At 56.4% G+C, this 56,871-nt stretch carries 56 protein-coding genes and 5 tRNA genes (1 of these 61 only partly in view); 31 read left to right on the plus strand and 30 right to left on the minus strand.

Annotation, left to right across the window (positions count from 1 at the left end; all coding sequences use genetic code 11):
- The 4 genes from ABFB09_RS07495 to ABFB09_RS07510 all read right to left on the minus strand — a co-directional run.
- On the minus strand, positions 1-2,592 hold a 2,592-nt coding region (locus ABFB09_RS07495), incomplete at its 3' end, for a hypothetical protein (RefSeq protein WP_347000889.1).
- A 636-nt stretch (positions 2,593-3,228) separates the two neighbouring features.
- On the minus strand, positions 3,229-4,128 hold the full coding sequence (locus ABFB09_RS07500) for a hypothetical protein (protein ID WP_347000890.1): 900 nt from the start codon (positions 4,126-4,128) through the stop codon (positions 3,229-3,231).
- A gap of 133 nt (positions 4,129-4,261) precedes the next feature.
- A complete protein-coding gene (locus ABFB09_RS07505; RefSeq protein WP_347000891.1) occupies positions 4,262-5,176 on the minus strand; it encodes a hypothetical protein in 915 nt (304 codons plus the stop codon).
- A gap of 129 nt (positions 5,177-5,305) precedes the next feature.
- Positions 5,306-6,535, minus strand: a complete 1,230-nt coding sequence (locus tag ABFB09_RS07510) for a hypothetical protein (RefSeq protein ID WP_347000892.1) — start codon at positions 6,533-6,535, stop codon at positions 5,306-5,308.
- A gap of 187 nt (positions 6,536-6,722) precedes the next feature.
- Here ABFB09_RS07510 and ABFB09_RS07515 point away from each other — a divergent pair, with 187 nt between their 5' ends.
- The 3 genes from ABFB09_RS07515 (at position 6,723) to ABFB09_RS07525 (ending at position 9,337) form a co-directional block, all read left to right on the plus strand.
- Positions 6,723-7,784: a hypothetical protein gene (locus ABFB09_RS07515; RefSeq protein WP_347000893.1), complete on the plus strand. Its 1,062-nt coding sequence runs from the start codon at positions 6,723-6,725 to the stop codon at positions 7,782-7,784.
- 135 nt (positions 7,785-7,919) lie between these two features.
- Positions 7,920-8,519, plus strand: coding sequence for a hypothetical protein (locus tag ABFB09_RS07520; protein ID WP_347000894.1), 600 nt, complete (start codon positions 7,920-7,922; stop codon positions 8,517-8,519).
- 218 nt (positions 8,520-8,737) lie between these two features.
- Positions 8,738-9,337: a hypothetical protein gene (locus ABFB09_RS07525; RefSeq protein WP_347000895.1), complete on the plus strand. Its 600-nt coding sequence runs from the start codon at positions 8,738-8,740 to the stop codon at positions 9,335-9,337.
- 47 nt (positions 9,338-9,384) lie between these two features.
- Here the strand turns inward: ABFB09_RS07525 and ABFB09_RS07530 are convergent, their stop codons facing one another.
- Positions 9,385-9,888: a hypothetical protein gene (locus tag ABFB09_RS07530; RefSeq protein WP_347000896.1), complete on the minus strand. Its 504-nt coding sequence runs from the start codon at positions 9,886-9,888 to the stop codon at positions 9,385-9,387.
- Positions 9,889-10,096: 208 nt separating this feature from the next.
- Between ABFB09_RS07530 and ABFB09_RS07535 the strand changes: the two genes are divergently transcribed.
- On the plus strand, positions 10,097-10,609 hold the full coding sequence (locus ABFB09_RS07535; protein ID WP_347000897.1) for a hypothetical protein: 513 nt from the start codon (positions 10,097-10,099) through the stop codon (positions 10,607-10,609).
- Positions 10,610-10,678: 69 nt separating this feature from the next.
- Here ABFB09_RS07535 and rho read toward each other — a convergent pair whose 3' ends face one another.
- The 3 genes from rho to ABFB09_RS07550 all read right to left on the minus strand — a co-directional run bounded on the left by rho (position 10,679) and on the right by ABFB09_RS07550 (position 14,539).
- Positions 10,679-12,070: a transcription termination factor Rho gene (rho, locus tag ABFB09_RS07540; protein WP_347000898.1), complete on the minus strand. Its 1,392-nt coding sequence runs from the start codon at positions 12,068-12,070 to the stop codon at positions 10,679-10,681.
- A 39-nt stretch (positions 12,071-12,109) separates the two neighbouring features.
- Positions 12,110-12,775, minus strand: coding sequence for a fructose-6-phosphate aldolase (gene fsa, locus ABFB09_RS07545; protein WP_347000899.1), 666 nt, complete (start codon positions 12,773-12,775; stop codon positions 12,110-12,112).
- Positions 12,776-12,904: 129 nt separating this feature from the next.
- Complete coding sequence (locus ABFB09_RS07550; protein WP_347000900.1) at positions 12,905-14,539, minus strand: CTP synthase; 1,635 nt, start codon at positions 14,537-14,539, stop codon at positions 12,905-12,907.
- Positions 14,540-14,934: 395 nt separating this feature from the next.
- On the opposite strand from ABFB09_RS07550, the gene ABFB09_RS07555 reads away from it, so the two are divergent.
- Positions 14,935-15,063, plus strand: coding sequence for a hypothetical protein (locus tag ABFB09_RS07555; RefSeq protein WP_347000901.1), 129 nt, complete (start codon positions 14,935-14,937; stop codon positions 15,061-15,063).
- Positions 15,064-15,087: 24 nt separating this feature from the next.
- On the opposite strand, the gene ABFB09_RS07560 is transcribed toward ABFB09_RS07555, so the two are convergent.
- The 3 genes from ABFB09_RS07560 to ABFB09_RS07570 all read right to left on the minus strand — a co-directional run bounded on the left by ABFB09_RS07560 (position 15,088) and on the right by ABFB09_RS07570 (position 19,044).
- Complete coding sequence (locus ABFB09_RS07560; protein WP_347000902.1) at positions 15,088-17,589, minus strand: AAA family ATPase; 2,502 nt, start codon at positions 17,587-17,589, stop codon at positions 15,088-15,090.
- A gap of 48 nt (positions 17,590-17,637) precedes the next feature.
- Positions 17,638-17,958 (minus strand): MerR family transcriptional regulator, encoded by a 321-nt coding sequence (locus ABFB09_RS07565; protein WP_347000903.1) that lies wholly within the window; start codon positions 17,956-17,958, stop codon positions 17,638-17,640.
- A gap of 132 nt (positions 17,959-18,090) precedes the next feature.
- On the minus strand, positions 18,091-19,044 hold the full coding sequence (locus ABFB09_RS07570) for a DnaJ C-terminal domain-containing protein (protein WP_347000904.1): 954 nt from the start codon (positions 19,042-19,044) through the stop codon (positions 18,091-18,093).
- A 369-nt stretch (positions 19,045-19,413) separates the two neighbouring features.
- On the opposite strand from ABFB09_RS07570, the gene purM reads away from it, so the two are divergent.
- Genes purM through ABFB09_RS07585 form a run of 3 tightly spaced genes read left to right on the plus strand, consistent with a single transcriptional unit; the run spans position 19,414 to position 23,155 of the window.
- Positions 19,414-20,502: a phosphoribosylformylglycinamidine cyclo-ligase gene (gene purM / locus ABFB09_RS07575; RefSeq protein WP_347000905.1), complete on the plus strand. Its 1,089-nt coding sequence runs from the start codon at positions 19,414-19,416 to the stop codon at positions 20,500-20,502.
- Positions 20,503-20,550: 48 nt separating this feature from the next.
- Positions 20,551-22,086, plus strand: a complete 1,536-nt coding sequence (purH, locus tag ABFB09_RS07580; protein ID WP_347000906.1) for a bifunctional phosphoribosylaminoimidazolecarboxamide formyltransferase/IMP cyclohydrolase — start codon at positions 20,551-20,553, stop codon at positions 22,084-22,086.
- Between the two features lie 40 nt (positions 22,087-22,126).
- Positions 22,127-23,155: a nicotinate phosphoribosyltransferase gene (locus ABFB09_RS07585; RefSeq protein ID WP_347000907.1), complete on the plus strand. Its 1,029-nt coding sequence runs from the start codon at positions 22,127-22,129 to the stop codon at positions 23,153-23,155.
- A gap of 1 nt (position 23,156) precedes the next feature.
- Here ABFB09_RS07585 and ABFB09_RS07590 read toward each other — a convergent pair whose 3' ends face one another.
- Both ABFB09_RS07590 and ABFB09_RS07595 read right to left on the minus strand, forming a co-directional pair.
- The gene (locus tag ABFB09_RS07590; RefSeq protein WP_347000908.1) at positions 23,157-23,588 is read right to left on the minus strand and encodes a C-GCAxxG-C-C family protein; all 432 of its coding nucleotides are present in this window, start codon (positions 23,586-23,588) and stop codon (positions 23,157-23,159) included.
- Between the two features lie 72 nt (positions 23,589-23,660).
- Positions 23,661-24,278: a YdeI/OmpD-associated family protein gene (locus ABFB09_RS07595; RefSeq protein ID WP_347000909.1), complete on the minus strand. Its 618-nt coding sequence runs from the start codon at positions 24,276-24,278 to the stop codon at positions 23,661-23,663.
- Between the two features lie 805 nt (positions 24,279-25,083).
- On the opposite strand from ABFB09_RS07595, the gene ABFB09_RS07600 reads away from it, so the two are divergent.
- The 4 genes from ABFB09_RS07600 (at position 25,084) to ABFB09_RS07615 (ending at position 27,692) form a co-directional block, all read left to right on the plus strand.
- A complete protein-coding gene (locus tag ABFB09_RS07600; RefSeq protein WP_347000957.1) occupies positions 25,084-25,950 on the plus strand; it encodes a DDE-type integrase/transposase/recombinase in 867 nt (288 codons plus the stop codon).
- A 194-nt stretch (positions 25,951-26,144) separates the two neighbouring features.
- Positions 26,145-26,345 carry a hypothetical protein gene (locus ABFB09_RS07605; protein WP_347000910.1) on the plus strand — a complete coding sequence of 67 codons (201 nt, stop codon included), beginning with the start codon at positions 26,145-26,147 and terminating at the stop codon, positions 26,343-26,345.
- Positions 26,346-26,590: 245 nt separating this feature from the next.
- Positions 26,591-26,857 carry an HgcAB-associated protein gene (locus tag ABFB09_RS07610; RefSeq protein WP_347000911.1) on the plus strand — a complete coding sequence of 89 codons (267 nt, stop codon included), beginning with the start codon at positions 26,591-26,593 and terminating at the stop codon, positions 26,855-26,857.
- Positions 26,858-26,867: 10 nt separating this feature from the next.
- Positions 26,868-27,692 carry an arsenite methyltransferase gene (locus ABFB09_RS07615; RefSeq protein WP_347000912.1) on the plus strand — a complete coding sequence of 275 codons (825 nt, stop codon included), beginning with the start codon at positions 26,868-26,870 and terminating at the stop codon, positions 27,690-27,692.
- Here the strand turns inward: ABFB09_RS07615 and tilS are convergent.
- From tilS to ABFB09_RS07680, 13 genes are all read right to left on the minus strand, one after another.
- On the minus strand, positions 27,689-29,134 hold the full coding sequence (tilS, locus tag ABFB09_RS07620) for a tRNA lysidine(34) synthetase TilS (protein ID WP_347000913.1): 1,446 nt from the start codon (positions 29,132-29,134) through the stop codon (positions 27,689-27,691). The two genes, ABFB09_RS07615 and tilS, sit on opposite strands and share 4 nt — an antisense overlap.
- A 126-nt stretch (positions 29,135-29,260) precedes the next feature.
- Entirely contained in the window at positions 29,261-29,884 is a 624-nt protein-coding gene (locus ABFB09_RS07625) for a histidine phosphatase family protein (RefSeq protein WP_347000914.1), read from the minus strand.
- 12 nt (positions 29,885-29,896) lie between these two features.
- A complete protein-coding gene (locus tag ABFB09_RS07630; protein WP_347000915.1) occupies positions 29,897-31,027 on the minus strand; it encodes a M48 family metallopeptidase in 1,131 nt (376 codons plus the stop codon).
- An 11-nt stretch (positions 31,028-31,038) separates the two neighbouring features.
- A complete protein-coding gene (locus ABFB09_RS07635) occupies positions 31,039-31,680 on the minus strand; it encodes a TIGR03936 family radical SAM-associated protein (protein WP_347000916.1) in 642 nt (213 codons plus the stop codon).
- 84 nt (positions 31,681-31,764) lie between these two features.
- Positions 31,765-33,120 (minus strand): hemolysin family protein, encoded by a 1,356-nt coding sequence (locus tag ABFB09_RS07640; protein WP_347000917.1) that lies wholly within the window; start codon positions 33,118-33,120, stop codon positions 31,765-31,767.
- Positions 33,121-33,259: 139 nt separating this feature from the next.
- Entirely contained in the window at positions 33,260-34,273 is a 1,014-nt protein-coding gene (hypE, locus tag ABFB09_RS07645; protein ID WP_347000918.1) for a hydrogenase expression/formation protein HypE, read from the minus strand.
- Positions 34,274-34,409: 136 nt separating this feature from the next.
- Entirely contained in the window at positions 34,410-35,504 is a 1,095-nt protein-coding gene (gene hypD / locus ABFB09_RS07650) for a hydrogenase formation protein HypD (protein WP_347000919.1), read from the minus strand.
- Entirely contained in the window at positions 35,501-35,728 is a 228-nt protein-coding gene (locus tag ABFB09_RS07655; protein WP_347000920.1) for a HypC/HybG/HupF family hydrogenase formation chaperone, read from the minus strand. Before ABFB09_RS07655 ends, hypD begins: the two co-directional genes overlap by 4 nt.
- A gap of 124 nt (positions 35,729-35,852) precedes the next feature.
- Positions 35,853-38,177, minus strand: a complete 2,325-nt coding sequence (gene hypF / locus ABFB09_RS07660) for a carbamoyltransferase HypF (protein WP_347000921.1) — start codon at positions 38,175-38,177, stop codon at positions 35,853-35,855.
- Between the two features lie 2 nt (positions 38,178-38,179).
- The gene (gene hypB, locus ABFB09_RS07665) at positions 38,180-38,836 is read right to left on the minus strand and encodes a hydrogenase nickel incorporation protein HypB (RefSeq protein WP_347000922.1); all 657 of its coding nucleotides are present in this window, start codon (positions 38,834-38,836) and stop codon (positions 38,180-38,182) included.
- On the minus strand, positions 38,817-39,176 hold the full coding sequence (gene hypA / locus ABFB09_RS07670) for a hydrogenase maturation nickel metallochaperone HypA (RefSeq protein ID WP_347000923.1): 360 nt from the start codon (positions 39,174-39,176) through the stop codon (positions 38,817-38,819). The genes hypB and hypA overlap by 20 nt, the downstream gene beginning before the upstream one ends.
- A 176-nt stretch (positions 39,177-39,352) precedes the next feature.
- Positions 39,353-40,954, minus strand: coding sequence for a chaperonin GroEL (gene groL / locus ABFB09_RS07675; RefSeq protein ID WP_347000924.1), 1,602 nt, complete (start codon positions 40,952-40,954; stop codon positions 39,353-39,355).
- 33 nt (positions 40,955-40,987) lie between these two features.
- Complete coding sequence (locus ABFB09_RS07680) at positions 40,988-41,281, minus strand: co-chaperone GroES (RefSeq protein ID WP_347000925.1); 294 nt, start codon at positions 41,279-41,281, stop codon at positions 40,988-40,990.
- A 280-nt stretch (positions 41,282-41,561) separates the two neighbouring features.
- Between ABFB09_RS07680 and tsaD the strand changes: the two genes are divergently transcribed.
- Both tsaD and ABFB09_RS07690 read left to right on the plus strand, forming a co-directional pair.
- Positions 41,562-42,548: a tRNA (adenosine(37)-N6)-threonylcarbamoyltransferase complex transferase subunit TsaD gene (gene tsaD, locus ABFB09_RS07685; RefSeq protein WP_347000926.1), complete on the plus strand. Its 987-nt coding sequence runs from the start codon at positions 41,562-41,564 to the stop codon at positions 42,546-42,548.
- A 69-nt stretch (positions 42,549-42,617) separates the two neighbouring features.
- Positions 42,618-43,904, plus strand: coding sequence for a pitrilysin family protein (locus tag ABFB09_RS07690; RefSeq protein WP_347000927.1), 1,287 nt, complete (start codon positions 42,618-42,620; stop codon positions 43,902-43,904).
- A 104-nt stretch (positions 43,905-44,008) separates the two neighbouring features.
- On the opposite strand, the gene ABFB09_RS07695 is transcribed toward ABFB09_RS07690, so the two are convergent.
- Positions 44,009-44,413 (minus strand): gamma-glutamylcyclotransferase family protein, encoded by a 405-nt coding sequence (locus tag ABFB09_RS07695; protein ID WP_347000928.1) that lies wholly within the window; start codon positions 44,411-44,413, stop codon positions 44,009-44,011.
- 137 nt (positions 44,414-44,550) lie between these two features.
- On the opposite strand from ABFB09_RS07695, the gene ABFB09_RS07700 reads away from it, so the two are divergent.
- Entirely contained in the window at positions 44,551-45,549 is a 999-nt protein-coding gene (locus tag ABFB09_RS07700) for a hypothetical protein (RefSeq protein ID WP_347000929.1), read from the plus strand.
- Positions 45,550-45,594: 45 nt separating this feature from the next.
- On the opposite strand, the gene ABFB09_RS07705 is transcribed toward ABFB09_RS07700, so the two are convergent.
- Positions 45,595-46,080, minus strand: coding sequence for an SRPBCC family protein (locus tag ABFB09_RS07705; protein ID WP_347000930.1), 486 nt, complete (start codon positions 46,078-46,080; stop codon positions 45,595-45,597).
- Between the two features lie 58 nt (positions 46,081-46,138).
- On the opposite strand from ABFB09_RS07705, the gene ABFB09_RS07710 reads away from it, so the two are divergent.
- The 9 genes from ABFB09_RS07710 to ABFB09_RS07750 all read left to right on the plus strand — a co-directional run bounded on the left by ABFB09_RS07710 (position 46,139) and on the right by ABFB09_RS07750 (position 51,207).
- On the plus strand, positions 46,139-46,744 hold the full coding sequence (locus ABFB09_RS07710; protein ID WP_347000931.1) for a MarC family protein: 606 nt from the start codon (positions 46,139-46,141) through the stop codon (positions 46,742-46,744).
- A gap of 111 nt (positions 46,745-46,855) precedes the next feature.
- Positions 46,856-46,996 carry a DUF5679 domain-containing protein gene (locus tag ABFB09_RS07715; protein WP_347000932.1) on the plus strand — a complete coding sequence of 47 codons (141 nt, stop codon included), beginning with the start codon at positions 46,856-46,858 and terminating at the stop codon, positions 46,994-46,996.
- Positions 46,997-47,125: 129 nt separating this feature from the next.
- The gene (locus ABFB09_RS07720; protein WP_347000933.1) at positions 47,126-47,752 is read left to right on the plus strand and encodes a TetR/AcrR family transcriptional regulator; all 627 of its coding nucleotides are present in this window, start codon (positions 47,126-47,128) and stop codon (positions 47,750-47,752) included.
- Between the two features lie 130 nt (positions 47,753-47,882).
- Positions 47,883-48,551, plus strand: a complete 669-nt coding sequence (locus tag ABFB09_RS07725) for a TetR/AcrR family transcriptional regulator (RefSeq protein ID WP_347000934.1) — start codon at positions 47,883-47,885, stop codon at positions 48,549-48,551.
- Complete coding sequence (locus ABFB09_RS07730; RefSeq protein WP_347000935.1) at positions 48,544-50,739, plus strand: MMPL family transporter; 2,196 nt, start codon at positions 48,544-48,546, stop codon at positions 50,737-50,739. Before ABFB09_RS07725 ends, ABFB09_RS07730 begins: the two co-directional genes overlap by 8 nt.
- A 75-nt stretch (positions 50,740-50,814) precedes the next feature.
- Positions 50,815-50,890: transfer RNA gene (locus ABFB09_RS07735), tRNA-Trp, on the plus strand.
- A gap of 3 nt (positions 50,891-50,893) precedes the next feature.
- Positions 50,894-50,980: transfer RNA gene (locus tag ABFB09_RS07740), tRNA-Leu, on the plus strand.
- A 28-nt stretch (positions 50,981-51,008) separates the two neighbouring features.
- Positions 51,009-51,083, plus strand: a tRNA-Gly gene (locus tag ABFB09_RS07745).
- Positions 51,084-51,132: 49 nt separating this feature from the next.
- A tRNA-Cys gene (locus ABFB09_RS07750) sits at positions 51,133-51,207 on the plus strand.
- Between the two features lie 46 nt (positions 51,208-51,253).
- Here the strand turns inward: ABFB09_RS07750 and ABFB09_RS07755 are convergent.
- Complete coding sequence (locus ABFB09_RS07755; RefSeq protein ID WP_347000936.1) at positions 51,254-51,664, minus strand: hypothetical protein; 411 nt, start codon at positions 51,662-51,664, stop codon at positions 51,254-51,256.
- 62 nt (positions 51,665-51,726) lie between these two features.
- Here ABFB09_RS07755 and ABFB09_RS07760 point away from each other — a divergent pair, with 62 nt between their 5' ends.
- From ABFB09_RS07760 to ABFB09_RS07770, 3 genes are all read left to right on the plus strand, one after another.
- Entirely contained in the window at positions 51,727-51,897 is a 171-nt protein-coding gene (locus tag ABFB09_RS07760) for a hypothetical protein (RefSeq protein ID WP_347000937.1), read from the plus strand.
- Positions 51,898-52,030: 133 nt separating this feature from the next.
- A complete protein-coding gene (locus ABFB09_RS07765) occupies positions 52,031-52,486 on the plus strand; it encodes a helix-turn-helix domain-containing protein (protein WP_347000938.1) in 456 nt (151 codons plus the stop codon).
- 184 nt (positions 52,487-52,670) lie between these two features.
- Positions 52,671-52,755 (plus strand) — tRNA-Leu (locus ABFB09_RS07770).
- A gap of 91 nt (positions 52,756-52,846) precedes the next feature.
- Here ABFB09_RS07770 and ABFB09_RS07775 read toward each other — a convergent pair.
- Positions 52,847-53,563, minus strand: coding sequence for a hemolysin III family protein (locus ABFB09_RS07775; protein ID WP_347000939.1), 717 nt, complete (start codon positions 53,561-53,563; stop codon positions 52,847-52,849).
- A 195-nt stretch (positions 53,564-53,758) separates the two neighbouring features.
- On the opposite strand from ABFB09_RS07775, the gene ABFB09_RS07780 reads away from it, so the two are divergent.
- The 4 genes from ABFB09_RS07780 to ABFB09_RS07795 all read left to right on the plus strand — a co-directional run.
- A complete protein-coding gene (locus tag ABFB09_RS07780) occupies positions 53,759-54,148 on the plus strand; it encodes an FxsA family protein (RefSeq protein ID WP_347000940.1) in 390 nt (129 codons plus the stop codon).
- Between the two features lie 142 nt (positions 54,149-54,290).
- The gene (locus tag ABFB09_RS07785) at positions 54,291-54,917 is read left to right on the plus strand and encodes a 50S ribosomal protein L25 (RefSeq protein WP_347000941.1); all 627 of its coding nucleotides are present in this window, start codon (positions 54,291-54,293) and stop codon (positions 54,915-54,917) included.
- 211 nt (positions 54,918-55,128) lie between these two features.
- Positions 55,129-56,022, plus strand: coding sequence for an ATP-binding cassette domain-containing protein (locus ABFB09_RS07790; RefSeq protein WP_347000942.1), 894 nt, complete (start codon positions 55,129-55,131; stop codon positions 56,020-56,022).
- Positions 56,019-56,871 carry the 5' portion of an ABC transporter permease gene (locus ABFB09_RS07795; RefSeq protein ID WP_347000943.1) on the plus strand. It continues 377 nt past the right edge of the window, so the window shows 853 of its 1,230 coding nt (coding positions 1-853); it begins with the start codon at positions 56,019-56,021; the stop codon falls past the right edge of the window. The genes ABFB09_RS07790 and ABFB09_RS07795 overlap by 4 nt, the downstream gene beginning before the upstream one ends.

The following is a 56,871-nucleotide window of genomic DNA, read 5'->3' on the forward strand; positions in this document are numbered from 1 at the left end:
GGCGTAAGCCGAGATCGGGGTGGTGGCCTTGACGGCGGTGCTGAAGTCAGCCTTGGTGTCAACCCAGACTTCGTAGGAGACGGCACCGGGGACGTCAGCCCAGTCAAACGTCGGTTTGACCGGTACATTGGTGGCGCCAGCAGCCGGGGCCAGATTCATCGCCGGGGTGGGGGTACCCACCACGGTAGTGAAGGAAGAAGTGCCCATGAAGCTACCAACAGTACCAGAGTCAGCAGTAGCCCAGACACTGACGAAGTAGGTGGTGTCGGCGGCCAGACCGGTCAGGTTTGCTGTGGTTGCGGTGGTGGTGGTGCCAAACTTGAAGGCTGCAGCAGCATCGCTCTGCTTAGCTACTTTGGTGGTATCCACTGCCCAAACATAACCAGTAGCATTGGTCATGGCATCCCAGGAGATCGTCGCGGTATTGGTGGTGGTGACGATGCCCAGGAAGACCGAGGTGGTGGACACGATGTTGGAAGTAGCGATACCGGTGACACCCTTGGCCAGGGTATCGGTGTAGTTGTAGATCTTGCCACCATCGGTAGCCCAGATCATGTTGCCATCGGCAACAACAGTTACAAACAGTTGATCAACCTGAGCGGGGGCATTGGTGGTGGACAGGGAGCCAGCATCAGCGGTTCCCAGTTTACCGAGGACACGCTCAACAGTAGCAGAACCACTGTCGCCAGCGTAAACAACACCGTTGCCTTCATCGGCATTGCCGGCGCCGGGAGCGGTGACTACACCGGTAGCGGCGGTGGTCAGAGTTGCGATAGCGGTAGTGCCGCGATACAGGCTGGTGCCGGCGGCAATGAAGAAGTTGCTGGAGGTTGCATAGTCATTAGCCGGGGCGATGAAAGCCGCTGCCGCTGAATTGGTGATACCGGCAGTGCCAGTAACAGCAGTCCAAGTGGCGCCACCGTCAGTAGATTTGGCGGCTTTGACAAGAGTTGCGTTGACAGCAACAGCAAACAGGTCACCATTGGCGGCAGCCTGAATGTCGGTGACGGTATAACCGGCAGCAAAGATAACAGCCTCGGTCCAGAAGAAAGCACTGGTGTTGACCATGATCTTGCCGGCATTATCGCCAACAACTACGGTGGAGTTATTCAACGGCAGGAAGGAGTAAACGGGATTGGCAATTCCATCAAAGCTGCCGGGGGCGGTGGTCATGGCAGCAAATTTGTTGGCACTGTTGGTGGAAACCTGGATAGCCGCGGCAGAGCCAGCGACGGCATAGAAAACCGTTTTGTCGGTGGCATAGTTCGGGGATACTTTAAGAATAGTAGCCGTATCCATACCAGTGGCTACACGTTCCCAAGTAGCACCGAAGTAGCGCCAAAGACTGCCACTGTTGGAGATCATGAACATATCACCATTGGCGGCGATGGCCAATTCGGGAATGTCCGTCAGGGTGTCATTGATAAGGCTCCACTGATTGAATACAGTAGCACCGTCAATGCTGACATTGAAAGCACCAGTGGCACCCACGTTCAGGACATATGCCACACCATTGGTAGCAAAGTCTTTGTCAAACAACACAAAGGCCGTGTTGGCGACAAATGAACGAAGGGTTACGGCAGAGAAAGAGAAGCCAGAGTTGGTGCTCTTGTTGACGGTACCCGCGGAAGTGCCGACCATAATCTTGGCAGTACCGGAGTTGAAAGCGCCGTCAACATCGATATTGTTGGAGGTAACGGTTGCGTCAATGCGCAGAGGAGTGGTACCGATTACGCGGTAAACACCACCATCAGCGGCATCGGCATCAGCAACAGCAACAAAGTAGATGGGGCTGGTGACGACATTAAAGTCAGTGGGGAAGGCGATGTCAGCAGCAGACGGAACGGCCGCTGCAGCACCGAGTGTTACATCAGCAAGAGCCGCGCCCCAGGCGCCGCCATTGACGTTGACACGAACCACAGTGGTTCCGCCAGAGACACCGGCAGCAACCACGGTGCGGTCAGTAGCAAAGGAAGGAGCCATGGAGAGAGTCAAAACCGGCATACCAAAGGTGGTGGTACCGACCGGGTTGAGGTTGTTGAAAACATCGTTGGCATCCCAGAAATAAACGCCAGCGGTCATAACCCCTAAACCATCAGTACCAATTACAGCGATGTAGCGGCCACCAAACATGGCAACATCAAGCGCGGTAATGGCATCACCGACGGGGACACCCACGATAGTGGTAAAGGTAACGCCACCATCCATGGATTTGTAGAGAGTGGAGGCGGTGGCCAGGAAGACTACATTAGCTTCGGTGGCGGAGGGCACGATAGCAACCGCAGCAGCAGTCCAAGCAGCAGTGGTAATAGACTTCCAAGTGCGGCCACCATCGGTGGACTTAAGCAAATTGTAAGTCGGTCCCGCTGTATCGGTGACGGAAGCATAGAGAGCCCCGTCAACCGGTGACTGAGCAAATGCGTTTGCATTGTCAAAAGTCGTTTCCAGTACCATACCGGTACCAGTGGCGGGTACTTTAAAGTTATCCCACGCCTGGGTTTTGGCGCTAACCGGCAGAGCAGTGCTAACCAGCATGCCGCTCAGCAGCGCCGCGGTCAGCAGCACACTAAAGAATTTATTTAACTTTTTCATCGACCTTTAGATTTCCTTTTCAATTTTTTGATATTTCAATTTATTTCTATTGTCTTTTGGTTATCCCTAAAAGACTCCTGGAGATCAACATTTCATTTCTTTTCTGCCGACCTGATTTCCATATAAGCGGTTAACTTATATAAAGGAAGCCGGGTCTCAACGGCTGCTCTCGTATTCCATCACCACCTTTCTTTATGTCTTATGAATTGCGGGCAACGCAAAATATGCGCAGCCTGCTTTTTCTGCGTTATTAATATAATACCACGGGTGTCAATAGGTAAACTTCCTCTATTTTGGAGTACCCCGACCCTGTAAAAACAATCACGCACGCGTCATACGATTGTTATAACGGTACGGAAGGGTGGAATGTTAGGATGTGAGTTTTTTATGTCGAGTTGGTAGTTGGCAGTGGAGCGAGGGGACTGAGCCGAAATCCCTCTTAGTCTCTCCTTCGACTTCGCTCAGGACAGGCTCTTTACAAAAGGGAGAAACGTAAACAAATTGCTACGGCACCTGGGGCTTCGCAATGACGAAGGGAGGAACACGGGTGGCGACGGTGATAAACATCAATATAAAGGGAAGGCGCTCCGGGTGACCCCGGAGCGCCTTTGCCATGTAGGTGGAAAACCCCAGACGCTATCTGGGCCGCTCTTCCCCGGCACCGGCATCGACAACAACGTGGCTGCCGTCAACATCGACAATAGACCAAGCATCGTCGCCGCCGAAGGCGTTGGAGATGGCGAAGGAATAAATGTTGGTAGGATCCTGAATGACCAGCACGGCAAGGCCGAAGCTGGAACCGGAAACACCGTAATCTACGAATACACCGGGGGCCAGCGAGCTTGATTCACTGCCGAGCTGAGTGGGGATAAATGATTCTGTGGACTCTCCTACGGCAATACTGGCCACGGCATGGGCATCACTGCATTTGCCATCAGCGGTGGCCCAGGCCCAGGAGGACAGATTGCCGCTGACACCGGTGAGGATGGCGTTAGCGTCAGCCTCAGCGTAAGCACCGTTGGAAGCGAAAGCCTCGCTCTTGGCCGTGACCGCGCCGGAGGCGCCTTCCCGCAGCTTGGCAAAGGAATCAGCCTCGGCTTCACCGTTATCGGAAGCATCAGCCAGAGCGGTAGCGTCAGCGGTGCCGTTGCTGCCTAAAATGATCCAGGCGAAGGCGGTGGCATCAGCGTAGCCAGTGTCAGCGTTAGCCTCAGCATCCGCGTTGGCAGTGCCGGAAGATTCCCAGCCGATGAAAGAACTTGTGTAGGAATGCGCCGAGCCGCTATTAGAGGTACTGGAGCTGGCAGCGTTGGCAGTACCGGAGCTGGTTTCACCCACCAGCGCGCCGGCACGAGCCCAGGCGCCGTTTTCAGAGTCAGTCTCGGTCACCCAGTCATCACTGGTGCCTGTGGAAGCGTTGGCCGAAGCGCTGCCGGGGCCGCTGGGCGCGCCTGCCAGTACGCCGAGGGTCAGCACGAAAGTTGCCGCCAGGGCAGCCATCAATGAAAGAACCAGAGACAGGCTTTTCCTTTTCATACATTTTTCCTCTCAATTTAAGGTACGTTTAAGCATAAAGCCCGGCCAAACGATTGTCAATAGGTTTCAGGAATAAAAAAGGCCCCCGGTCAAAACCTGGGGGCCTTTTTCAAGATGGGTTTAGGTTAGTATTTTATTTTCGTTCGTCTATATCTACGCCAACAAATACACTCTGGCCGTAAACTTTGGCCAAAACTTCCGTATCCAAGTCAACGGAATTGGACACGGCGATAGCGTAAATATTCGTCGGGTCCAGCACCGCTACGATAGCGATACCGTAATTGCCGCCCTGGACATCATAATCGAAATACACACCGGGAGACAGCGCATAGTTATAAACGATGCCATTGGTCATATCAAGACCGGGGTATTTTATCTCCGCGCGGCCATCCGCCCAGGCGTCCTCACCTGATGAAGTGACCCAGGTCCAGGCGGTAAGGTTACCGCTGAGTTCCGACAGCGTGATCTCAGCATCAGTGTAGGCATAAGCTCCATTGGAAGCAAAGGAGTTGCCGATGGATGTAAGATTGCCGGAGGCCCCGTGTTCAAGATAAGCGGAATTATCTGACTGGGCGTCGGATCCGACGCCGGTGGCAACGGCATTCGATTCTACGAAAGTGGTGCCCGAACTGCCGGAGCGGATCTGAGAATTAGCATTGGCGTATGCGTGAGTGTCATCTCCGATAGCGCTCGCGTCAGCATCGGCTAAGGCGGTACCCGCGCTATTCTCCAAAACGTACGCGGAGGTGCTGGCTTGCGCTGAACCGTCGCCAGTCGTTACGGCATGGGATTTAGCAGTAGCAGTGCCGGAACTACTGTCTGGAAGAACTGTACCGGGCGGAGGATCGGTGGCACCGACTCCAACCCGGGCACCGATCTGAGCTCCCCCATCATTGTCCCAGATGGATTCCGCATCACCGGTAGTAACAGTGGAGTCAGCCGTTATATCACCCGGGACTAAAATAACAGCCAACACACCGGTACTCATAGCTAAAGCCGACAGCAACGCGACAACAACGGCCACGATGGTTATGATCGGTTTCTTCATCAGTAACATTACCTTTCTGTGTAATTCAGTTTCATAGAATAGGCAACAAAGCAATAAAAGTCAATAGGTCAGGATAAAATAAAAGCCGCCGGTGAATCACCGGCGGCTTTGAGATACGACCAGTCAGGTTTAACCGATACCGAAACCAGGAACATCATATTCATCAAGGATACCCTGCCCGACCATGGCATCAACCAGAATCTCATCGCCGTTGATAACGGCGATTGCCGCGGCGTCGCCGCCGAGACCGTAGGTAAAGGTCAGCGTGGTGGCTTTATTCAGGGATTCAACATAGACAATAGCAAAAGCGAATCCTTCGGCGCCGCCAGCTACATCAACAAATACCCCCGGTTGATAGACGGAGACAGCCGGGCTGAAACTGATGTCCCCGTAAAAAAATTCCGCCTCCGAACTGTCGGTTCCGATGCCCGAAAGCCCGAGGGATTCCCCTCCGCCATCAGCCATGGCAAAACCGTGGGTATTGAATTCACCACTCATCCCTTCCGGCAAGATGCCGACGACGGAAATAACCCCAGCCCGGCTGTTATTATCAGCGGTGGACCAGCTGTTGGCCGAGGCGATATTGCCCGGTCCGTAATTTCCGACAAGCGCCTGGGTGATGGAGCCGGCCCAACTTCCATTATTAGCCACAGCGGAGGCTTCCGCGTAAGCGCTGCCTTCTCCTTCCATAATACCCGCCATGACCATGTTGCCGGCGCTGCTGTTATTGGTAGCGGTGGCATCAGCTACAGCGGTGGCCGTTCCGGCGGCGGTAGAATGAAAGCCGTTCACTACCTGGGGCAGCGAGTCAGGTACGAACATATCACCAGCGCCGTTAATTATGGCGGTGGTATAGTTTCCGGCTTGACTGTTACCCGTTGCCGTGGCGGTACTGGTGGCGGTAGCGGTCCCGGTAGCGTAATTGGTGATTATCGCTTCTGTCTCATTACCGGAATAGCTGTTGTCAATGGCCACGGCGCTACTGACGGCGGTGGCTGTCCCGGTGCTGTTATAGTCAATATCAGCGTAAGCCTCGTCATCGGCGCGGCTGTTACCGATGGCCTTCGCAGTGGTGATGGCGAAGGCTTGGCCGCTGGAGGAGTCAGTCTCGCTGGTTGAGAAAGTGAAGGTGGGTGGCGGTGAAGTCTGCCAGGGATTACCGATTTTGGCTTGCGCATAGGCATCGGCACTGCCGGATTCATCATGAATAGCTACTTTAGTGTCGGGAGTGGTGACTTTTGCGGCAGCCTCCGCATACCCGTCGGTATACACGTCGGCCAGTACCGCGGTCCCCACGCTCAGTAAACCAAAAAGGATCACAACGATGGCGGCGGACAAAACTGAATGACGTTTCATCATGAATCTACTCCTAAGCATTGATGGTTCGTTTCATTACCGGACAATATTTTATGCTCATTACTGGAAGAATACAATAGATTAAATGTACCGAACCCGATAACAACCGAAATTGTATTGACATCCCCGCATATAGTCCACTACTATTCAGTTTGAATTCAAAGAAAGTATGACAGAAAGGAGAAAACAGGTGAAAAACAGAGTGTTCTCAGTATGCGCCGTGACAGCGATACTGACTGCCTTGTTCAGCGCCGGAGCCACGGTTCACGCCAATGGGATCGAGGGCGATGTGGCGGGGGCTATAGCCATAGCGAAAGAAGGTCAATCCGTGGCCAGAGCTGACGCGGAGGGCGATGTCTACGCCGAAGCTATAGCTATCATGGGCGGACTTGTGGAGGACTGCGTCAGAGGCGATCAATCTAAGGCTATAGTCAAGGCAAACGCCTACGCCGAAGCCGGCAATGGCGGCTGGGCTGAAGTATATATCGGATACTGGAATTTCGGTTATGACCCCAATAGTTATGCCATCCCGAACGGCACAATTGGAGGTTACTATTTTACCGGTAACGGACCTTATATCGACAGTTCGTCCAGCGGTACCGTGGACATAAATGGCAATGCCTCCGCCTTCGGCGGCGACGCTTTCGCCAGGGTGGAAGTTGAGAACGCGGACATCGTGTCTGAGTCTTCCGGCTCCATTTCCATCAACGCTACCGCCGCGGCGGAAGGCGACCATGCCAAAGCCTACATCGAATTGGAAGACGCCAATATCTCCCGGAATTCGTCCGGCAGCATTGAAATAGACGCCACCTCCACGGCCACCGGCGCTTATTCCTATGCCAATATTACCGAGGTGGAGATCTGGTTGGATGACGGCGCTTCCGGCAATATCTACGCCGATATCAGGGCCACCGCCACCAACGGCGGCCGCTCTTACAACGATATCGACGCCGGCATCTCCGGCGGTAACGGAAACTACTATATTTACTCCATCGCCAACAGCGACGGCGCGGGTAGTTATGCTGACAGCGATATCAATCTCTATTCCTACGAAGTCCCGGTTGGGGTTTATTTCGACGTGGACGCCGACGGTAACGCGATGGCCATCGCGCTGCTGATCTCCGACGGCACTAATGTCTGGGCGATTGCCTATACCGATGCCTGGGGCGGCGGCGGAGCCGCGGCCACGATCAACGGCGGCGACCTGGGCCCGGCGGTCGATGCCGAAGTCGGGGTTGTTCCAGACGTTTAGAGTCCACGGAACGCAAATAATCAGAAGCGCCGGAAGGGAATATCCCTTCCGGCGCTTTTCTATTCATACCTATTGACAATCAGTTCCGCCGGTCTGATAATAATATCTCATCAAACCAAGCATAAGGAGATCAGGATGAAACGAAAAATATTATCAGGACTGGCGATCACAGCCATGTTGACCGCGATGCTGGGCGCCAGCGGCCTGGTGTACGCCGACAGCCACGCCGACGCCACAGCCACAGCCGATTCCCAGGGGGCTGGCACATGGGTCTTCGCCTGCCACGATGCCTACGCTGAAGCTTCCGCGAAAACGGAAACCCAATCATCCGCCAACGTCGATGAAGGTTATACCTACACCGGCACCAACGCTTCCTACGCCTATGCCGAAGCCACTTCCAAGAATGGCGGCAACGCCCACGCAGATGTATCTGTTTACGTAGGCGACATGCCTTATGAGGGTGAGATCTATGGCTATGCTGTTTCCAATGCCGAAGGATCAGGCAGCCATGCAACCAGCAATGTAGATATCCATTATGTTATTCCAGCCGGCGCCTGGGTTGATATCGACGCCAATAGTGACGCCTATGCCATCGCGCTGCTTCTGTCCGATGGTTCCACTGTTTGGGGATTCGCACTCACAGACGCCAGAAACGGCGAGAGTGCCCTGGCAAATGTTCAATCAGGCAAGGGTATGCTTGTTGAGGCTATAATCGGTGCCGATCTGGAGACTTAGTCTGTCAGAACCAAATCAAAAGGGGAGCGATTTTCGCTCCCCTTTTTTCTAATTACGGGGGGCTGCAATCTACGCCGTTACATGGGGAGGCAAGTTGTTTTAGAAGATTAGAGCCGGCATCCTTCAGAATGTCAGCAGCGCTTTGTTTTGACCTATTGACAATCATTCCCGCCGGTCTAATAATATCATTTTATTGAATGTGCATTAAGGAGATCAAAATGAAACGAAAAGTATTATCAGGGCTGGCGATCACAGCCATGTTGACCGCGATGCTAGGCGCCAGCGGCCTGGTGTACGCCGACAGCCACGCCGACGCCACAGCCACCGCGAGTTCCGGGGGGGCTGAGACATCGACCTTCGCCTGTCACGATGCCTACGCTGAAGCTTCCGCGAAAACAGAAACCGAATCATCCGCCAGCGTCGATGATGGTTATTCCGAGACCGGCACCAACGCTTCCTACGCCTACGCCGAGGCCACTTCCAAGAATGGCGGCTACGCCCACGCAGATGTTTCCGTATATGTAGGTAACTCTCCTTATGAGGGCGAGATCTATGGCTACGCCGTAGCCAACTCCTCCGGAAGCGAAAGCCACGCTATCAGCAATATAAATATCCAATTTGTGGTACCAGCCGGCGCCTGGATTGATGTTGACTCCAACGGCAACGCTTATGCTATCGCGCTGCTTTTGTCCGATGGTTCCACCGTTTGGGGATTCGCGATCACAGACGCCAGGAACGGGGACGACGCCCTAGCAAGTATCGATGCGGTTAATGGAATTTCCGTTGACGCCTCGGTCGGTGAGGAATTAGAGGGTTAGTCTATCATAACCAAACTAAAAGGGGAGCGAAAATCGCTCCCCTTTTTTTATTCTATAAAATACGGCGATGTATGCAGCGCCAGGATGGCGCCGTTGGTGGTATCCACAAGGTAGACCGTATCACCGGCAACAACATGCGAACCGACGTAGGTGATGTCAGGCTGAGAAACGTCCACCCAGATTGACCAGATATATCCTTGGGCCAGCGCCAGTTCCTGCAAATCCAGGTGCCGCTGGAGAGAATTTCCTTCAGGGAGTCCGGGAACCGCCACTGCCAGCCACGCCAACAATGCTTCCCGGCTGGCAAAATGCCGCGGCGGGTAGAGATCCTCCAGGTCGCTGAGTTGTGATCGAAGCTCGGTGTTCTCATTTTCCGCAGCGGTAAGGCTGGCGTTCAAAGTTGTCACATCATCCCGCAGCGCATCAATGGTACTGGTATTATTCCGCCAGGCGAAGGCCAACAGGCCGGCGCCGACCAAAGCTAATGCCAACGATACGGCTAAAATAATAGTAATGACGGGTGTTTTTGCCGGGACTGTCGTGTCTGTCATTAAATTCTTCCTTCGCGGTGATTATACCGGCGTGCTCTGACCGGGTATTTTACGGCTTTCAGTATAGAGGATGGGGCGGGGAGGGGTAAAGGTGTTGACAAGCTGCCAGCTTTACCTCAACAGATCATACATACCCCCAGTGAGCATAGGCAGTTTTACGTATTTTGTCCGAACCTGAAATCTGACATATAATCATGATACCTAAATTATGAAAGGCGGGTACATGGAAGAGCGCCGGAACAATCTCCAGACATGGATTGCCATCGCGATTGGAGTCGCGATTATCATTGGCGCAGTCGGAAGTTACGCGAGATGGTGGGATCTGGGATATGGTATCGGGTCCTATTCCCTGGCTCACTGGTCAGGCTGGATCAGCGCCGTTTTGATATCCGTCACGGTGCCGTTATTCGTGATCCTCAAACGACGGTCAGGGATACCCTATCTTGTTCTGCTGACATCGCACGTTTTTATCAATCTGGTGGCTTTCGGCCTGCTGACGCTTCACTGGGCGCACCATCTTGGCCGTGAGTTCAGTCCGGACTGGGGCACTGGTCTGACGATGTTCCTGGTAATTTCAGGGATGGTGCTGACCGGCGTGATTCAGCGTTTCCGGCTGGTACCCAAGTCACAGGGCAATATGAGGTTCATCCACCGGGGATTGAGCCTATCATTGATCATTATTTTGCCGATTCACGTGTTGCAGAATACCGGGATGATTTAATTCCTGAGGAGACTCAAAAACAGAGGGCGGGCCAGTGGCCCGCCCTCTGTTTGCTTGAACAGGTAGGTGTTAAGCCTTCTCCCTGGTCAGGTTGGTCAGGAATTCGGCGTTGTTCTTGCTGCGTTTTAGTTTGTCCAGGACGCGCTCCGTCACTTCCGCGAAATTGTTGGAATCGTCGGCGATTATGCCGACCATGCGGCGCAGGAGCTGGACCTGCTTGAAAGAAGCCTCCGGGATGAGCAGTTCCTCGCGGCGGGTGCCGGAGCGGGGGATATCGATGGCCGGGAAGACGCGGCGTTCGGCCAGGCGGCGGTCCAGGTGCAGCTCCATGTTGCCGGTGCCCTTGAACTCCTCATAGATGAGGTCATCCATGCGGGAGCCGGTCTCCACCAGGCAGGTGGCGATGATGGTCAATGAACCGCCTTCCGCGGTGTTGCGGGCGGCGCCGAAGAACTTCTTGGCCGGATGCAGGGCGACGGGATCCAGGCCGCCCGAAAGGGTGCGGCCGGAGGGCGGCATAGCCAGGTTGTAGGCGCGGGTGAGGCGGGTGATGCCGTCCAATAGGATGAAAACGTCCTTGCCGCTTTCCACCATGCGCTTGGCGCGCTCAAGAGCCAGTTCCGCGACACGGGTCTGGTTCTCCACGGCCTCGTCGAAGGTGGCGGCCATGACCTCTCCCTTGACGGAGCGGCGCATGTCCGTGACCTCTTCCGGGCGCTCGCCGATGAGGACGACCATCAGGTGGATATCGTTGTAATTGACTGTGGTGGCGTTGGCGATGTTCTTGAGGAGCATCGTCTTGCCGGCCTTGGGCGGTGAGACGACCATGCCGCGCTGGCCGCGGCCGATGGGGGAAACCAGGTTTATCAGGCGGGTGGAAAGCATGTTGGTGTCGGTTTCCAGGTTTATCAGGCGGTCGGGGAAGGTGGGCGTCAGCGAGCCGAAGTACGGGCGGCGCTTGGCAGCTTCCGGATTCAGGTCGTTGATGGCTTCTACCCGCAGCAGGCTGTAATATTTCTCACCCGGCTTGGCGTGGCGCGACTGGCCGATGACCATATCGCCGGTGCGCAGGCCGAAGCGGCGGACCTGGGACTGGGAGACATAAATATCTGAAGGCGAGGGCAGCAGCGACGCCTGGCGCAGGAAGCCGTAACCGTCTGGCATGATCTCCAGGATGCCGGAGCAGAAGATGTTACCCTGCTGTTCCGTGGAAGCCTGCAAAAGCCGCAGTACGATCTCCTGCTTCTTGGCGCCGGTGACGCCGGTCAGCTTCATGCGCTTAGCCAGATCCAGAAGATCCTCACGGCTCATGGTTTCAAGCGTCGAAAGGCCGAGCGGAGGTGGGGGGGGTGGGGGCGGAGTTGGCGCCTGGACGAACGCGGGAGCAGGTGCGAACGCCTGGGGTTGGGCTTCGGCGATAGGCTCCGATTCAGTGGTGTTGTTGGGATCAATTTCGGTCATTGTAAACTCCTGGGTAAATCCTGATATTGATATTTGGTGTTAAGTGTTCGTAGCCCCGCTCTTGGCCCAATCCTCCGCGAACTGCTCGATGCCTTTGTCCGTCAGGGGGTGCTTCAGCATCTGTTCCAGTATCTTGAAAGGGATAGTGGCGATGTGGGCGCCGGCTTTGGCGGCGGCGATGCAGTGCAGGGGGTGACGGATGCTGGCGGCGATGACTTCTGTCGCGAAGCCATACATATCATATATCTCGATGATGTCTTTGACAACCTGCATGCCGTCATGGCCGATATCGTCAAGGCGGCCGAGGAAAGGGCTGATGTAGGTCACGCCAGCGTGGGCAGCCAGGAGCGCCTGGTTGGCGGAAAAACACAGTGTCATATTGACCTGGATACCGTCCTTGGCCAGTTCCCGGGTAGCCTGGAGGCCCTCGGCGTTGGTGGGCAGCTTAACGATCACATTATCCGGCGCCCAGGCGTAAAAACGCTTGCCATCAGCGACCATGTCGGCCACTGTCTCGGAGACGACTTCCACCGAGATGGGGGCGGCTTCCGGCAGGATGGCAGCGATCTCCCTGACCACGGCTTTATAATCCTTATGGCCGGCGCGAGCGACGAGGGTTGGGTTGGTGGTCACGCCGTGAACGACGCCCATGGCGGCACCTTTTTTAATCTCTTCTATTACGGCAGTATCTAAGAATATGCGCATCGAGAACTCCTAAAGGTTGAATTTCAAATAGATTTAAATCTAAAAGCTTCAAGATTCAAAACAATTTTTGGTTTTAACATTTTATATTTGATATTGTTTGGAACTTGAAATATCGGCGCTTGGGATTTATTACGTCGCCAACGGTAGCGCGGCTTGTGCGCCTTCCCTGAGCACCCCCATCGCGGCTCCGATAAAATCCCTGAAGAGGGGCTGCGGTTTGCCGGGGCGGGAGGTGAATTCCGGGTGGAACTGGCAGGCCACCATCCACGGGTGATCCTTGAGTTCGCAGATCTCCACCAGCTTGCGATCCGGCGACAGGCCGGAGAAGGTCATGCCCGCCGCTTCGTACTGCTCCCAGTAGTTGTTGTTGAACTCGAAGCGGTGGCGGTGGCGTTCGTAAATCAAGGCCTGCCCGTAGGCTGCCTCGGCCAGGGTGCCGGGTTTAAGCTGGCAGGGCCAGTTGCCCAATCTCATGGTGCCGCCCTTGCCGCAGATGTCTTTCTGCTCGGGCATGATATCGATGACCGGGTGGGCGGTGCCGGCGTCGAACTCCGTGGAGTTGGCGCGGGCGGCGGCGATGACGTTCCGGCCGTACTCGATGACCATGATCTGAAGGCCCAGGCACAGGCCGAAATATGGGATCTTGTGAATGCGGGCGTACTCCGCGGCCTTGATCATGCCTTCGATGCCGCGGTCGCCGAAGCCGCCGGGTACGATGATGCCCTGGGCGTGATCCAGCAGCCGTTCGCCGCCCGGTTTTTCCAGGTCTTCCGATTGAACCCAGTCTATCTGTACCTTACGGCCATGATGCATGGCGGCATGGGCCAGCGCCTCACGCACCGAGTAATAAGCGTCCCGTAATTCAACGTATTTGCCGACCAGGGCGATGCGCACCGGGTCGCAGGCGCCTTTGAGGCAGTCTATCATCTCACGCCAGGCGTCGAGCTGTGCAGGTCCGGCGGGCAGGGAAAGGCGCCGCACCAGGAAATCACCCAGACCTTCGGACTCAAGCACGAGCGGTACTTCGTAGATAGTTTCCACGGTGGGAGCAAAGATGACGGCTTCACGGTCAACGTCGCAGAAGAGCGATATCTTGTCCCGGATGCCCTCGGAGATGGGCACATCGGAGCGGCAGACGATGACGTCCGGCTGGATACCGATGCGCCGGAGCTCGTTGACGCTGTGTTGCGTCGGCTTGGTCTTGAGTTCCTGGGTGGGTCCGATATAAGGTAAAAGGGTCACATGTATATAAAGCACGTTGTCTCGGCCGACGTCCTTGCGCATCTGGCGGATGGCTTCAAGGAAGGGCTGGCCCTCGATATCGCCGACGGTGCCGCCGACCTCGATAAGCACCACGTCGGCGCCGGATTTATCCGCCAGCTTGTGGAAGCGGGCTTTGATCTCACCGGTCAGGTGGGGCACTACCTGGATGGTGCCGCCCAGGTAATCGCCGCGGCGCTCCTTGGCGATGACGGCGGAATAAACCTGGCCGGAGGTAACGTTGGACTCAGCGGAGAGGTCGATATCGATGAATCGTTCGTAGTTGCCCAGATCCAGATCGGTCTCGGCGCCGTCCTGGGTGACGAATACCTCACCGTGCTGGTAGGGGGACATGGTGCCGGGATCTACGTTCAGATAGGGGTCCAGTTTCTGCACCGAGACACGAACGCCGCGGCTTTTGAGAACGGTGCCGATGCTGGCGACGGTAATACCCTTGCCTACGGAACTTACCACGCCGCCGGTTACGAAAATATACTTAGCCATTTAACTGCATATCGAACGTCCTGAAGAAGTAATTGTGATGTTCATCGGGAAACGGACTTGTTGGGGAAATTTCTTAAGCCCGTAGCTTATTATAGGTGCGGGTACGAGGGTTGTCAACAATAGAAATTGCTTTCAGTGGGCAGTTTTTAGTTATCAGTTGGGGGAGGAGGGACGAATACTATCAATATTACCAATACTGCCAAATCAAATTTCCAATGGGGGGGGTGGGGATAGGAGCGGGTTAGCATCGTGCCAGGGTTCTTATCAGATTGCCACAGTGCCTTTGGCGCTTCGCAATGACATGGGATGGCGGCGGTGGGTGGGGCACACGGACAGGTAACACCTCAATCCGGGAGATGTTATGATAACATTGATTTCTAACAGGAGCACCCGAAATGACCCGTAGTAGTGAAGATGCCGAGGACCTTTCGGCGTTCGAGGAAAGGGCTGGCGAACCGCTGGTCAGCTATGAAGAGATGGTTCGGCGACTCAAGGTGGATAAAAATGAAGCAGCGGGCAGCTAATGCCACCCGCTGCTTCGAGTATTCTTACTCTGGTTTGGTTTCAGCTTTGGCCTTCGCCGGTTTTCGCCCTTTGCGGTGGCCATCCGAAGAGGGTTTTTCTTCGCTCTTGTCTTTGAAGATCAGTTCTTCGGCCTCCATGTCCACGACAACGGTGGAGCCTTCCTTGAAGTCCCCTTTCAGGATGCGGGTGGCCAGGGGGTTTTCCACGTATTTTTCTATGGCGCGGCGGAGGGGGCGGGCGCCGTAGACGGGATCGTAGCCGACCTTGGCCAGCCAGCCCTTGGCGGCTTCGGTGATCTCCAGGGCGATCTCCATCTTTTCCAGCCGCTCTTCGACATCTTTAGCCATGAGATCCACGATGTGGCGGAGCTGCGATTCACCCAGTTCGTGGAAGACGATGATCTCATCGATGCGGTTCAGGAATTCCGGCCGAAACTGCTTGCGCACTTCTCCCAGCACCTTCTCCCGCATCTTCTCGTAGCCTTCCCGGCCGTCGCCACCGCCGGTGACGAAGCCCAGGCGGGACTCACGGCGGATGGTCTCCACGCCGGCGTTGCTGGTCATGATGACCACGGTATTCTTGAAATCCACGGTGCGGCCGTGGCCGTCGGTCAGGCGGCCGTCGTCGAGAAGCTGCAAGAGCACGTTGAAGACCTCCGGATGAGCCTTCTCCACCTCATCCAGCAGGATGACCCGGTATGGGCGCTTCCTGACCGCTTCGGTAAGCTGGCCGCCTTCCTCGAAGCCGATATAGCCGGGGGGCGCGCCGATCATGCGGGACACGGTGTGGCGTTCCTGGTATTCCGACATGTCGATGCGGACCATGGCCGTCTCATCGCCGAAAAGAAACCAGGCCAGCGAACGGGCCAGTTCCGTCTTGCCGACGCCGGTGGGTCCTAGGAAGAGAAAACTGCCGATGGGGCGCCGCGGGTCTTTGAGACCGGCGCGGGAGCGACGGATGGCCTCAGCCACGGCGATGACGGCCTCATCCTGATCGACAAATCGCTCGTGGATGCGATCTTCCATGTGCACCAGCTTCTGAGCTTCCGCCTCAAGCATCTGGCTGATCGGGATGCCGGTCCAGTTGGCGATAAGCTGGGCGATATGCTCCTCGGTTACCTCACCGGATATTTTCTCTTTGGTCACCCAGGCTTCACGTTCCTTGTCATGCTCCGCCTGAACGCGCAACCGCTCACTCTTGAGTTCCGCCGAAGCGGCGTATTCGTTGCGCTGGGAGGCGGCTTCTTCCTCAGACTCCAGCTGCTGCAGGCGCTGCTCAAGTTCCCGGATTTTCGGCGGGGCGCTTTCCGAATCCAGGCGCAGCTTGGAAGCGGCTTCGTCGATAAGATCGATGGACTTGTCCGGCAGGTGGCGGTCGGCGATATAGCGCTGGGACAGCCGCACCGCGGCCTCCAGGGCCTCATCGGTGATCTTGATCTTGTGATGGGCTTCATAACGGGGACGCAGGCCTTTCATAATCTCGATGGCATCCTCGATACTGGGCTCATCAACGAACACCGGCTGTAACCGCCGTTCCAGGGCCTTGTCTTTCTCGATATACTTGCGGTAATCGTCGGAGGTGGTGGCGCCGATGACCTGCATCTCGCCGCGGGCCAGCGACGGCTTGAGCATGTTGGAGGCGTCGATTGCGCCTTCGGCGGCGCCGGCGCCGACTAACGTGTGGATCTCGTCGATGAAGAGCACGACCTCGCCGGCGGAGGTGCGGACCTCGTCCATGACCGCCTTCAGTCTCTCTTCGAATTCGCCGCGGAACTTGGCGCCGGCCAGCAGTGAACCCATGTCCAGGGCCATGACGCGGCGGCCTTTGAGTGACGAGGGGACGTCGCCGTTGACGATCTTCTGGGCAACGCCCTCGGCGATAGCCGTCTTGCCGACGCCGGCCTCACCAACGATGACGGGGTTGTTCTTGGTGCGGCGGGTGATGATCTGCATGACGCGCCGGATCTCCATTTCCCGGCCGATGACGGGATCCAGTTTGCCCTGTTCCGCCAGTTCGTTCAAATCACGGGAGTATTTTTCCAGCGAGCGGTATTTGCTCTCGGCGCGGGAATCTGTGACGCGGTGACTGCCGCGGATCTTCTGCAGAGCGAGGTAAACCTTCTCTTTATCGATGCCGAAGCTCTTCAGGATGGCGGAGGACAGCCCTTTTGTCTCGGCGGCAATGGCGATGAAGATATGCTCCGTGCCGATGAACTCGTCCTTCAGGCGCGAAGCTTCCTGGGAGGCCTCCTGCCCCACCTGCATGATGCGGGGGGTGGGGTAGATTTGCTGCGGGTCGTACCCCAGTTTCGGTATCTTGGTCAAAGCGGCGTCCAATTCCGTCTTGATGGCGCCGGCGTCAGCGCCGAGTTCCTTGACAATATCCCCGACCAGGCCTTTGTCCTGGGTCAGCAGCGCCATCAACAGGTGCTCAACATCCCACTGGTTGTGCTGGTACTGGCGTACCAGCGCCTGGGATGAGGCTACGGCTTCCTGGGCCTGCTCGGTAAATTTCTCTTGTTTCACGTTTATATTCCTTTCAAAGGGTAGTGCGTTCAGGGCCGACCAAACCGGCTAGGATTTGTCCCGACTCCTTTGAAGCCGCAGAACTTCGGAGCGTAAACGTTCGTTCTCATGGGCCATCTCGGCCATCTTCTCCAGCATATTGTTGATGACTTCAACGCCGGCCATGTTAACGCCAAGATCATCCATAAGGCTCCTGACGCGCCTCAGGGTTTCAAGGTCGCTCTCCGAATAAAGCCGGATGTTACCCGGCGACCTTTGCGGCTTCACCAGGCCGGAACGTTCGTAGTAGCGCAGCGTATGGGTCTTGACGCCGATGAGTTCGGCGGCAACGTGGATCACGTAGCGGGGGCGGGTTCTGTCTTCATTCATAACAACCTCCTCGGAAAAATCCTAAGCACTAAGCACTAAATCCTAAATAAGCCCAAAACCCCAAAATATAAAGTTCAAAAGAGCTGTCGTGTTTGGAATTTAAATATTCGATCATTTGAATTTGTTTAGCTTTTAGATATTCGGATTTGGGATTTCCGGCCGGCTGGTCGGCCGGAGTTTGGCCAGTTCAGCGAACAGCTCTTTTTCTTTTTCCGTCAGATTGGACGGCAGTACCACGTTCACCCGGGCGATGAGATCCCCGTGGCCGGTTTTACCCAGGTGGGGCATGCCCTGGCCGGTGAGCTTGAAAGTGCGGCCGTTCTGCGTTTCCGGGGGGATTTTCAGCGCCAGTTTCGAACCCTTGATGGTAGGCACCGTCGCCTCGCCTCCCAGGGCGGCTACGGTCAGTGGTACATCGATGGTTATGTAAAGGTCGTCGCCCTTTCGCTCATAGCGGGCGTGAGGCAGCACCCGGACCACCAGGTATAAATCTCCCCGCGGCCCGCCGCCGCTCCCCTCCCCGCCTTTGCCTGCCAGGCGCACACGGGAGCCAGTGGTCACCCCGGCCGGTATCTTGACCTCCAGCGTCTCCGGCTTGGCAGCCTGCATGGTCAGTTTCCGGCTGGTGCCATGGTAGGCTTCTTCCAGGCTGACCTCAGTCTCATAATCGACGTCCTGCCCCCGGTGCGACCGCCGCCGCCCGCCGCCGCGGAGGATCTGATCGAAGATGCCGCCGATATCCTCTCCGGCAAAACCACCGCCCGCCTGCTGGAAATCATAGGCGCCGCCGAAGGGGCCGCCGCCGAAACCGCCGCCATGTTGCTGGTAGGCGCCGCCCCCAGCCTTCTCGAAAGCCTCGGCGTGCTGCCAGTTCTCACCGTATTTGTCGTACTTGGCGCGCTTTTCTTTATCCGACAGGACCTCGTTAGCCTCGTTGATCTCTTTGAATTTGGCTTCAGAAGCCTTGTCGCCGGGATTGACGTCAGGGTGATATTTGCGCGCCAGCTTGCGGAAGGCCTTTTTGACCTCCTCCTGGGTGGCGCCGCGAGCGATGCCGAGTATCGCGTAGTAATCTTTAGTTGCCATTTGAATCTCTTTTCAAATTGGAAAGATAGTTCATTATATCATCCGATCAGCTTTTCTGTCGATTCTGGCGCATGTTTCTTAACGTTTCCGTGTCATGTTTGCTGGTTTGAGCAATACTCACATTTTCATTGTAGCCAACTTAGCGGCGAGCTCCAAAAGTCGTTGGGAGACAATCGATTTAGAGAAGGTGAAGTGACCGGGATATAGATATTGTGCGATCACAATGGGTGGGTATTTTCATGGCTATACGACGTCGGCGGGTGTTCTGTAGGGGCTATAATGTCTAGGTTGCGATTTTGAACCTCTGGTATTTGGTCATTGGAATTTGTTTAGAGTTTCGATATTCGGATTTCGAATTTGGGAGGGGTGGTGGAGTGGCTGGGACCAATTGCGCCCCTTTGTCCGAGATGTTATCATTGCGGCATCACCCGCAAGGAGAATTCCATCAAACAAGACGCTTATTCCGCCGCCGGCGTCAGCATCGATACCGCCGCTGCCGCCAAGGAACAGATCATCAAGCTGGCGAAAGCCACTTTCACTCCCGGGGTGCTGGGGGGGCCCGGCTTCTTCGGCGGCATGTTCGAGCTCCCGGGCGGGTTCGTTAAGCCGGTGCTGGTCTCCAGTTGCGACGGCGTGGGCACCAAGCTCAAGATCGCCTCGGTCCTGGGCAAGCACGATACGGTGGGTATCGACATCGTCAATCACAGTATCGACGATATTCTGACCTGCGGCGCCGCGCCGCTGTTCTTCCTGGACTACATCGCCATGGGCAAACTGGACGCGGCGCTGGTGGCCGATATTGTCCAAGGCCTGTCCACGGCGTGTCAAGAGGTCGGCTGCGCCCTCATCGGCGGCGAGACTGCCGAGATGCCGGGGCTTTACCACGGCAAGGATTATGACCTGGCCGGGTTCATTGTCGGCATCGTCGAGAAAGACCGGATTGTCAATGGGTTGTCCATCAAGCCGGGGGACGCGGTGCTGGGGTTGCCGTCATCCGGTCTGCATACCAACGGCTATTCCCTGGCCCGCAAGGTTCTCGGCGAGACCCAGGAGGCCCTGTCCAAGGTCTATCCCGAATTCGACCGCTCCATCGGCGAGGTGCTGCTGGCGCCGCATGTCTCTTACTTCAAAACGCTGCAACCGGTGCTCCGTGATGTCAAGGGTTTGGCCCACATCACCGGGGGCGGTTTCACCGATAACATCCCCCGCACCCTGCCACCGGGCACCGCCGTCCGTATCAAAACCGGTTCCTGGACAGTGCTGTCGGTCTTCGACCTTATCCAGGAAATGGGCAACATCGAACCGGCAGAGATGTACCGGGTTTTCAATATGGGCATCGGCATGACAGTATTCGCCGACCCCTCGAAAGTCACTGCACTACTCGAAGCCTTGCCGGACGCCAAGATCATCGGTGAAGTAATCACCGATACGGGCAAAGGCCGGGTCATCATCGATTGACACTATGTCGATAACTATCGACGCCTATTAACACTCGGGAGGATTACAATGCGAGCCATCCTAAGCGTTTCCGACAAGACCGGGTTGACCGGTTTCGCCCACGAGATAGCCGGACTGGGCTGGGAGATATTCTCCACCGGCGGCACTAAAAAGAGCCTGGCTGAGGCCGGAGTGCCGGTGCACGGCATCTCCGACATCACCGGGTTCCCGGAAATCCTTGACGGCCGGGTCAAGACGCTGCATCCCGCCGTTCACAGCGGCCTGCTGGCGCGGCGCGACAAGCCGGAGCACATGGAAGAACTCAAGAAGCAGGGGCTGGGCACCATCGACATGGTGGTGGTCAACCTCTACCCGTTTGTCCAGACGGTGTTTAAGGGTAACGTCACGCTGGAGGACGCCCTAGAGAACATCGACATCGGCGGCCCGACCATGATCCGGGCTTCCGCCAAGAATTTCCCGGGCGTCATCATCGTCACCGACCCAGCGGATTACGCCATGGTCGTCGAAAAACTCAAAAGCGGCGGCTTATCGCTCGACGACCGCAAGATGCTGGCCCAGAAGGCCTTTCAGCATACTGCCATGTACGATACCGCCATTTCGCAGTACCTGTGGCAAGGCAATGACGGCTTCCCGGAGAACATGACCATCGCCCTCAAAAAACGTTTCGACCTGCGCTACGGAGAGAATCCCCACCAGCCCGCCGCCTTCTACTCCGAGCAGCGCGTCGGCGCCGGCGCCAATACCGGCATCACATGGGCGGAACAGATCTGGGGCAAGGAGCTTTCCTACAACAACATCCTGGATGCCGACGCCGCCTGGAGCGCCGCCACCGACTACGCCGCGCCGACGGTGTCCATAGTCAAGCACACCAACCCCTGCGGCCTGGCCAGTTTCGATGACGTGGCGGAAGCTTACCGCCGCGCCTTTGCCGGCGACCCGGTATCGGCCTACGGCGGCATCGTGGCCGTCAACAGGACGCTGACGGCAGAGATGGCCGAGGCCATGCGCGGCACCTTTTACGAGATTTCCATCGCCCCCGATTACGAAGAAGCAGCCCTGGAGATACTTAAAAAGCGCAAGGATCTGCGCATCCTCAAGGCCAAACTCCCGGTACCTGAGGCGCAGGCGCCGCTGGTGTACCGGCGTGTCAAGGGTGGACTCTTGGTGCAGGTTGCCGACGCCCTGCCCGAGGATGCTGTCACCCTGAAAACGGTCACCCATCGCGCCCCGACCGACGACGAAGTGGCCGATCTGCTCTTCGCTTGGCGGTCGATTAAACACATCAAGTCCAACGCCATCGTCTTGGTGAAAGACCGGATGATACTGGGCATGGGCGCCGGGCAACCCAACCGGGTGACCAGCGTGGACATAGCCGTCAAACGGGCGGGCGAAAAATCGAAGGGCAGCGTCATGGCCTCCGACGCCATGTTCCCGTTCAACGACAGCGTGATGCAGGCCGCGGCGGCAGGCGTCACCGCCATTATCCAGCCGGGCGGATCCATCCGGGACGATGATTCCGTCAAGGCCGCCGATGAGGCCGGGATCGCCATGGTATTTACGGGGACGAGACACTTCCTGCATTAAAAATACGAAATCCGAATATCGAAATACGAAATAAATTCGAATGAACGAATACCAAAACGATGGTCGAGTCGAACGCAGGGGCAAGTTTGCTCCGTCCGAGGCTGTGCTGCGCGGGGATTCGGCGGACGTCTATTTTCATCGCACCATCGAGATACTGGAAAAAGAGGGCCTCGATCCCATAGCGGTGATGGAGGTCTTTCCCAACGGTTCCGGAGTTCTCTGTGGCATCGATGAAGCCCTTGCTCTGCTCGACAAGGTGCTACCCCTGGACAACCGCGAGGTTTGGGCGCTGAACGAGGGCGACGCCGTGACATCCAAAGAGGTTGTCCTGCGCATTAAAGCCCCCTATCGGAGTTACGGCCTGTACGAGACCGCCCTCTGCGGCATTATGGCTTCCGCCACCGGCTGGGCTACCGCCGCGCGGGAATGCGCCGGGGCGGCGGGTGACATCCCCTGCGTCAGCTTTGGGGCGCGGCATGTCCACCCCTTTGTTTCCGGCCGGATGGATTACGCCGCGGTGAGCGGCGGCTGTAAAGGATGTTCCAGCGTCGAGGGCGCGAAATTGGCCGGCATCGAGCCATCCGGCACCATGCCTCACGCCCTCATCATCGTCATGGGCGATACGGTCAAGGCCACGCTGGCTTTCAACAGGCACATCGACTCGGGTGTGGCCAGGGTATCTCTCGTCGATACCTTCAAAGACGAGGCGGAAGAGAGCCTGCGGGTGGCCGCAGCCCTGGGTGAAACGCTTAAAGCCGTGCGGCTGGACACCCCGGTCGAACGCGGCCGCGTGACCGCGGAACTGGTGAAAGAGGTCCGCGCCCGGCTTGACCAGGCTGGACACGGTCACGTGGGCGTCTTTGTCAGCGGCGGCCTGACCCCGGAACGCATCAGGTATTTCATCGACAAAGGGGCGCCGGTGGCCGGCTTCGGCATCGGCAGCTATATCTCCGGGGCAAGGCCTATCGACTACACCGCCGATATCCATGAGGTGAACGGGGTGGCGGTGGCGAAGCGGGGACGGATACCGGGGATCACCGAAAACCCGCGACTAAAACGAGTGATGTAGCCTAGCCAAGGCTTTCTTCCAGTATCTCCACCGACCCTTTTACGAATCCGGGGCATATCTGTTTAAAATATCCTTCGGCTCTGGCGCGCGCCAGTCCCACCGGGGTGCTGATGTCACAGCCTAACAGGGCGTTGCATTCGGTCGAATTGAATCGTTCGACGAATCTCCGATTGAACTCCCCGATCCGGACATAGACCGCCTCGATACCCTCTCTGCCTTCCAGCGGTTCCGCCAAACCCAGGACGATACACGCACCGCTCACAGCGCCGCAGGTTTTGCCGCCCCGCCCCATGCCCCCGCCAAAACCCCGCGCCAGCCGCATAGCTGAAGCGACATCCAGACCAAGATCCTCGCAAAACGCGGTTACGACCGCCTGGGCACAATTCATTTTAGATTCCGCCATGACGGAATAAGCTGTTTCGGCGCGGTTCATTTCTCCTCCTGTATCAATTGCCATAATTTATGCTGCCCCCGTTCGTAGGCTTCCCGCAACCACCCCTTGACATCATCGTCGAATCGGACGCCGCCTCGATGACGAGATTCCAGATGCAATATCCCCTAGCTTAACATTACGTTCAGCTCTGGTAACAACTCCTTTAATTCTTGCCTGCCGGGTAGTGTCCGTTTTTGCCCCCTCAATCCAGCGGATATACATATTACGCGCACTGACCGGGAACCTGGCGAAGTTTTCCAAAGCGATCTTCTCGGTTTCCAACGCCTTTCGAAGATCTTCCGGGGTGCTCAAGGTCTCCAAGTTGGTGTAAGCCTGGGACCAATTCCCATCTTTTTTAGCGGCGTCGACCGCAGCCAGTCCAGAGGGAGCCATTTTACCGGCTTTGATCAGCTCCTCAGCTATGAGCCTGTTTCGTTTTGACCAGATGCTGTTGGTTTTCCGGGGGGAGTACCGAAGCATGAAACGATCATCATCGATAGTCTCAAGTTTACCATCGATCCACCCATAGGCGATGGCCTCAGGCAATGCCTCTCTGTATCGGAGACCTTTTTGTAAACTGGCCACTTTATAGTGAACTACCCACGCTTCTTTTTCAGTACCGTTGTGAGTAGAAAACCAGTTTCGCCATTCATCAGCGTTTTTAAATTCCAGCGGTTCTCTTTCCGGCACGGGTCTATTATATCGGATTTGTCGAGAGTAATGGCAGATGGGTACTGTTCGGTTGTGGTGGAGACTTTATTTTGGGCGGTGGCTAAAAGACTTAGTTACGAAAATATCATACCGCAATCTTTACACTGATAACGCTTTCCATTGAATATTTTTTCGATGTTCTTACTTTTGCATTGCGGGCATTTTTCTAACGCTTCGTATTTTGCCCGTTGAATCCTTTCCCAATCCGATGGCGAGCCTTGTATCATTTCCCAATCAGAACAACTTATAGAAGTCGTATCGCAACCATAAACACAGTTAGTATTGTATCTCAAGCAACTCAAGCATACATTAACCTTTGCTTTTTCGGGCTTCTTTTTACCAAACCATAAAAATCCCATGCGTGAATTATACCCGCTAAAATAATTATTGACAACGTAGCCACCTTCGTTTTAGTATATAGACTTAACAAGGGTAATAAAGGACGGTCAATTATGGCTATACCTAGAAAGAAACCCATAATCAAACGTTGCAAACGATGCGGACACGTTTGGATGGCAAGAGTTACACAACCCGTTGTTTGCCCCGCTTGCTCTAGCCCTTATTGGAATAAGCCAAGGCAAAAGAAGTAATGACGGACAAAGTAATCTATCAGGTGTAAGGCTACGGCCACCGCCGGAAAGTGAGCAAGTACGTGTTAACCGATTTCGGGTGTAAGTACTGCGAGTCAACGAACGTCGTTAAATATGGGACGGTCAACGACGTTCAATATTGGTGGTGTAAAAAGTGCGAGCGGAAGTTTGCGGATAACAATGCCTTGCCCAATATGCGAAAACCGCAAACCGAAATAGCATCGGCTTTAAGTGCTTTTTATTCCGGCATGAGCATCGACGAAGCGAGAATCCACCTAAGACAAGAATACGGGGATACACCTAGTGATTCTACGGTCTATGAGTGGATTCAACGCTTTAGTGACGAAGCCAGTACCAAACTACGGGGATTAAAACCTAAAGTCGGGGATGTTTGGGTAGCCGATGAAACGGTTCTGGATTTAGACGGGCATAAGATATGGTTCTGGGACTTGATAGACGCCAAAACTAGGTTCCTACTCGCATCACACCTATCATACAGGCGGTCAACGGGTGATGCTCAATCACTGGTGATGAAAGCTATTAAGCGAGCCGGTAAATCGCCAAAGGTGATTCTAACCGATAAATTAGCCGCCTATTTAGACGGGATACCCAAAGCGGCGGGGCATTACGGGACGGGCGATATTGAACACTTACAAACTCATGGTTTCGGAAGCGAAACTAACACGAATCTTATCGAGCGTTTCCATTCCACTTTGAAGGGACGAACGAAAGTCTTTAAGGGTTTAAAGTCGGTTGAATCAGCTATGACCATTCTTGACGGCTGGCTGGTTCATTACAACTTCTTTAAACCGCATGAGTCTTTAGAATGGCAAACGCCCGCCGAATATGCGGGGATCGAAAGCCCTTATTCAAACTGGCGGGATGTTGTAGCCGATAGCCGTTTGGATTCCCCGAATGTAATAACTGTTAGTTCAAAGCGATATGAAGCGGCAACAGTCGGGAAACCTTCACGCTTTGCCCAAAAGCGGCGGGTTAGACAATCTAAACCACGAAAGGGGGTGACGCCTATGGCTGTAATTAGTAGCCCTAAAAAGCGTTAACGGCTAAGTACTAGTTAGCCGTTAACAAAGGTTTCCGCATCGGGGGGCTTCGTCTAATGGTCAGGACGACGGTCTTTAAAACCGATAGAGCCAGTTCAATTCTGGTAGCCCCCACTTGTCTTTAATAGTACACCTAAACACGTTCAAAGTCAATAGTTTTACGAATAAAATACGATTGAAAGGTAGGTCTTAATATGGGTTCATTTTTCGGGCGTTTACTGCTTTTTATTCTGGGTGGGGCTTTGCTATTGGGTGGTATTTTTCTGATATTCTCCGCTATCGTTTCTATGCCCTTTGTCGCCGATTATACCGATTCATTTTGGTTAGTCGGACTACTAGGTGTAGTCGCCATGTTAGCGGGGTCGTTTATCAGCCGCTTTGCCATTCACGGCTAAGACAATAACCAAACCGCCTTGTATTATCATACCTAGCCCTACTAAAAATAGGGCTAGGTATTTTGTCGGCTCAAAGAACGTTAAGACAAAACCTACCCCGACATATACCAGAGACATTCTAAATAGGTGCTTTTTTAAATCAACCATAACCGAACAGTACCTGGCAGATGTATATCAGATATATTCATTTGACAACTGCTGATTTTTCTGATTATACTGATTTGTATCTATTTGCAGGGGCACTTATGAACAAAGAAAAAACAACGGCTGATTCCTGCTGCGACACCGGCGAGTGCTGCCGTGTCGAAGCTGTGGTAAGCGTGGATGCCCGTGGGCAGTTGGTGCTGCCCAAGGAAGTGCGCGAAAGCATGGGTATAGCCGCGGGGGAAAAACTGGCGCTGGTGACCCTCAACCGCGGCGGGAAACCGTGCTGCCTGGTGATGATGAAAGCTGAAAAACTGGCCAAAGGCGCCAGTGAATTCCTCGGTCCGATTCTGAATGAAATTCCATAAGGAGACTGCGATGAAAGACAACGATATCAAGAGTTATGTCAAGGAACGCTACGGCGGCATCGCCCGTTCGGGCGGGGGTTGCGGCTGCGGCTCCGGGTGCTGCGGTCCGGCGCCGGACACCATCGCCAAAGTCATCGGTTATTCCGAGGACGAACTGGCCGCGGTGCCGGAAGGCGCCAACCTCGGCCTGGGCTGCGGCAACCCTACCGCCATCGCCGCGCTGAAACCCGGTGAGACAGTTCTCGACCTGGGTTCCGGCGCAGGGTTCGACGCGTTTTTGGCGGCGCGGCAGGTCGGACCCGCCGGAAAAGTCATCGGGGTGGACATGACGCCGGACATGCTGTCCAAGGCCAGGGCGAACGCGGTCAAAGGCAGTATAACTAACGTCGAGTTCCGCCAGGGTGAGATAGAAGACCTGCCGGTCGAATCAGGCACTATCGACACCATCATTTCCAACTGCGTCATTAACCTGTCGCCGGACAAACCGAAGGTATTCGCCGAGGCCTTCCGGGTGCTCAAGCCAGGCGGCCGCATCGCCGTTTCTGACATCGTGCTGACCGAACCCCTGCCCGACTATATCCGGGATTCTGTGGCGGCCTATACTGCCTGTGTGGCGGGGGCGATCCTGAAGGAAGAATATCTCGATGCTATAAAACAAGCGGGGTTCGAGGACATCGAGATCGCCGGGGAGAATGTCTTCGACCTGGATTTTCTGGATATGGCGCCGGAGTTGCTGAAAGAAGCGGCAGCGCTGGGACTGACCTTAGAGAAGATTGCGCACATCTCTGAGACGATCGTCAGTGTGAAGGTGTCGGCGTCGAAGCCGGCTGGCTAACAAGTATTTTTCGAAGATCCAGGAAAAAATCCAATATTCAAAACGCGCCGGGTCGCCGTTGTAACCCTGACACGTTCATCCAGCCGGTAACCTGCCACCCAGACGATCTGTCGAGGGTTGACGACGATGGGGACGCGGTCACGCCAGGGGCGCGGCACTTTGGAGTCGATGAAGAAGTCTTTCAATTTCTTGGGGCAATCCATACCCATCGGCTGGAAGGCGTCGCCGGGGCGGCGGGTGCGGACGGTGAGATCATCGCCAGCCATGTCCAGGTCGATGCCTGCCATTGCGAACTGATCCCCATGACATTCCGGTAAATCGTCCAGGCTATCGACGATTGAAGCGGTGATTTTCCAGCCGGGAATCTCAGTTACCCCCAGGATATTTAGCTTATACTCACCATCGAGCGGCGGAAACGGGATCAGCCCAGACAGATCCCGCCCCAGGTACAACTCACGGTAACCCGAGGCGAAAACCAGGCCGCCGGGTAGATCGATAGCACGGCCAGCCTCACCCGAAGCCAGGTCAAGCATATCTTCGATGTGCACCGCCTCGATGTCTTTTGGACCACCGAGGGCTTTTAACAGCATGAGCCGCAGCGCGCCGCGTTGAAGGGCCGGGTGGGTCCCTGAAAAAGCGGTCTTATCGATGATATCGACGTCGCATTCGACGCGGGCCAATTCCGACACCACCCGCCGAGCCTCGACCTCGATGAAATCCAAGTCGTCGGCGGCCAGCCGCGAAAGACGGACAAGCGCATCTTCGATACGGGGGTTGAAGTCCTCCCGGATATCCGGCAGCAGCTTGCGGCGGATGCGGTTGCGGGTGGGGGTCAGGGATTCGTTGGTGGCGTCGGTGCGAAAGTCGATCCCCGCCTCCCGGCAATAAGCCTCCACCTCAGCCCGTGTAACGCCAATTAAAGGCCGAATGATGCGTAACGGCCCAACTCGCTTGTATCGGAGAATGGAAGCCTCTTTCAGCCCCACAAGGCCGGACAGGCCGCTACCCCGGAGCAGGTGGAGCAGCACCGTTTCTACATGATCGCTGCGGGTGTGAGCGACAGCGCCGGAAACGGCTCCGATGTTTCCGGCGACCTCGGCCAGAAAAGCGTAGCGCACTTCACGGGCAGCTTCTTCCAGTGTCAGGCGGTGCTCTTGTCGATAGCCCTGGACATCGCGTTTTTCGATTGTCGAGGGTAATCCCAGCCTTCCGGCCAGATCACGGACGAATTCAGCGTCGGCGTCAGATTCAATGCCCCGTAATCCGTGGTCGAGGTGGGCGACATGGAGATTGATATCGAGTTCTGTGCTGTTGTTATGTAATGTGTGAAGCAGACTCACCGAATCCGCTCCACCGGACACCGCCACCACCACTCTGTCACCCCTTGACAGAAGTTCCCGGCGGAGGATAAGGTCGATGATTTTTTTTTCGAATCGATGCATCGGCTAGATTATAACAGGTAAAGCCAAAACGGAAATAATCCCGAAGTACGAAATCCCTGTCGCCTCCCGGTTCGGTCATTTGAATTTGGTTATTGTTTGGTCATTGTAACTTGTATCCTGGAATTTTTACCAGGGTTTACTGTCCACCTGAAAACAGGATTCGTTGTAGACGATCAGTCTGGTACCGGCGGCATCGACTTCGATGACAGAGAGGCTGCCGGTGTTCATCCTGAACCTGCGGATGGCCTCCGGCGGCAGTCCCAGCACCCGGCAGACCAGGGATAGAACGACAAAATAATGACTGACGATGAGCACTTCACCATCAGGGAACCGCTCCACCAGTTTTTCTATCACTCGCCAAGCGCGGTCGCGGACATCGTTCAGTGATTCGCCGCCGGGCAGCCGCGGTAACCCATCCTCAGTCGCGGCGGTCAGCAACACTCCCAGGCTGCCGCCGATCTGGTTCACGGACATCCCTTCCATTTCACCGGCGTCGATCTCCCTCAGATCGGGTTCAAATTCGATAGCCACCTGCCCATGCTCCCGGGCGATGGCTTCCGCCGTAACCCGGGCGCGGCCGAGCGGACTGGAGACGATAGCTTCCAGTTTCTCTGTAGCCAGGCGCCCGGCCAGGCATTTAACCTGCCGTAAACCGGTCTCATTGAGGGGCGTGTCGGAGCCACCGCCCTGGATACGCTTGTAGCGGTTCCAGTCGGTCTCGGCGTGGCGGGCGATAAATATCTTGGTCATGCTGATTTTCCTTTAAGTATCGATTCGGCGCATCTGCGATCTGAACTCCTCCGCCATCTTCACCCGGTCATTGTAGCTGGGATGCCCCTGGCCCAGCCGCTCGAAAAAACTGGACGAGCGGGCTTCTGACAGATTCTGATCGGTGAGTTTGGTCATGGCGGAGATGAACACTTCCGGATTGCCGGTAAGGTCCAGGGCATAGGCGTCTGCCGCTGCCTCCAGCCTGCGGGAGAACCAGCCGGATAGGGGCATGGCCGGCACGCCGGCGGCGAAGAGCGCCACCAACAGCATTAGCAACGCGGCGGGATCGGTTAGGTTGACATAATCCATGGCTGTCACCAGGTAATCGAACACCCAGGCACCCAATCCGAACATGAACATGAAAGTCACCGCCTGAAAACCGTAAAGCCGCCAGACATCAGCGTGGCGCTGGTGGGCCAGTTCATGGGCCATGACCAATTCGATTTCATCCGGCGAGTATTGCTCAATGAGAGTATCGGATATGGCAACACGTTTCGTGTATCCCAGCCCCATGACCGCGGCGTTGGCCAGCGTGGTCTTCTCTGAGAACTCGATGACGTAGATGCCGCCCACCTTGACCCCGGTGCGCGCCGCCAACGCTTCCAGCCGGTCCTTGAGTTCGCCCTCTTTCATCGGCTTCATCTTGAAGAACATCGGGATGATAACCACCGGAGCCAGCACCGTCAGCAAAAGACTGACTGCCATCAAAGCCGCCCAGGCGAAAAGCCACCACCAGTCCGGCGACCGCTGCAACATGAAATAGAGCGCCGCCACGGCGATGGCGCCGAAGGCGATACCCATGGACAGGGACTTGACATGGTCGGCGAGCCAGCTTTGGTTATCCTGCCGCGACAGGCCGTAGCGCCGGGGTAATACCAGCCCGCCGTAATAGTCCAGCGGCAGCGTGATGAGGGCGTACACGAACATGAGAAGAGCAAAATAAAGCGCGGCGGCCAACACCGGTGAATCCGGCAGCGCGGCGGTCAGGTTTCCGGAGAGGGGGGTGAATATAAGCGTCGCAACGAGAGCGACGGTCAGAACCAATGTGATGATGCCTATGCGCCGCCGCTTCCGGGCATACTCCGCGGCCTGTCGCTGGCGTCCGGCGTCCAGTGCAGCCATCGCCGGAACCCCTAGGCCAGCACCAGCCGGGTGCGGTGGATGGAGAGGGGGTAATCGGCAAAACCGAGGGCGAGCGCCATCTGCTCCGGCCGGCCGGAGCCGGATGGATCGTTCTTAAGGCGCATGAATAGTGTCACCCCGTCGGCGCTGGTATCGATTACCGACATGTCGCCGATCTGGGCGCGCAGGTCATAGTGGCGGGTCTCAGCATCCCGCCGGTGGCTCCAGTCCAGGGTGGACAGCTTCATCAAATTTTCCACCGCTTGAGAGATCTCGGGGGCGGGGCGGTCGAGGGGCAGTTTAACTCGGTATTCGGCGAAACGTACCAGTGACTGCAGGGATGGCGCTTCCGGCGGCATGATCAACGCCTGTTCCACGCCCAGGTCTTCCGGCATCTGCGCCGCAATCAAGCCGAGTACAGTCGACACCAACGGCGGGTTTTCCAGCCAGACTTCCATCAGTTCCGCCTCCGACGTCCAGCCTACCGCCAGGGGGGCGGCCACCGCCAGTCGGGGGTGGGCGTTAAAGCCCTCTGAATAAGCCATATCCAGCCCGGCGCGGCGGAAGACCCGCGGCCAAAGGCGCATCATATCCAGATGGGAGATGAATTTCAGTTTATCACCACGGGTATATCTGAAGCGTATGCGTTTCAATATCATTCCTAAAATCTAAAATTTTGGTATCGAACTGGATTTCGGGATCGAGGCCTTGCTGGCAGGAAGTAACGGAGACCGGGTTCAGGATTTGGTGCCGGAGGTCTGCCCGCCGCCGGTCGTTTCCGGCTTGATTGCCGGCTTGGAGTCGGTACCCTGGCCGGTCGGCTCAACCGGACGTTTTTCTTTGGTAATCAACACTTCTTCGATCTTCTTGCCACGCATCCGGGTGATCACCAGCTTGAGTCCGTTATAACGAATGACCTGGCCTTGTCTCGGGATCAGTCCAAGGGTTTTCAGTATGAAACCAGCCAGGGTTTCATAATCATCGTCTTCCGGCAATTCGATGCCCATCTGCTCATTAGCTTCGTCGATGCGCATACCGCCGTCGACCTGAAAGGTGTTCGCGTTAATCGATTCGAAATCCTTTTCAGCACTGGCCAGCTCATCGCCCACCGGACCGACAATCTCTTCCATGAGTCGCGACAACGATACCACCCCAGCAGTCCCGCCGTATTCGTCCACCAGCACCGACATCCTGAAGTTCTTATCCCGCATCTCATTGAAAAGTTCACCGATGGGTTTGGTCTCCGGAGCAAAATAAGCCGGGCGAACCAGTTCATCGATCTTGTCGTCCAAACCGACTTCGCCCTTAGCCTGAGCCATCAGCACATCCTTGATGGACAAGATTCCAAGCACATTATCCATATTTTCCTCGTAAACAGGAAAACGGGACATGGGAAACTTTTCATAAAGCTCGAAAAATTCCTTCAATAGGGTGCCTTTTTCCAGTGCCACAACCTCTGGCCGTGGCACCAGTACTTCAAAAACCGGCCGTTCGCGGAAGTCCAAGACGGCATGCAGCATCTCAGCTTCGTCCTTTTCCACGGTACCTTCCTTGTGGCCCACATCGATCATGCATCGTATTTCTTCTTCATTGAAAAGCGAGGAATGATAGGTACGGCCACCGCCGAAAAGTCGCATGAAAAACGACGCGATCCACGAAAGAGCGGTGACGAATGGAGTGAACAACCATGCCAGAAATGTAAGCGGGCGAACATAGAGAAGAGTCATTTTATCGGCGTGCCGGGTGGCGATGGTCTTGGGTGTAACTTCGCTGAAAATGAGTAGAATAATCGTCAGACCGATAGTGGCGACAATTACGCCGTTCTGCTCGCCAAAAGCGGATATTGCCAGGACGGTGGCCAAGGCCGAAGCTGCGATGTTGACGAAATTGTTACCCAGAAGAACTGTGGACAGCAACCGTTCCGGCTTCTCGGCCAATTTGGCCACCTTGTCGGCATTCTTGACCTTGTTATCCAGCATACTCTGCAGGCGGTATTTGGAAAGTGAAATAAAAGCCGTTTCAGAACTGGAGAAGAACGCTGACAATAAAAGGCAAAGAATAAGAAGGGCAAGGTAAATGTTTTCTATTGACATAATGTTAGTTAAAAGCCCGCCGAAATGTTATAACAGTATTGATAATAACACGTCCGATAAATAGATGCCATAATCGGCGCGGACTTCCGGTTGTTCGGCTATCGATCCCCGGCTGATGTTCGACGGCAGTGAAGCCGGGTCAACAGATGCGTGGTAAGAGTTCTCCTGACAGCATATCCAAGATACGCCGCGCGCCAAGCGCTGTGGTCAGAACCACTTTGCCCGGCCGTTCCGCGGTGACCTCACCAATAATTGCGGCATCGGCGCCGTAGCGATTGGCTCGCATGGCTTCGAGGACCTTCCCGGCCTCTTCCCTGGCGACGATGGCGATCATCTTGCCTTCGTTGGCCACGTACAGAGGGTCGAAACCGAGCAGTTCGCAGGCTGTCCTGACGGCATCCTTGACCGGAATCTTAGATTCATCAATGTTTATGCCGACTTTCGATTGGGCTGCGATCTCGTTCAAAGTGGTCGCCAGCCCGCCGCGGGTGGGATCGCGCAGGACATGAATATTCTTTGAAACATCGAGCATCGAAGCGATCATGCCATTGAGCGGGGCGCAATCGCTTTCCACCGGCACCTTGAAGGAAAATCCCTCCCGTTGAGCCATGATGGCCATGCCGTGGTCGCCGATGCTGCCACTTAACATAATAACATCACCGGATTTGGCGTTGCAGCCGGAGATGTCCAGGCCTGCCGGGATGACGCCGATGCCGGCTGTGTTGACGAACAGCTTGTCCGCCTTGCCCCGGTTGACCACCTTGGTGTCGCCGGTGACGATGCAAACCCCCGCTTCGGCGGCAGCTGACTTGATGCTGTGGACAACCCTGGACAGTTCGTCAAAGGGCAGACCTTCCTCGATAATCATCGCCAGGCTGAGGTATTTTGGCGTGGCACCGGAGGTTGCCAGGTCGTTCACCGTGCCGCAGACTGCCAGCTTGCCGATATCGCCGCCAGGAAAGAAGATCGGGCTGACCACATAGCTGTCAGTGGTGAAAGCCAGTCGGCCTTCTCCGAGGCTGAGACAGGCAGCGTCATCCATGCGGGACAGCGTTTCATTCACCAGCTCACCGACGAACATCTGCCGGACCAGTTCCTGGCTGAGTTTGCCACCGGAGCCATGGGCTAGAAGAACGGTTTTACTTTTTTCCAACTAATTCCTCACACAGTTGATCCCCGGAATACTCCCAAACGAACAAGAGATTGCTTTCCTTCGACGTTGCTCAGGACAGGCGTCGCTTCGCTTCTCGCAACGATGTGCGGGAGAGTTCGGATTTCGAGTCTTTGTCTTACTCAATCGCTTCCGCGAAGTGATAATAGGCCGCGCACGATCCCTCGCTCGACACCATGCACGGTCCCACCGGGTTCTCCGGGGTGCAGACCTTACGGAATAGTTTGCATTCTTCCGGCGTCTTCACGGCGCGGATGACCTCGCCGCAGAGACAGCCGGCCGGTTCACGGGATGGCCGTTCAAGCTTTATGTCAAACACCTTATCAGCGTCGTGGGCGGCGAATTCGTCGCGGATTTTGAGCCCGCTGCCGGGAATGTCGCCGACGCCTCGCCAGTTGGCGGTGGCCGGTTCGAATACCCGGTCAAGCATCCTGAGCGCCACCGGATTGCCTTCACCTTTCACCACCCGGCTGTAGGCCGTTTCCACCCTGGGTGTCCCGGTCTCTATCTGTTCGACGATCATATTGACGCAGTGCAGCACGTCCAGGGGTTCAAAGCCGGAAACGGCGCAGGCAATGCCGTACCGCTCCGGTATGAAGTTCCAGGCGTCGGCCCCGACGATGGCGGAAACATGGCCGGGGCAGATGATGCCCTGGAGTTTGACTTCACCGGCGTCGAGAAGGACCTTAGTTACCGGCGGTGTCACCTTGTGCAGGGATAGGACGAAGAAATTGTCGAGTTTTTCGGCGGCCGCCTGCAGGATGGCGGCGGCGATGGTCGGGGCTGTCGTCTCGAAACCGATGCCGACGAAGACCACCTTCTTATCCGGATTCTTGCGGGCGATGTCCAGGGCGTCAAGAGTGGAATAGACGGTGCGTACATCCGCCCCGGCGGCCCGCGCCCGGTCCAGGCTGCTGTAACTGGCCGGTACCTTGATCAGGTCGCCGAAAGTGGTGATGACAACGTCCGGCATGGCAGCCAGGGCCATCACCTTGTCCAGGTCGGCGCTGGATGTGACGCACACCGGGCAGCCGGGACCGGACAACAGCTTCAGATGCGGCGGCAGCAGATCACGCAGGCCGTAGCGGAAGATAGCCACGGTATGGCCGCCGCAGAACTCCATGATATTGGCCGATTTGGTCGATCTGCGCCGGATGTTATCAAGAAGCTTTTTAGCCAGGCCGGAGTCCCGGAATTCAGTGGCAAATTTCATGTTGTCTCCGGTATCATCTCCATCTCTTTGAACAGCTTCAGCGTTTCCAGCGCGTCTTCCTCATCAATGATCTGAATGGCGAAGCCGGTATGGAGCAACACATAGTCACCTATCTTGGCGTCAGGCACCATGATCAGGCTGGCGCGCACGGTGGTGCCCGCCATATCCACCTCGGCGACGATGCCATCGATCTTACAGATCTGGGCCGGTACTGCTAAACACATCCTTCAACCTCCGTGTTAATTTCTAAATCCCAATATCTAAATTCTAAATAATTCCGAAATCCAAAGTTCAAAGTTTCAAAACGTTTTGGATTTTGGATTTTGATCCTTTTAATTTGTTTAGTGCTTAGATATTAGTGCTTAGTGCTTCGTGTTTAGTACTTGTCGCCGCAGCGACGGCCACTTGTCCCAGTGAGATTCCGCCATCGTTGGTCGGTACTTCCCGATGGGCATAGACCTTGAAACCGGAGTTCGACAAACGTTCGATGGTCTGCCGTAGCAGCCGCCGGTTCATGAAGCAACCCCCGGAAAGTGCGACGGAGTTCAACCCCTTGTCATCCTTTAAACTGTGGCACACCTGGTCGATTATGTCAACAACCGCGTTGTGGAACCGGGCGGCGATTTCGGCCGTCGCGACTCCATTCTCGATATCATCGAAAATGCTTTCGAACAATCTTTTAAGCCGGATGATCCTGACGGCATTCTCGACGATTATGTCAAAGGGGTATGTGTCCAGGGTGTCGACTCCCTCCGCTGCCATCTCCAGTTCGACCGCCGCCTGGGCGTCGTACTGAATCTCCGTCCGGATACCGAGTATCGCGGCTACTGCGTCGAATAATCTGCCAGCGCTTGAGGTCTCCGGCGTATTGAGCCCACGGTCAACCTGTTGTTTGATAAGATCGATCTCCGACCCTTCGACACCCCTTAGACAGGCCGTCGCCTTTGTCAATCCATTTTGACCGAAAAGGCGGTATAAGTAACCGATTGCGGTGCGGTAAGGTTTCCTGACCGCCGCCTCGCCGCCGGGCAGCGGCAGATACTCCAGATGAGCGGCACGCTGATACCCCGCCAGATCGGCAATCAGGAATTCACCGCCCCATATCTTACCGTCGTCGCCGTAACCCGTGCCGTCAAACGCCACCCCGATGACCTTGCCATCAGCAGCGTTTTCCGCAAGACAAGAAGCGATGTGGGCATGATGATGCTGGACCTTTATCAACGGCAACTCACGCCTCGACGCCTCAACTTCGGCCCACTTGCTGGCGGCATAATCCGGGTGCAGATCGCAAGCGATAGCCTCTGGGGTGATGCGGAACATCTTTTCGTACAGCCGCAGCGTGTTCTCGAAATGCTCGACCGTTTCCAGGTTCTCCATGTCACCAATGTGTTGGGAAATGAAGGCATTGTCATCCCGGGTCAGGCAGAAGGTGTTCTTCTCCTGGGCTCCGACGCCAAGCAGTTGCGGTATATCGGATGGCAGTCGAATCGGATACGGAGCAAAGCCTCGCGCTCGGCGAAGCATTCTCTTGGATCCAGCCTCGTGTATGACCACTGAATCATCGTACCGAGAGAATATCTCACGGTTATGTAGAATGAAATAATCAGCGATGCCGTCCAGCCTGGACAGCGCCTCCGCATTACCGGCTGCAATAGGTTCTTCGGCCAGATTGCCGGAGGTCATTATCAGGGGACGATCGATCCCCGCCATCATCAGGTGGTGTAACGGGGTGTAAGGCAACATGACGCCGAGATATTTCAGGCCGGGAGCGACGGAGACTGCGATATCGGTGTTTTCCTTGAATCTTATCAAGACAATGGGCGCCGCAGCTGAGGTTAACAAGGTCTTTTCTTCGTCGGTGACCGAGCATCTGGCTTCAACAGCGGCCATATCCGGGAGCATCACGGCGAAGGGCTTGGCGGGCCGCTGTTTGCGCCGCCGCAGTTCTTCGACGGTCGATTGGTTCTTGGCGTCACAGGCCAGAAGAAAGCCTCCGAGACCGCGGATGGCGAGGATCTTTCCGTCCTTTATCAATCGGGTAGCATCAGCGACAACATCGGCCGATTCGATATTCTGACCGGATGCATCGGTCAGGCGAAGTTTCGGGCCGCAGACCGGGCAGGCGTTGGGTTGGGCGTGGAAGCGCCGGTCGAGCGGGTTTTCATACTCTTTCCGGCAGGCGGCACACATCGGGAAGACCTTCATGGTGGTCAGCGGCCGGTCATAGGGGATATCTTCGATGATGGTGAAGCGGGGGCCGCAATTGGTGCAGTTGGTGAAAGGGTAACGGTAACGCCTATTCGCGGGGTCGAAGATCTCAACGCGGCAATCGGCGCAGGTGGCCAGATCGGGGGATATCATCTGGTATTTTCCGGCCTCGGCGACGCTCTCCCTGATCTCGAAGTCATGATAGCCGGCCGGTGGCAATGCACTTGACATAACTCCGGTGATATGGGACTGGGGCGGCGCTTCGCTTTCCAGTTCGGTGAGGAAAGCTTTCAGTTCTTCCGCCACGCCCTCTACTTCGATGCGCACTTCACCGGAGGTATTGGTCACCCAGCCGGTAAGCCTGTGTTTATGAGCCAGTTGATAGACGAAAGGCCGGAAACCGACCCCTTGGACAATGCCTTTGACAGAGACGGCCAGCCGTTCCGCCGCCCGCACCCCGCTCATGCCTACTTCCCCTGCCACGGCACCTGGGCCCGGAGCCAGTCCGCCCAGCCGGAGAACCCTTCGCCGGTTTTAGCGGACAGGGGCAGGAACAGCACGCCGGGGTTCAAACCGGTCACCGCTCTTTTGAAATTTTCAAGGTTGAAATCAAAATAGGGCAAAATATCTATCTTGCTGATAATGATGACATCGGCGCTGGCAAACATGCCGGGGTATTTGTAGGGTTTGTCGTCGCCCTCCGGCACGCTCAGGATGACCACCCGTTTATGCTCTCCCAGTTTGAACTCCGAGGGGCAGACCAGGTTGCCGACATTTTCGATGAGCACGATGTCCAGGGCGTCGAGCGGCAGGTTGTCCAGCCCGGCGCTGATCTGATTGGCGTCCAGGTGGCAGCCGCCGCCGGTGTTGATCTGCACCACCGGGGTGTTCTTCTGCGCGACCTTCTCGGCATCCACTGAAGAGGCCAGGTCGCCTTCGATCACACCGATCCGGGCATCATGTCCAAGGCTGTCAATGGTGCTGAGGATAAAAGTCGTCTTGCCGGATCCGGGGGAGGCCATGATATTGATCCCGATTATCCCGTGAGCATCCAAACGCGCCTGATTAGCCTCGGCGGTGGCGGTGTTGGCCGCCATGATGTCTTTAAGAACCTTTATCTGCATCGTCCACCTCGATAGAGTCGATGTAAAACTCCTTACCGGTCATCACCTCAGCCTGCCACTCATCGCACTTGGGGCAGACCCACTCTTCCGGGGCGGGACTGAACTCTTCTGCGCAGGCACGGCACTTCATTTTGACCGGAACCCGTTTGAAAACAAGGGTCGCTCCCTCAGCGGCGGTGTCCTTGGTCAGGAAATCGAAATAAAACTGGATGCTGTCATCCACCAGACCGGAGAGATCGCCGATTACCAGATTGACGGCATTGATCTTTTTAGCACCCGCCTCTGCAGCCTCTTTCAGTACGATATCCAGGAGGCTTTGAGTCACAGCCATTTCATGCATAAAGTGGAGTCCTAATACTTAAGTACAATGAATCAATTATACCCCGAAAGTCACGTTTGGGCAATCGCCCGAACGTGATCCGGTCTGTCACCGGGTGCCAGCCTGATCGACTGGAAAGAAGAGAGCCGCCTTTTCAGGCGGCTCTCTTCCGAAAGGGATCAGAATGTCAGGTTGTCTTAGTACTCAGGCGCCGGAGCCGGGGGGGCTTTCTCCGGGATGTCGGCCACCAGGGCATTGGTGATGATGATCATGTTGGCGACCGAGGTAGCATTCTCCAGCGCGGAGCGAACCACCATGGTCGGGTCGATGATGCCCATCTCCACCATGTTGCCGAATTCATCGGTTTCAGCATTGTAGCCAATACCTAGTTTAGAAGTGCGTACCTTTTCGATGATGACCGAGCCATCGCGGCCGGCGTTGTTGGCGATCCAGCGCACCGGGGTGGGCAGGGCGCGCTTGACGATCAGAACACCGGTCGCCTCATCGCCTTCCAGCTTCAGGGCGTCCAAAGCGGGCAGGGCATTGATCAGGCCGACGCCGCCGCCGGGGAGGATACCCTCTTCCAGGGCGGCGCGGGTGGCGGCCAGGGCGTCTTCGACGCGGGCCTTGCGCTCTTTCATTTCGGTCTCAGTGGCGGCGCCGACAGCGATGACGGCCACACCGCCGGCCATGGCGGCCTGGCGTTCCTGCAGCTTCTCGCGATCGAAGGCGCTCTCGACCTCATCGATCTGAGCCTTGATCTGCTTGATGCGGTCCTTGATGGCTTCGGGAGTACCGGCGCCGTCGATGATGACCGTCTTGTCTTTGTTGGTGGTCACGCGGTGGGCGCGGCCCATATCTTCCTCGGTGACGGAATCCAGCTTGCGGCCGGCTTCCTTGGAGATGACGCGGCCGCCGGTCAGGACGGCGATGTCTTCCAGCATCTGCTTCTGGCGATCGCCGAAGCCGGGGGCCTTGACGGCCAGGACGTTCAGCGTACCGCGCAGTTTGTTGACGATCAAGGTGGACAGGGCTTCACCCTCGATGTTCTCAGCGATGATGACCAGTGTCTTGGTCCATTGCAGGATCTTCTCCAGGGCGGGCAGCAGCTCGGCCATGGTCTCGATCTTGCGATCGGTGATAAGGATCATGGGTTCTTCGAGAACCGCTTCCATGCGGCCGGAATCGGTGACGAAATAGGCCGAGATGTAGCCGCGGTCGAACTGCAGGCCTTCGACATAATCGGTCTCGTATTTGAGGCCCTTGGATTCCTCGATGGTGATAACACCGTCTTTACCGACTTTTTCCATGACATCAGCGATCAGTTCGCCGATCTCGGGATCCTTGGCGGTGATGGTGGCCACCTGGACGATCTGGTCGCGGCCGCGGATCGGGGTGGACATCCGTTTCAGTTCCTTGGCTACGATGGCGGTGGCCTTCTCGATGCCGCGTTTCAGGGCGATCGGCTCAGCGCCGGCGGTGATGTTCTTGAAGGCTTCGTTGATGATGGCCTGGGCCAGCATGATGGAAGTGGTGGTGCCGTCGCCGGCAGCGTCGTTGGTCTTGGTGGCTGCTTCCTTGACGATCTGGCAACCCATGTTTTCAAAGGGATCCGGCAGATCGATGTCGCGGGCAATGGTCACACCGTCATCGATGACGGTGGGGGCGCCCCAGGACTTGGCCAGGGCAACCGGATGGCCCTTGGGGCCGAGGGTTACTTTTACGGTATCCGCCAGGGTGTCGATACCTTTTTTCAGGGATTTTCTAACTTGTTCGCCGAAAATAATTTGTTTTGCCACTTTGCCTCCTTAACTCCTTTTTCCGTTTTGTTTTTAGTAGATTTTCTTGGCTAGGATCTGGTTCTCCGGCATGATGACCATGTCGATGCCGTCGACTTTGATCTCAGTGCCGCCGAACTTGGGGTAGATGACGAAATCGCCGACCTTGACGTCCATGGTTTCGCGGGCGTTGTCCTTGCCCATGCGGCCGGGACCGACGGCGACCACTTCACCCTCTTGCCCTTTTTCCTGAGCGGTGTCGGGGATGATGATGCCGCTGCGCATCTCTTCTTTTTTCCCCGGCTTGACGATGACGAAGTTCTGCAGGGGTTGTACGTTTACTGCCATGAATACCTCCTTGACCTATTCCAATTTTTTCAATATTTTAGCAGTCTCGGCAGGAGACTGCTAACCTTGCTAATAATAACCCAGCACACCGGCTTACCGCAAATTAATCCTCATCCATTCTCACCCATAGATAACCGATCTCCAAATCGATTTTCGACTTATGTCGAAACATTTTCGCCCTGTTTTCTCTTCTATAGTAATCATTTCTAAGTATTTTAACATATTTGTTACCAGTTACGCCTGAATGAAGCCGCGGCTGCATCTCTGTTATAATCACTCCATGCTTGTGCTCGGTATAGAAAGCTCCTGCGATGAGACCGCTGCCGCCGTCGTGCGCGACGGTGTCAAGATACTTTCGAACCAGATCGCCTCCCAGGTGGACATCCACGCTCGTTACGGGGGAGTGGTGCCGGAGGTGGCTTCGCGGCAGCATCTGCTGTCCTCCGTGCCGGTACTGGAAAAGTGCCTCGCCGATGCCTCGCTCGAACTTGACGATATCGATGCCATAGCGGTAACCTCCGGGCCGGGCCTGGCCGGGTCTCTCCTGGTTGGCGTCAATTTCGCCAAGGCGCTGGCCATGGCCACGGGAAAGCCCCTGATCGGCGTCAACCACCTGGAGGGTCATATCTACGCCAACTGGCTCGCCGGGGAGCTGCCGCAATTCCCGGTCATGGCCCTCATCGTCTCCGGCGGGCACACCGACCTGGTATATATGAAAGGCCATGCGGATTACCAGATCATCGGCCGTACCCGCGACGACGCCGCCGGAGAAGCCTTCGATAAGGCGGCACGCCTGCTGAACCTCGGCTACCCCGGCGGTCCGGCGGTGGACAAAGCCGCCCGGTTGGGCAAACCGGGATTGAAACTGCCCCGCGCCGTCATCCGCGGCAGCCACGATTTCAGCTTCAGCGGCTTGAAAACAGCCCTGTACCGTCTTGTCGAGACTGGACAGGTCACCTCCCCCAACGACGCCGCCGCCAGTTTCCAGGAGGCAGTGGTGAAGGTGTTGGTAAGTAAGACCATCGCCGCCGCGGACGAATACGGCGTCAACCAGATACTTCTGGCCGGAGGTGTGGCCGCCAACTCCCGCCTGCGTGAACGCATGCGCGAGGAATCACCGATACCGGTACTCATTCCCCCTTTACCCCTCTGTACCGACAACGCCGCCGTCATCGCCAGCTGCGGCTATTTCCACCTGATCCGCGGCGAGCGTTCCGGTTTAGACCTGAACGTCTATCCCAGCATGCCTTTCGTCTCCACCGCCTGATTGTTCACCCCCAATCGTAATTTTGTCCACCGCCCTAAACACGGTACAATCATGCCGAGAGGATTATTAATGTACCGTAAAACCACACTGCCCAACGGGCTCAGGCTGCTCAGCCAGGAAATGCCCCACACCCATTCGGTTTCCATCTGCATCTTTGTCGGCACCGGGTCGCGCTATGAACCGGAGCGCATTGGGGGCGTTTCCCACTTCATCGAGCACCTGCTTTTCCGCGGGACCGAACGCCGCCCCACCTCGCGTGATATATCCGAGTCCATCGAGGGCATCGGCGGCATCCTGAACGGCGGCACCGACCGGGAGACCACCGTTTATTGGGCCAAGGCCGCCAGCTATCACTTCCTGTCCACACTGGACACGCTGTGCGACATGCTGCTGAACTCCAAATTCGATCCGGCCGACATCGAGAAGGAACGGCAGGTTATCGTGGAGGAGATCCATATGACCGAGGATCAGCCGGACCAGAAGGCCTGCCAGCTTATCGACACCGTGCTGTGGCCGGGGCATCCGCTAGGGCGAGATATCGCCGGCACCGAGGCCACGGTCAACGCCACCACCCGGGAAGACCTGCTCACCTACATGGCCGAACACTACCGGCCGGACAATACCGTGGTGGCCATCGCCGGCGGCCTGAGTCATGAATCGATACTGGAAGCGGTCACCGGCCAACTGGGCGGCTGGAAACCAAGCGCCGTAACGGGCAAGGCTTACAACCCATTCCTGTCGGCCAACGAACATCGTATCATCGTCGAACGGCGGGAGATAGAGCAGGACCATTTCCTGCTGGCGCTGCCGGCGCTGTCGGTCAACGATCCCCGCCGTTACGTGGAAAGCCTGCTGAACGTCATCCTGGGCGAGGGTATGAGTTCCCGGCTCTTCGCCGAGATCCGGGACCGGCTCGGGCTGGCCTACGCCATCCACTCCTACGCCGATTTCCTTCTGGACACCGGCGCCCTCACCGTGGCCGCCAGCGTGGATCCGGATAACCTGACCCAGGCGGTCGGCGCCGTCTTAAAAGAACTCGAACTGTTGAAATCCACCCTCAGCCAGCATGAACTGTCCAAGGCCAAGGAATTGTCCAAGGGTCGCATGGCGCTGCGGCTGGAGGATTCCCGCCACGTAGCCAGCTGGCTGGGCGGGCAGGAGATACTGACCGGGGAGGTGTTGACACCGGATGAGGTTATCCGCCGCATCGACGCCGTCACCCTGGACGACTTGAAGACGATGGCTGAGGAGATCGTTCGGACCGACCAACTGCGGATGTCCATAGTCGGCCCCGTCGCCGACGATACGCCCTTCCGGGAGATGCTTCAAACGGAAATACTAAATACTAATATCTAATGTCTAAATAAATTCAAATTACCAAGTCTCAAAACGTTTGGGATCTTTGGTATTTGAATTTTGGTATTATTTAGGATTTGGTGCTTAGATATTAGGATTTCCCCTTAGACAAGTCCCCAATCCCGGTACCCCTGTTGCAGCAGCGACAGGTATTCCGGAGCGGGTTTGCCCTCGTCCGCCTGGTGCGCGGGGACGTAGGTGAAACACGATAGTGACTCGCCGGACTCGGTGTTCACCATGACGTTCTGCTTGACGTACTGCGCCGGGAAACCCTCGGCGATGTCCAGTCTCTTCAGAGCGGTGTCGGGAACGTCGTAGACGCCGCCTCTAACATGGGCGCCGCGCATCGGCTTCAGCGACGCCGTGGCGCCGCGAAAGACCCGGGACCAGCCGGTGAAGACCAGTTGATAATGGGCCAGCGTGGCGGAGACTTTCGGCCGGCACTGTGGACAGCGCTCGGCCATGAGCTTGCGGTTCAGAGAGGCGCCGTAGGCGAAATATAAAGGCATGGCGGTATTATAGCATAATCGGCCGCGGCGGATGGATGTCCAGGCTGTCCATGGTCTGTCTAAGCCTTGACGGACCCGTCCGGCGTTTGACTTTTAGCTTTGGGCAGATTATATTGGCTTAAATTCCGGGGATAGGGGTGGAACGCCGCATGCAGGCGACCGATGAGCCCATAATTATCGACAGCCTGGGAAGGCTGAACGAATACGGCGCCGACGACCTTTTCATTTGCTGCGCTTCTTTTGAAGACCGCTGCGTCTCCGCGGCGGAGCGGCTGTCCGGCAATTTCCGCGTGCGTTTTTCCATCATCTTCGTCATCGAGGAACCCAATTACCAGCAGCAGATAGACACCAACCTTTTCAAGCTGCAGGCGATGCTGGCGCGCAAGACCTCGGAGGGCGTCTTCGTCATCCGCTGCCAGCGCGACGATCCCCAGGAAGGCATCTCCCAGCTCAAAGGCGTCTGGAAACGATGCCGTCCCAAGGACGAGGATGAGGCCCATATCACCCTGGACATCAGCGGCTTCTCCAAGGTCTATCTGCTGGGGCTGATGCATTACCTGGTGGCGGAGATCAACATCGGGCTGCCGCGCATCCTGCACACCACTCAGACCTATGCCCCCAGCCGCCTCACCCAGGGTGTGCACCAGATCACCACCGTGCCCCATTTTTTCGGCTCTATGTCGATGGACAAAGAGACTGTGCTGGTCCTGTTCCTGGGCTTCGAGGCGGAGCGCTCGCTCTCGGTCTGGAAGCAGTTCAACCCCACCCGCACCATCTGCCTCATCACCGTCCCCCGCGACGGCAACGAGGAATACCTGCGCTACGCCGAAAAGAACAATGATTTCCTGTTGTCCCAACCCAATGTCGAGGTGCGACAGGTGGCCGCCGATTCCCCGTACCACATCCGGAACACCCTGGAAACCATCTACGAGGAGTTCAAGGGCACCGCCAACCTGATCATCGGCCCCTTCGGCACCAAGCCGCAGACCGTGGGCATCTTCGTCTTCTGGCTGGAGCACCCGCGCGTCCAGGTGGTCTACTCTTTCCCGCAGGAATACACCAAGAGCTACCTGAACCGCAAGGCCGGCCGGACCATCATGCTGCCTTTGACCAACGTTACCCGCGGTTCCGTCTAAGGGGTTGAGGGGCGGCGAATGAGGATTCGCAGCTTCGTCCGCGGATCAACGCGACATTTGAGTGGCGACTAAGGGTTGCTTCAACCATTCGGAGAGTACTTCGTAACCGTGAGCCATGGTCCGGTCGTGGCTGCGGATCAGGAGCGGTTTGAGCAGCAGTCCCAATATGTTCATGAACCACTCGGTGGTGGCCACATTCCAACTGAACTCGCTCAGCGTCGCGCCGTCACGCTCCTCGACCATCCAGTGACCTTCGCCCTGCAGGTCTCCACTGCAAACCAGCGCCAGGCGGCGGCCAGGCTCCACTTCCGTGACTTCCAGCATGAAATCAAGGTCGCCCGGCAAGCTCTTTACCCTGACAGCTATGCGGCAGCCCGCCTTGAGACCTTCTTCGATGTTCAGGATGTGAAAGCGCCTGATTCCCGGCCAGTGACCGGCGAGTGCCTCGGCGTTGTAAATGAGCGACCACACCCGGTCCGCCGGGGCGTCGAAACGCCAGCGGGTCAGCAGGTTGTAGGTTAGCTTTTTCAAGTCTTCACGCCTATAATGACTATAGCTTCACACACCGGGAGACGGCGCGCAACTCTTTATGACCGATTATTGGCAGATTTTTCTTCTTTCATTCGTACCTTTGTTTGTCGTCATCGACGCCATCGGTAACCTGCCCTTCGTTATCGCGCTGACCCAGGATTCCGACCCTGTTGAGCGGCGGCGCATCGTCAAGGTGTCCATGTTCACCGCCGTGATGGTCGGCCTGATATTCCTGTTTTTAGGCCGGTTCATTCTTGAAGCCATGGATATCTCTGTCGGTGCCTTCGCCATCGCCGGCGGCATCGTACTGCTGGTGCTGGCCATCCGTTTCATGACCCTCGGCCACATGGTAGAAGTCATCAAGGAAGAAATGATTGCCGTGGTGCCCATCGGTACTCCCCTGGTGGTCGGCCCGGCCACCATCACCACGCTGCTGCTGCTGTCCATCCAATTCCCGCTTTATATGGTCCTGATCTCCTTTTTACTCAATATCGCCCTCACCTGGGCCATTTTCCTCTCCTCTCACTGGTTCATCCGCTACATGGGTCGCGGCGGTTTGCGCGCCGTTTCCAGGGTCTTCAGCCTGCTCCTGGCCGCCATCGCAGTGAACATGATGATCCGCGGTCTGGAGATCATCGGAGTCATCTCGACACCCCCTGCCTAGCCCCTTTTGGCGCCACTCGCCGGCCGGATATAAAATAAACCTGCCAAAGCTCTTGACAATCGCGCCAGCTTGGGCTATCGTATATTTCAAATTTACGAAGGAGGATTCCTGATGCAGGGTTACTGTATGAAATGCCGCACCAAGAGGGACATGAAGGACGCCAAGGCCATCACCATGAAGAACGGCCGCCCCGCCACCCAGGGCACCTGCCCGGTTTGCGGTACCAAGATGTTCAAAATCGGCAAAGCCTAAACTCCTGATTTAAAATCGGCTTAGAAAGACCGGGCGCAGTTACGCCCGGTCTTTGCATTTTCCCGAAATTCCTTCTCTCGCGATTAAACTCTTGACACTGTATTCAACCCCGAATATAATCCCAGCTAGATGATTGAACATTCAGTGAATTCCCCGCGGCCCCGCCGCTCCACATGGCGGGATGAAAAGGCCGAAGAGCGCCGTTCTCAACTTATCGATACCGCCCTCCAGGTTTTCGCCAAGAAGGGCTTCGATAAGACCAGCGTGCGGGAACTGGCCGCTGCCGCCGGTGTAGCCCAGGGCCTCATGTACCATTACTTCCAGAGCAAGGACAAACTCCTTGAGGCGGTAGTGGAGCGGCATAGTTTTTTACCGCAGCTCAAAGCGCTCCTGGCCACTCTGCACGACGAAGCCCCCGCTAAAGTGCTCAAGGTAGTCGGTAAACAGTTTTTCGACCTGCTGGGCCAAAAAGAAAGCCTGATGAACATCTTTTTCCATGAGACCCAGAGCCACCCCGTGGTGCCGCGGATCTGGCGGGGTATCATGAACGAAGGCACCAGTCTTTTCCAGACCTATCTCGACGAACGGGTCAAGGCGGGGGATCTCAAAGTTCACAACACCGATGTCACCGCCCGCACCCTGGCTTACACCATCGTCCTGTTACGGGGCACCAGCGTCGCCTTCCTTCACAGGACGCGCCCCGATGAATTCATCAACCAGATGGTGGATAACCTGCTCAACGGCATCGCCGCCTGAGCGTCTGATTACGTTACGGCCAGGCCGGACCAGCCACGGGTAACCCTTTCGGAAATCATACTCCTGTCCACCCTTGACACAGACCTGTTTTCGCAATATATTTATTGAACATTCAATTAGTTTTTGTGAAATGATGAAAACGACGGACGGCAGATTGCAAAAAGGCGAGGCGCGGCGGGCGCAGGTCGTCGAAGCGGCGCTCAGGGTGTTCGCCGAACGCGGCTTCGCGTGCGCCACCATAAAGGACATCGGCGCGGCCGCCGGGATGTCGCCCGCGCTTCTTTACCATTACTTCGCTGGCAAAGAGGAATTGCTCCAGGCGGTGGTCGAGCGTTACAGCCTGGTCGGGGACATGGGGCGGTTCATCATCGATAATCAGCAACTGCCGGCAGGCGAATTCCTCAAGACGCTGGCGCGGCACTTTTATGACCTCCTCGGCGACAGGCTGGACCTGGTGCGGCTGTTTCTCAGGGAAGGCGCCTCCAACGACACCGTGGCCGCAGCGTGGCGCGGCATGCTGCAAACAGGGTTTCCCCTGGTCAAGGGCTATTTCGACCGCCAGATCGCCCTGGGCCGCCTGAGGCCGCACCATTCGGAGGTCACCGTCCGCACCCTGGGCACCGCCATCGTCATGCTGCGTTTTACCGAACCGATCTTCGCCCCCCGGACCGTCTCGGGACACGCCTATATCGATGAACTGATCGATAATCTCTTCCTCGGCATAGCGCCCGATGAATGTTGCGAAACCACAAATTCCCCGGAAAACGAACAAATATCGGAGGGCACCCCAGATGGATAGGATCGCCAGCTTCGTGACCCGGCGCCCGAAAGTCATCATCGCCATCGTCGTTCTGACCAACCTGGCGGCGCTGCTTTCCTTCTTCCGTTTCAGCCTGGACACGGAATTCCTCAATTTCTTCGACGCCGGAAATCCGGAGGTCGCCGCATTCCACGAGCTCAACGCCAAATATGACACCGGAGAAGCGGTGACCATGCTGGTGGAGGACGATCGGAGCTTGCTCCAGGCGGATAATCTACTGGCTGTTTTCAATCTGCAATCGGAGATCAGCCCGGTGGCCGGCGTCGGGCAGATCCAGAGCTACATCCCGCCCCAAATATCGCTCGGCGGGAACGTGGTTCCGGTTTCCGCCGCATTCATCGGACAGAACGCGGATCTGCTGGCGGGTTTTATCGATCAGCAATACTTCCTGACCGGCCAGTTCCTGTCGGAAGACCGGATGAGCGCCATCGTTATCGTCGGGCTGGAAGTGGATACCGACTCCGGCCCGGTGGTCGATGCCCTCCGTGAGATCATCGCCGGCCACCCGGAACTGGAACTATCGCTGGCGGGCAATCCCATCATCAAGGATACCGTCGTCAGCTACCTGGTGACCATCCTTTTCTTCCTGCTGCCTTTCGCCGTCGCTCTGATCATGCTGGTCTTTTACTTTATCCTGCGCCACAAGCGCCTGACGCCGCTGGCCATGCTGCCAGCCGCCTTCGGTTCGCTCTGGACCTTCGGCACCATCTTTTACAGCGGCAATGAACTCAGCCTGGTGACCGTGATCACTCCCATCTTCATCATCGTCATCGGTTCGGCCTACGGCCTGCACTATGTCAGCCACTTTCAGGAAAACCTGGCAAAACACGGCGACACCGAAAAAGCCACCCGGGAAACACTGCGGATGGTGGGCATACCCATCGTGCTGGCCACCCTGACCACAATGGCCGGTTTCGCCTCCCTGATGTGGGGCGACGCCGTGCCCATGCGCCAGATGGGCCTTTTCGTGACCCTGGGCATCGGTTATGCCGGCCTGCTGGCCATCTTCTTCCTGCCGGCGGTTTTAAGTCACTTGAAACTGAAGGTCAGCCCGCCGCCGGCCGGGTCCCGCCGCCTCGGTCAGCTGGTCAGTCGCGCTTCCACCCACTGGCTGCCGATCATCATGGCTTTCACCGCCATCGTCATCGCCGCCGTTATTTACATCCCCAGGCTGGAAGTGGTCTCGGACCAGCTCATGTTCTTCAAGGAAGGCTCGGAGATCCGCCGGGCTTCCGCCCTGATCGAGGAACACTTCGGCAGCGCTCAGCCGCTGGTCGGGGAAATGGTCTCCACCCGCGGTGGCAACGCTATCTTCGACGCCGCCGAGGCCGGGCGGCTGCTGGCTGTCGAGCGAGAACTCGAAGCCCGCGACGGCATCAAGAGCGTAACCTCCATCTTCGACCTGATCGCCGGATTCAGCCGCATGACCACCGGAGTTGATGGCTATCCGCAAAACCCGGCGGTGATCCAGGCTTTCCTCGGCCAACTCGGTGAGGACGGGGTTAAAAGCTGGATGGCCGAAGACGGCTTCCGGATGATGATCCGCCCGGCCGGGTTGGACGCTGGAGATATCGAACCGCTGCTGGACTGGACGGCTGCCGAACCTTCGGTCAGGGTGATCACCGGCATGCCCATCCTTTTCGACGAATTCAACAAGATCGTCGTCGACAGCCAGACCCGCAGCCTGGGCCTGGCGCTGATACTGGTTTTCATCATGCTGCTGATCACGCTGAGGAGTCTGAAAGCCGCCTTTGTCGGTCTGCTGCCCATCTCCCTGACCATCGGCGCGGTCATGACCTTCCTGGTCATCAGCGATTTCAACCTCAACATCCTGACGGCCAACCTGTCGGCTATAGTCATCGGCGTCGGCGTTGATTACTCCATCCACCTGATCTCCGGTATCTACTACTTCCGCCGCGAGGGAATGAGCGGCAACCGGGCGGTGGACGCCGCCATCGGATCGGTTTCCCGTCCAGTGCTGGCCAACGCCTTCGGCCTGAGCATCGGCCTGTCGGTGTTGTTCTTCTCGCCGCTACTCATCCATATCCAGGCGGCGGCGGTGATGTGGGTGGCCATGGTCATTTCCTCCATGGCGGCGCTGCTCATCATCCCGCAGTTCTATCGCCGCGGAGAGCGCGGTCAGAATGGGCAACCGCTCGATGCCTGAGACCGGAACGGCACCTGACGGGCGTTGACAATGCCGGATGCCTTAGGGTATGCTATTTATCCGCGCCTACACCGTAGGAGTGTAGCTCAGTTGGTAGAGCAGTGGTCTCCAAAACCACCGGTCGAGGGTTCGAATCCTTCCACTCCTGCCAGCGGCCGAGATGGTGGAATGGTAGACACGCTAGCTTGAGGGGCTAGTGAGTGATGAGCTCGTGGGAGTTCAAATCTCCCTCTCGGCACCACTTTTGTGGTTTAACAGGTTGATATCGGGCGGAAGTAGTTCAGTGGTAGAACGCCTCCTTGCCAAGGAGGAGGTCGCGAGTTCGAGCCTCGTCTTCCGCTCCATTTTTAGAATTTCAAGCGGACGAACCCCGAAAGTCCGAATCGATCACGCGGCGACGTAGCCAAGTGGCAAGGCGGGGGTCTGCAAAACCCCTATTCACCGGTTCGAATCCGGTCGTCGCCTCCAGCTTCTTACCGAATCCCCTGACCTGTCTCCGATTCAGCCTTACCCTTTATCCAGCCGGCCGCTTTTTGGCATGGAAACCCCAGGTCGCCAGGAGCGCGGTAAAGATAAAATAACTGCCAAGCATCACATCGGAATTGACGTTCAGGTTCAGCGGCTCGGCCAGTCCGAATACCAGCACGATACCGCCCACCGCCCCCAGCAGGCCCAGCCAGATCGACCCGGGGTACCGGAACACCCGGCTGTAGACCCAGATCCCCAGTACCACCCCCAGAGGATAACCCAACACCATCCCCATAATGGCGCCCACCAGGTCCTCGAATCCCCCCACGCTGTTTTCAGACAACGCCTGAGCGCCGATGAGGATGGCCGGTATCGCCACTAAAAAGCCGCCGAAAGCCCCCGCAAGCACCATGCCGAAGAAACTTCCGAAGCTGCGTTTTTCAATCGGTTTGACCATTGACATCTCCTTTGAGGCATTATAACATGACATCATTAAATCTTTATGAAATGGAGACCAACATGAAAAACGCTAAATTGTGGACCATGATCACCGCGGTGCTGGCGATACTGGCGGCTGTCGGCGGCTTCCTGGCCGCCGGTGAAGAAGGCGAAGCTCAAATTCATGTCTTTATGGGGGTCGTGCTTCTAATCTCCGCGCTGATCTCAGCATTCGTCGCCTCCCGCCAGTAAAAGAACCACCATTATCAAATCTAGCCCCCCGTTGGTGATTCCCAGCGGGGGGCTTAGGTAGTATTCCCCCGGCACAGCCGGTGGCCAAGACCCCTTGACACCCCCTGGTCATGATGTATAAACTAGAGCCGCCATGTCAACACAAAGCATAACCATCAATCAGGCCGCCGAGAAACTTGGCGTTTCCACCCGCACCATCCGGCGCTATATCAAGGCCGGTAAGATCCAGGCTTATCTGGTCAACGGTCCCTTCGGAGAAGAGTACCGCATCCAGGAACTGCCGGACGACCTGAAAAAACTGGAAGGTGTTGACAGCACCGGACAAACAGGCCTTGACAACCATGACCCCCTGGCCGCCGCCTCCGGTGACATGATGGCCGTCTTCCGGGAACTCCAGGAGAAGAACCTGGCGCTGGCAGCCCAGCTCGGCGCCGCCACGGAGCACATCCGTAACCTGGAAGGCCAGATGAGACTCCTGACCGACGGCCGCCCGCCGCAAACCTCCTGGTGGCAGAAATGGTACGCAGGGCTGAAATCCCGTTTCAATAAGAAAGCGGCAGAGGATTCAACCTCCGAATCAGCATTATAGGTCTTCAATTACCTGCGGCTTAATCTCCCTTTCGTAAAGGGAGATTAAGAGGGATTTAGCGATGATCCCATACAACCTTGGACTCTTAGACATCTCACGAACCCTCAGGAAAAAACATGACCGATGCGGAAATGCGGCTCTGACTGGCAAATCCCTGCCGCTCTTATGCTATAATCTTGACGGCGCCGGGATGGCGGAACAGGCAGACGCAGCGGACTTAAAATCCGCCGACTTCGGTCGTGTGGGTTCGATCCCCTCTCCCGGCACCACCCTTGAATAATCAATAACCAAAGGTTTGGTTATTGGTGCTTGTTTGGTTATTGTATCTTGTATCTTGTTTTTTAACGCCACCCATCGAGACTAAACCACCGCACCCACCACCACGGCAAAATGAATGGCCGCGCCGATGAGTATCCAGACATGGAATATCTCATGGAAACCGAAAACACCGGGAACCGGATTGGGCCGTTTCAACGCGTAGATGACGGCGCCGATGCTGTAAGCCACGCCCCCCGCCACCACCCCCCAGAAGGCCAGTCGGGGCATCGCCAGCCACAATTCCCGCAGGGGTATCAGCGCCAGCCAGCCCATGCCCAGGTACAAGATCGGCGACAGCACCCGGGGAGCCTGCAGCCAGAACAGCTTTAAAAAGACACCCCCCAGCACGATCGCCCACGGACCGATGATCATGCCCCAGCGCCAGGCGCCTTCAAGATAAAAATAAACCAGCGGCGTGTAACTACCGGCGATCATGACGAAGATGGCGATATGATCCAGTTTCCGCCAGACGGTTATCTCATTGTCCCGTCTTTTCAAAGCGTGATAAACAGCGCTGAAGGAAAAAAGGGTGGTTACCGCCAGCCCGTAAACCAGCGTCACCGCCATGTAATCCCACCGTCCCCAGGTCAGCCCCAGCAGCGCCAGCAACCCGAGGATCGCCGCGACGGCGCCGCCCAGGTGGGAATAATGAGAAAATCGCTCGGTCTTGTTGATTACGATAACATCGCCTCCACCGGCATACCTGCCGCGATAAATTATATCAGTTAGTCGTAGTGTGGGTATAGCGACGATTGTCATTTGTAATCCTTTCAACCTCCCGCTACCTCGAAACCTGCCCCAAGCTTGTCGAAGGGGGAGAGGGATAAGAGGGCGAGGGCATAGTTTTTGCTCCCTCCAGCTTCGAGTGTTAGAATTGAACGTAAGCTGGAGTACTTCCAGCTTTGGTTTTCGTGACAGCGAGAGGCTGGGAGACAGGAAGGAACGGACCGGGTAATGCTTTTAACTTTGATATTCGTGGTCATTCCCCTCATGGAACTGGCCCTGCTCATCTATATCGGAAATTTCATCGGTGTTTTCAATACCGTTCTCATCGTCATAATAACCGGGCTGCTAGGCGCTGTGCTGGCCAGGAGCCAGGGGTTCGCCGCCCTTTCAAAGATCCGCAGCCATATCGAACGGGGCACCCCGCCCGGCGATGACATCCTCCAGGGGGCCTTGATCCTGATCGGGGGTTTGTTACTGCTGACACCCGGAGTCATCACCGACCTGGCCGGTTTTTCCCTCATGATCCCGCAAACCAGGGCGCTGGCTTCACGCGCATTTAAAGCTTTCATCATGAGTAAGATCCGCCAGGGAGAGATCCGCCATTACCGCATTCGCTAGAACCCGTAGAACCTCGAACCTGGTGACTATCAACTATCAACTAATAACTAGTGCTTCACATAACACTTATCCCCATTGACGAACGGTCCCCATCTCTGCTTTAATTATCATTTGTTGAATTAAATGGAGGATCAAAGGTCAAATGGATAAAATCGAAATTACCCTTACTGAGCGCACCGTCACCGGCAACAAGAACCGCTTCCTGCGTCGCGCCGGGGTTACCCCGTGCCACATTTTCGGCCACAACATCCCGTCGGAAACTCTCCAGGCCGATACCGCCGCCCTTCAGCATGTCATCTCCGTCGCTGGCAAAACCCGCCTGGTTTCAATGGATACCGGCGCCAAAGAGCCGCGGATGGCCTTTATCAGGGAAGTGCAGCGCACCCCCGTCGGAGCTAACCTGCTCCATGTCGATTTCTACCAGGTCAAGATGACTGAAAAGATCACCGCCAAAATCCCCCTGCACTTAATTGGTGAGGCCCCGGCACTCAAAACCAAGGGCCGCATCCTGGCTCACCCGATCGCTTTCGTTGAAGTCGAGAGCCTTCCGGCTAAACTGCCGGCTTCCATCAACATCGATATTTCCGTACTCGCCACCCTGGAAGACGCCATCCACGTCCGCGATCTGAAACTTGATTCCGCCGTGACCGTGCTCACCGACCCGGACGCCCTGATCGCCAAGGTCGGCGAGATAAGCGTCAAGGCCGAGGCTGAAGAGGTTGCGGCTGCGGCCGTAGCCGCGCCCGCCGAAGGCGCCGCCGCCGAGTAAACCGGTTCCCGTTTGTTTCCCCCTTTGTAAAGGGGGATTTGGTCCCTTGAATGGCGCTCTTAAAAAGAATACTGCCCGAAAGACCAGTAACAATTCCCAATCCGTCCATTGCAGCGGATTGGGAATTGTTTTATTATTGACATCTGTATATGAATAAGTTCACACTTTCCTCTCCCTTGATGGGAGAGGAATTGAAGGAGAGGGTGAGTCGGTGCACGCCGTAACTCTCTCCAACGTCAATAAAACCTACGGCGCCAAACGCGTTGTCGACGGTGTCTCCTTCGAGGTCGCCAGCGGCGAGATATTCGCGCTCATCGGTCCCAACGGCGCCGGTAAATCAACCACCATCCGCATGATGATGGACATCATCAAGCCGGACAGCGGCGATATCAGGATCATGGGCGAGCATTTGGGTGAGCGTTCCAAGAACCGTATTGGATACCTGCCCGAGGAACGCGGCCTCTACCGCAAGCTCAAGATCATGGACACTATCGCCTACCTGGCCTCCCTCAAGGGTGCCGGCAGGGACGCGGCTATCGAGCGGGCGGAGGTCCTTCTGAAGCGTTTCGACCTGTTCGAGCACCGCTACAAGAAGATCGAAGAACTGTCCAAAGGTATGGGGCAGCTCATCCAGTTCGTGGTCACAGTCGCCCATAACCCCGACCTTATCATCCTCGACGAACCATTTGCCGGGCTGGATCCGGTCAATTCCCGTCTTCTCAAAAACACCATCAAGGACTTCCGGGCCGAAGGCAAGGCCATCATCCTGTCCACCCACCGCATGAACGAGGTGGAAGAGATGTGCGACCGGCTGTTCATGATCAACAAAGGCCGCCGCATCCTTCACGGCAAACTCGATGAGATCCGGCGGCAATACCGCAGCCACGCCGCCATCGTCGAGAGCGAATCCCCGCTGCCGGCCTTGCTCAAAGGCGTCACCGGCAGAAAAACCACGGGCAACTCCACCGAACTGATGCTCAACGGCGATACTTCGCCGCAGGCATTACTCGAAGAACTGGTAGCCGCTGGGGTGCCCATCGACCGTTTCGAAATATCCATTCCCAGCCTGGATGAGATCTTCGTTCAGGTAGTGAAACAGCCATGAACAAGACCTACCTGATTTTCACCCATGAGTTCCGGACGCTGATCCGCCGCGTCGGTTTCATCGTCATGACCGTCGCCTTCCCGCTGATTGGACTGCTGGCCATCCTGGGCGGGCAGATAATCTCCGGCATCACCGATGGCGGCGACCCCGGACCTGTCGACACCATCGAGATCGGGTATGTGGATGCAGCGTCGCTCATCACCGGACATGAAGAACAGGGTTTCATCCAGTTCATCCGTTTCGACACGATCGAGGCGGCCAATCAAACCCTCGTCGCCGGGGACATCGCGGAATACATCATCATCAGCCCTGATTACCTGGACAACGCCTCTATCGTCCGCTTCACTCCCTCCCGTTCCCTGGACACGCCCGGCGACCGCTTCAACGCCATCCGGAATCTGCTGCTGGACAACCTGCTCACCCCGGAGATTTCACCGGAACTTATCGACCGCGTCAAGATACCGGTGAACCTATCCAACGTGGTCATCGATCCCGCCACCGGCCTCCCTGCCGATTCCCAAGGCGGTTTTTCCGAATTTGTCCTGCCGTACATCTTCAGCATCCTGCTGGTGATGTCCATCTTCACCTCTTCCGGCTACCTGCTTCAGGGTCTGGCGGAAGAGAAAGAAAACCGGATCATGGAGGTGCTGCTCTCCAGCGTCTCCAGCCGCCAGCTTATCACCGGCAAGGTCCTGGGGCTGGGCGCAGCAGGTCTGGCGCAGATGGCGATCTGGCTGGTATCGGCGCGGCTGCTGGCAGGTCTGGCCTCGGACAATTTCTCAGAGATCCTCGGCGCCATTCAGGTTTCTGCCACCTTCATTTTCCTGGGGCTGGCCTACTTCATCCTGG

Origin of the sequence: Dehalogenimonas sp. THU2 (assembly GCF_039749495.1) — a bacterium.
Classification (GTDB): domain Bacteria; phylum Chloroflexota; class Dehalococcoidia; order Dehalococcoidales; family Dehalococcoidaceae; genus Dehalogenimonas.

Excerpts from the sequence above, each read along its gene's own strand:
- ABFB09_RS07780 (WP_347000940.1), top strand. The coding sequence starts at position 53,759 with ATGCTTTTAACTTTGATATTCGTGGTCATTCCCCTCATGGAACTGGCC.
- hypA (WP_347000923.1), bottom strand. The coding sequence starts at position 39,176 with ATGCATGAAATGGCTGTGACTCAAAGCCTCCTGGATATCGTACTGAAA.
- ABFB09_RS07570 (WP_347000904.1), bottom strand. The coding sequence starts at position 19,044 with ATGGCAACTAAAGATTACTACGCGATACTCGGCATCGCTCGCGGCGCC.
- ABFB09_RS07530 (WP_347000896.1), bottom strand. The coding sequence starts at position 9,888 with ATGACAGACACGACAGTCCCGGCAAAAACACCCGTCATTACTATTATT.
- ABFB09_RS07690 (WP_347000927.1), top strand. The coding sequence starts at position 42,618 with ATGTACCGTAAAACCACACTGCCCAACGGGCTCAGGCTGCTCAGCCAG.
- ABFB09_RS07760 (WP_347000937.1), top strand. The coding sequence starts at position 51,727 with ATGAAAAACGCTAAATTGTGGACCATGATCACCGCGGTGCTGGCGATA.
- ABFB09_RS07775 (WP_347000939.1), bottom strand. The coding sequence starts at position 53,563 with ATGACAATCGTCGCTATACCCACACTACGACTAACTGATATAATTTAT.
- ABFB09_RS07755 (WP_347000936.1), bottom strand. The coding sequence starts at position 51,664 with ATGGTCAAACCGATTGAAAAACGCAGCTTCGGAAGTTTCTTCGGCATG.
- ABFB09_RS07520 (WP_347000894.1), top strand. The coding sequence starts at position 7,920 with ATGAAACGAAAAATATTATCAGGACTGGCGATCACAGCCATGTTGACC.
- ABFB09_RS07505 (WP_347000891.1), bottom strand. The coding sequence starts at position 5,176 with ATGAAGAAACCGATCATAACCATCGTGGCCGTTGTTGTCGCGTTGCTG.
- ABFB09_RS07730 (WP_347000935.1), top strand. The coding sequence starts at position 48,544 with ATGGATAGGATCGCCAGCTTCGTGACCCGGCGCCCGAAAGTCATCATC.
- ABFB09_RS07585 (WP_347000907.1), top strand. The coding sequence starts at position 22,127 with ATGAACGAATACCAAAACGATGGTCGAGTCGAACGCAGGGGCAAGTTT.
- ABFB09_RS07565 (WP_347000903.1), bottom strand. The coding sequence starts at position 17,958 with ATGAATGAAGACAGAACCCGCCCCCGCTACGTGATCCACGTTGCCGCC.
- ABFB09_RS07615 (WP_347000912.1), top strand. The coding sequence starts at position 26,868 with ATGAAAGACAACGATATCAAGAGTTATGTCAAGGAACGCTACGGCGGC.
- ABFB09_RS07600 (WP_347000957.1), top strand. The coding sequence starts at position 25,084 with ATGCGAAAACCGCAAACCGAAATAGCATCGGCTTTAAGTGCTTTTTAT.
- purH (WP_347000906.1), top strand. The coding sequence starts at position 20,551 with ATGCGAGCCATCCTAAGCGTTTCCGACAAGACCGGGTTGACCGGTTTC.
- fsa (WP_347000899.1), bottom strand. The coding sequence starts at position 12,775 with ATGCGCATATTCTTAGATACTGCCGTAATAGAAGAGATTAAAAAAGGT.
- hypF (WP_347000921.1), bottom strand. The coding sequence starts at position 38,177 with ATGAGCGGGGTGCGGGCGGCGGAACGGCTGGCCGTCTCTGTCAAAGGC.
- ABFB09_RS07630 (WP_347000915.1), bottom strand. The coding sequence starts at position 31,027 with ATGGCTGCACTGGACGCCGGACGCCAGCGACAGGCCGCGGAGTATGCC.
- ABFB09_RS07500 (WP_347000890.1), bottom strand. The coding sequence starts at position 4,128 with ATGAAAAGGAAAAGCCTGTCTCTGGTTCTTTCATTGATGGCTGCCCTG.
- ABFB09_RS07625 (WP_347000914.1), bottom strand. The coding sequence starts at position 29,884 with ATGACCAAGATATTTATCGCCCGCCACGCCGAGACCGACTGGAACCGC.
- ABFB09_RS07765 (WP_347000938.1), top strand. The coding sequence starts at position 52,031 with ATGTCAACACAAAGCATAACCATCAATCAGGCCGCCGAGAAACTTGGC.
- ABFB09_RS07720 (WP_347000933.1), top strand. The coding sequence starts at position 47,126 with ATGATTGAACATTCAGTGAATTCCCCGCGGCCCCGCCGCTCCACATGG.
- ABFB09_RS07710 (WP_347000931.1), top strand. The coding sequence starts at position 46,139 with ATGACCGATTATTGGCAGATTTTTCTTCTTTCATTCGTACCTTTGTTT.
- ABFB09_RS07535 (WP_347000897.1), top strand. The coding sequence starts at position 10,097 with ATGAAAGGCGGGTACATGGAAGAGCGCCGGAACAATCTCCAGACATGG.
- ABFB09_RS07510 (WP_347000892.1), bottom strand. The coding sequence starts at position 6,535 with ATGATGAAACGTCATTCAGTTTTGTCCGCCGCCATCGTTGTGATCCTT.
- ABFB09_RS07725 (WP_347000934.1), top strand. The coding sequence starts at position 47,883 with ATGATGAAAACGACGGACGGCAGATTGCAAAAAGGCGAGGCGCGGCGG.
- ABFB09_RS07715 (WP_347000932.1), top strand. The coding sequence starts at position 46,856 with ATGCAGGGTTACTGTATGAAATGCCGCACCAAGAGGGACATGAAGGAC.
- ABFB09_RS07525 (WP_347000895.1), top strand. The coding sequence starts at position 8,738 with ATGAAACGAAAAGTATTATCAGGGCTGGCGATCACAGCCATGTTGACC.
- ABFB09_RS07610 (WP_347000911.1), top strand. The coding sequence starts at position 26,591 with ATGAACAAAGAAAAAACAACGGCTGATTCCTGCTGCGACACCGGCGAG.
- ABFB09_RS07590 (WP_347000908.1), bottom strand. The coding sequence starts at position 23,588 with ATGAACCGCGCCGAAACAGCTTATTCCGTCATGGCGGAATCTAAAATG.
- ABFB09_RS07605 (WP_347000910.1), top strand. The coding sequence starts at position 26,145 with ATGGGTTCATTTTTCGGGCGTTTACTGCTTTTTATTCTGGGTGGGGCT.
- rho (WP_347000898.1), bottom strand. The coding sequence starts at position 12,070 with ATGACCGAAATTGATCCCAACAACACCACTGAATCGGAGCCTATCGCC.
- ABFB09_RS07640 (WP_347000917.1), bottom strand. The coding sequence starts at position 33,120 with ATGTCAATAGAAAACATTTACCTTGCCCTTCTTATTCTTTGCCTTTTA.
- ABFB09_RS07555 (WP_347000901.1), top strand. The coding sequence starts at position 14,935 with ATGACCCGTAGTAGTGAAGATGCCGAGGACCTTTCGGCGTTCGAGGAA.
- ABFB09_RS07695 (WP_347000928.1), bottom strand. The coding sequence starts at position 44,413 with ATGCCTTTATATTTCGCCTACGGCGCCTCTCTGAACCGCAAGCTCATG.
- ABFB09_RS07680 (WP_347000925.1), bottom strand. The coding sequence starts at position 41,281 with ATGGCAGTAAACGTACAACCCCTGCAGAACTTCGTCATCGTCAAGCCG.
- ABFB09_RS07655 (WP_347000920.1), bottom strand. The coding sequence starts at position 35,728 with ATGTGTTTAGCAGTACCGGCCCAGATCTGTAAGATCGATGGCATCGTC.
- tsaD (WP_347000926.1), top strand. The coding sequence starts at position 41,562 with ATGCTTGTGCTCGGTATAGAAAGCTCCTGCGATGAGACCGCTGCCGCC.
- ABFB09_RS07550 (WP_347000900.1), bottom strand. The coding sequence starts at position 14,539 with ATGGCTAAGTATATTTTCGTAACCGGCGGCGTGGTAAGTTCCGTAGGC.
- ABFB09_RS07785 (WP_347000941.1), top strand. The coding sequence starts at position 54,291 with ATGGATAAAATCGAAATTACCCTTACTGAGCGCACCGTCACCGGCAAC.
- hypB (WP_347000922.1), bottom strand. The coding sequence starts at position 38,836 with ATGCAGATAAAGGTTCTTAAAGACATCATGGCGGCCAACACCGCCACC.
- hypD (WP_347000919.1), bottom strand. The coding sequence starts at position 35,504 with ATGAAATTTGCCACTGAATTCCGGGACTCCGGCCTGGCTAAAAAGCTT.
- tilS (WP_347000913.1), bottom strand. The coding sequence starts at position 29,134 with ATGCATCGATTCGAAAAAAAAATCATCGACCTTATCCTCCGCCGGGAA.